Source organism: Caulobacter vibrioides (genome assembly GCF_002858865.1).
In the GTDB taxonomy this organism is placed as follows: domain Bacteria; phylum Pseudomonadota; class Alphaproteobacteria; order Caulobacterales; family Caulobacteraceae; genus Caulobacter; species Caulobacter vibrioides.
Genome location: NZ_PJRR01000025.1, coordinates 111,664 through 164,825, shown reverse-complemented (window position 1 = coordinate 164,825; position 53,162 = coordinate 111,664). Strand labels below are relative to the sequence as shown.

Genomic DNA, 53,162 nt, shown 5'->3' with positions numbered 1-53,162 from the left:
CAGAAGCGGTCGCTGTATTCGAGGCTGTTATAGCCGCCCACCTCGGCCAGGCTGTCGAGGTGCACGTGCATGTCGATCAGACCCGGCAGCAGGGTCGCGCCGGGCAGGTCGACGGCCGTGGCGCCGGCCGGAACCGCGTCGCCCTTCTTGCCGATGCTGGTGATGCGGCCGTCGGTGACGATGACCAGGGGGTTGTCGACATACTTGCCGCTCGCCACGTCCAGCAGGCGCGCAGCGCTGACGGCCTTGATCTCGGCCGCGCTGGCCGCGCCGCCCAAGGCCAGACCCACCGCCGCGCCCGCCATCAGCGTCGCGATCTTCATCCCCATACGCATGTCATGCATTCCCTTCGAACCTGAACCCCGACGCTAGCACGCGGAACCGCGCCGTCGAGCCCCCTGCCCGCGACCGCAGGTTCGCACGAGGTCCCGGCGCGCGCCGGGCAAACAACGTCGCCCTCGACCCAACCGCAGCGATCGCCTATGGGATCACCTGCACGGGGACGTGGCGGAATCGGTAGACGCGCCGGACTTAAAATCCGTTGGAGCAATCCGTGTGGGTTCGAGTCCCACCGTCCCTACCAGCCAACCCACAGACGAGCCAGGAAGTACAGTTCTCGCCTTTGGGGAATAATCATAATAAGCTAGAATAGTCGTTTCAGACGCCCTCGACTCCGGTCAAGATAACCTTGGTCGAATTCCTCGTGCGGCCGCTCACTGTCGCTTCCCCGTGGCGTTTCGAGTTTCGTAGAATGGCTGAAGACAAGTCTCCCGATCCCGTCGACATCCACGTCGGTCGCCGTTTGCGTATGCGTCGCAAGGACCTGGGCTATTCCCAGCAAGCGCTCGCCGACGCCCTGGGCCTGACCTTCCAGCAAGTTCAGAAGTACGAAGGCGGATCCAACCGGATCAGCGCCAGCAAACTGCATGGCGCAGCCATGTTCTTGAAGACACCGGTAGCATTTTTCTTCGAGGGCCTTGAGGATCCGGAGGGTGTCGACGGCACCGCCGCCGAACTGGCCAACGAGATGGCCAGCTTCTGGTCGCTGCCCGGTGGTCCGGATCTGGCCCGCGCCTTCTCGGCCATCGAGTCGGTGGGTATGCGCAAGCACCTGCTGGATCTGGCCCGCGCGATCGCCGGCCAGGAGTAGCGATCAGGCCGGATCGGCCAAAAGCTCGACGTTCTTGGCGCCCGCTTCGGCCAGGGCCGAGATCAGCTCGCTCACCGCGGTGTCCAGCTCCGCCGCGTCGCGGCCGCGCAGGACGAGGTTCGCGCCATAGACATCCGGCGGCGCGAAGAACGGATAGCTGCCCAGCGACATGTCCGGGTGGGCCTTGGCCACCGCTTCCAGCGGCGCGGCGATGACGCCCTCGCCCGTGCCGGTCACCCGCACTGTCTTGGCCAGCACCACAGCGCCGGTGCGCAGGCGCGGACCCACATCCTCCAGCATGCCGCGCATGATCGCCGGCACCCCGGCCAGGACGAACACGTTGTCCTTCTGGAAGCCGGGCGGCCCCTGCACGGGGTTCTTCACCAGGCTGCCGCCCTCGGGCACGTGCGCCATGCGGCGGCGGGCGGCGTTCGGCTCGCCCCAGCGCTCGCGCAGCATGGCCATGATCTCGGGATGCTCGGGCGCGGTGACGCCAAACGCCTTGGCGATCGAGTCGGCGGTGATGTCGTCGTGGGTGGGGCCAATGCCACCGGTGGTGATGACGTAGTCGTACCTGGTGCGCAGGGCGTTCACCGCATCGATGATCTCCTGCTCGACATCGGGCACCACGCGCGCTTCGCACAGATCCACGCCATAGGTCGCCAGATACTTGGCGATGGCCGAGAGGTTGGTGTCCTGGGTGCGGCCCGAGAGGATCTCGTCGCCGATGATCATCACGGCGGCGGTTACACGATCGACCATGTCTTTCTCTCCCAGGGACCGCCCTCGCCCTTCGACAGGCTCAGGGTGAGGGCTACTTCAGTCGGTTCGACCAGAAATCCTCATCCTGAGCTTGTCGAAGGACGAGGATTTCCGCAAAGCCAAGCGACTTCTCTCAGCCCGACTTAGGCCTCGCATGCTGCTGCCGCAACCGCTGATCCATGGTCGTCTGGTGAGCCGCTACAAGCGGTTCTTCGCCGACCTCGTACTGGACGACGGCCAGGAGATCACCGCCCACTGCCCCAATCCGGGGGCCATGCTGGGGGTGAAGGACGCAGGCCAAGGCGCCTGGGTCTCATGGTCGGACGATCCCAAGCGCAAGCTGGCCTACACCCTGCAGATGGTCGAGCAAGGAAACGCGCTGGTGGGGATAAACACCCTGCTGCCCAACAAGCTGGTGGCCGAGGCCCTGGCGGCGGACGCCCTCCCCGAGCTTACAGGCTATGCGACGATCAAGCCCGAGGTGAAGTATGCTGAGGCCAGCCGCGTCGACTTCCTGCTGACCCACCCGGACCGACCGCCCTGCTGGCTGGAGGTCAAGAACTGCCACTTCTCGCGCACCCCGGGCCTGGCGGAGTTTCCTGACTGCAAGGCGCAGCGCTCGACCCGGCACCTGGAGGACCTTTCCGCCCAGGTCCGCGAGGGCCACCGGGCCGTGGTGCTGTTCGTCGTCCAGCGCGAGGACTGCGAGACCTTCAGCGCCTGCGCGGAGCTCGACCCGGCGTTCGCGGCGGGGCTGGACGCGGCGGCGCGGGCGGGGGTGGAGGTGCTGGTCTATGCGTGTGAGATGGGGACGCAGGCGGTGCGGATCGCGCGGCGGATTGACCTGAAACATCGAGATTTCTAAACCTTAGCGCGAAACATTTGGGGGAGATTTTCTTGAAAGCGCTTGCTGGCCTGGCTCTTATCGCTACCGCTCTTGCCTCGGTCGCCTGGGCCCAAGGACAAATCCAGGATTACAGCAAGTATTGGCTTTCAGCATCGACAGCCAAGAAGGTGCCGTTTTTCGAAGATTATATCCGCGTGGCGCGCTTTCGAGCCATGCCCGCGCATGGCGATCCAAGTTACGTAGCCACCTTCAAAGCCAATCAATTGACCTGTATCGAATCCGGCAACTTGGACTACGTCCTTCTCGACACCATCGTCAGCAATTACTATGGCTATGCTCAATTCAAATGCTTACGCCCGGAAATGGTTACCTCAATGGCTATTGAGCGCGTATGCCAGCCCTACCTGAAGCGGGACCCCGAGTACAACTTGCCGCCGCTTCCGGCACCCTGTCCTAGCAGTTGACACCCGCTACGCCCCACCTAACAGCGATTTAAGCTGCATTTCGCGCCCGCTGAGCTACCCCTTCTGGAGGCTCGCGAAATGGGGATCGCATGAGGAAGATCGTTCTGGCGCTCGCTGTCGCGGGGCTGGCCCTCGCGTCGTGCGGCCCATCCGACCCCGGCAAGCCCGAGGGCGGCTTCATCATCGGCCTGCGGGCGGTGTTTGCGTTCAAGACCTGCACCAGCAAGCTGGAGGAGCGGTTCGGTCTGAAAGAGATCGCCGGCGTCACCTCCAACGACATGGACCCCCAGCCCACCGGCCGTCCGGGCGAATGGGACGTCAAGTTCACCGCCGACGTCACCGAGAAGGAAAGCGGCCGGGTGACGCGCTACAAGGGCGTGTGCCGCGTGCGCCGCGACCAGCCCACGACCCTGGACGCCAGCTTCGTCAAGGAACTCAAGGCGGGGACCGACGTCGTACGGCGGGTCCGCCCGGGCTGAGGGTTTCGAGCCGAAAGGTCGCGGCCAACAGGCGACGTCTATTGAACTTTTATGCTATGATCGCGACATAGCCCCTTGTAGCAGACCCCTTCGCCGCCCTTCGCGGCGACGCGCGCCCGAGCAAAGCATGACCCTGGATAACGCCCTCGAGATCGAAGCCGAGACCCGCACGGGTCAGATCAAGCTGCACAAGGCCGAGGACTTCGAGGGCATGCGCAAGGCCGGCAAGCTGGCCGCCGAGTGCCTGGACATGCTGATCCCGCACGTCCAGCCGGGCGTTTCGTCTGACGAACTGGACCGGTTGGCCCGCGAGTTCATTCTGGACAACGGCGGCCTGCCCGCCTGCCTCTACTATCGCGGCTATCCCAAGACCGTCTGCATCTCGCGCAACCACGTCGTTTGCCACGGCATTCCCGGCGACTGGGCCCTGAAGGAAGGCGACATCGTCAATATCGACGTCACCGCCATTGTCGACGGCTGGCACGGCGACACCTCGCGCATGTACGGCGTCGGCGAAGTGGGCCCCCGCGCCCGCCGCCTGGTCGAGATCACCTATGAGGGCATGCGGCGCGGCCTCGAGGCCGTGAAGCCCGGCGCCACGCTCGGCGACATCGGCCACGCCATCCAGTCCTACGTCGAGGCCCAGCGCTGCAGCGTCGTGCGCGACTTCTGCGGCCATGGCCTGGGCCGCGTGTTCCACGACGCCCCGAACATCCTGCACTTTGGCCGCCCCGGCCAGGGCGCGGTGCTCAAGCCCGGCATGTTCTTCACCGTCGAGCCGATGGTGAATCTGGGCAAGCCCGCCGTGAAGGTGCTGAACGACGGCTGGACCGCCGTGACCCGCGACAAGTCGCTGTCGGCCCAGTGCGAGCACTCGATCGGCGTGACGGAAGACGGCTATGAGGTCTTCACAGCCTCGCCCGCCGGGCTGTTCCAGCCGGCGATCCTGGGCGGCTGATCGCGTAAAACGCGCATTTCTACGATAGACAATCGGGCTGTTGTTCGCGATCCTGCGGACATGACCGAGGCTGAGAAGCGCAGGCGATTTCGTCGTTTTGCCGGGTGGTTTTACCTCCCGATGATCGCGGGGGCGTCGCTTGTTCACAACGCACTGAAGCTGCGCGACGGCGAGATCGCCACGGCGGAGTTTCTCTGGCTGTCCACGATCTTCGTGCTCGCAATCTTGGTCGGCTTATTGATCCCCTGGGCGGAAGACCGCCGCCTTCGCCGCCTCGCCGAGCAAAGGCGCGCAACGCGTCGCCCGCCGCTGAGCCTGAACGTGTGATGCGAAAGCGTGTCTATGCGCTGTTTGCGTGGGTGGTCATCCCGAGCCTTTGGTTAGCGCTGGTCGGCTGGACCTTCATCCAATGGCGTCGCGGTGAAACATCCTACGAACAGTGGGTGACGACGGCCGGCACAGTCGCGATGTTGTGGTTCTTCTCCGCTGGCGTCCCCCTCATCAAAACGATGCTGGCGCGCCAGAACCGGACGCCGTCGGCGTATCGTCCCACGCGCTTGGAGGGCTGATCCCCCAATCCTCCCCCAATGGGGGAGGTGTCCGCGCAGCGGACGGAGGGGAAGTCTTGCTGACCTTGTCCCTCCCCCTCCGTCGTCTCTGCGAGCCGACGCCTCCCCCATTGGGGGAGGATTTAGCGCTAGACAACCTGAGCGATAAGCCGCCTACTCTTCGCGTAGAGTCGAGGGCGGCATGGTCAGTGTTTCTTCCCTGGCGATCTCCGACGGCGCGGCGGATGAGCAGGCCGCCCCCGCCGCCAAAACCCTGCCGCCCAAGCCCGCCCGCAAGTCCGCCCACGCCCATCATCTGGGCCACCGCGAACGCCTGCGTGAGCGGGCCGCCAAGGGCGGGTTCGTCGCCCTGCCCGACTATGAGCTGATCGAGCTTTTCCTGTTCCGCACCTTCCCGCGCGGCGACGTCAAGCCGCTGGCCAAGGCGCTGCTGACCCGGTTCGGCTCACTGGACGGGGTGCTGGGCGCGACGGTCGAGGAGCTGCGCACCGTGCAAGGCGTCGGCGAGGCGGCGGCCATGGATCTGAAGCTGCTGCACGAAGTCACGCTGCGCGCCGGCCGCGACAAGATCGCCAAGCGGCCGGTGATCAGCTCGTGGAGCGCTCTTTTGGCCTATGTCCGCGTGGCCCTGGCCAACGAGTCGCGCGAGCAGTTCCGGGTGCTGTTCCTCGACAAGAAAAACCAGCTGATCGCCGACGAGGTGCTGAACCGCGGCACGGTCGATCACGCCCCCGTCTATCCGCGCGAGGTGATGCGCCGGGCGCTGGAGCTCTCCTCCAGCAACATCATCATTCTGCACAACCACCCGTCGGGCGATCCGACCCCCTCGCGCCCCGACATCGACATGACCAAGCAGATCGTCGAGGCCGGAAAAGCCCTGAAGATCGCCGTGCATGATCATTTGGTGGTCGGTCGCGACGGCGTGGCCAGCTTCAAGGCGCTGGGGCTGATGTGACCTTGCCCTGTCATCCCGGCCGCAGCGCAGCGGAGAGCCGGGATCGCAGCAAACGCTCAGTTTTTCGGCGGTCCCGGGTCTTCGCCCGGGATGACACGGCTTTTAGGCCCAATGCTTCCTGCGTCCAGCTTGACGCCTGAACTCTAAACCTTGAGCGTCGCGGCTCCCAGTTCGTCCGGAGTCCGCCCATGCGTCGCCTGCTCACCGCCCTGCTTGCCTCGACCGCCCTGCTCGGCGGCGTCGCCGACGCCCAAGCCCAGACCATGACCAAGGCCAAGAAGCCCGAAGCCCCGCCGGCGGTGTCCAAGGCCGACAAGGCGCTGCACGACAAGTTCCTGACGCTGGACACCCACCTCGACACCCCGACCCACTTCGGCCGGCCCGGCTGGGACATCGCCGACCATCACGAGGTCGAGCACGACTTCAGCCAGGTCGACCTGCCGCGCATGAACCAGGGGGGCCTCGATGGCGGATTCTTCGTCGTCTACATCGGTCAGGGCGAGCTGACGGAGAAGGGCTACACCTACGCCCGCGACTACGCCCTGCATCGCACGATCGAGATCCGCGAGATGCTGGCGGCCAACCCCGACACGTTCGAAATCGCCCTGACCTCGGACGACGCCCGCCGCATCGCCAAGGCGGGCAAGAAGTTCGCCTTTGTCAGCATGGAAAACAGCTGGCCCGTCGGCGAGGACCTCAGCCTGGTCGAGACCTTCTACAAGGAAGGCCTGCGGATGGCGGGGCCCGTCCACTTCCGCAATAACCAGCTGGCCGACAGCTCGACCGATCCCAAGGGCAAGATCTGGAACGGCTATTCGCCGCTGGGCCTGCGCTGGCTGGCCGAGGCCAACCGCCTGGGGATCGTCATCGACGTCAGCCACGCCAGCGACGACGTCGTCGACCAGTCGGTGGCCCTGTCCAAGGCCCCGATCATCGCCTCGCACTCGGGCCCGAAGGCGGTCTATGACCACCCGCGCAACCTCGACGACGCGCGGATCAAGAAGATCGCCGACGCCGGCGGGGCCATCTGCATCAACTCGATCTATCTGACCGACACCACGCCCAGCCCCGAGCGCAAGGCGGCTCTGGAAGCCCTGGGCCGCGCGCCCGATATGAAGACCGCCACGCCCGAAGCGGTGAAGGCCTATGCCGACAAGCGCGCCGCCATCGACAAGGCCCACCCGGCGGCCCGTGGCGACTTCGACCTCTACATGAAGAGCATGCTGCACGTCTTGAAGGTGGCCGGGCCCAAGGGCGTCTGCGTCGGCGCCGACTGGGACGGCGGCGGCGGCATGGACGGCTTCGAGGACATCACCGACCTGCCCAAGATCACCGCCCGCCTGAAGGCCGAGGGCTATTCGGACGCCGACATCGAAGCCATCTGGAGCGGCAATGTGCTGCGCATCGTCGACGCGGCCCAGGCCTATGCGAAGAGCGTGGCGAAGTAGGCGCGCTCCAATCCTCCCCCGCTAGGGGGAGGATTTAGAGGCCGTCCGCCGCCCCTCCCAAACCCGCCACAGCATCAACGCCACAAACACCGCGCCGTAGATGATCGGCGGCCGGTGGTCGGCCTTGACCAGCAGGTAGTAGTGGGCCACGCCCAGCGGCACGATCAGATAGACCAGCGTGTGTAGCCGGCTCCACGCGGCCCGTCCCATGCGGATCACCCAGCCGTTGGTCGAGGTGATCGCCAGCGGGATCAGCAGCACAAAGCCCAGCATCCCCAGGGTGATGAACGGCCGCTTGAGAATGTCCTTCCACAGCTGGTTCCAGTCAAAGAACAGGTCAATGCCGACATAGGCCAGCAGATGCAGGGCCACATAGGCGAAGGCGAACAGGCCGACGGTGCGGCGGAACCGCATGAGGCGGGGCATCTTCAGGATCCGCGCCGCCGGCGTGATGGCCAGGCCCACCAGCAACAGCCGCAGGCCCCATTCACCCAGCTCGCGGATCAGCTTGTCGATCGGGTTGGCGCCCAGCTCCCCCGCATAACCGCGCCACGCCAGCCAGGCCAGCGGCGCAAAACAGGCCAGCCAGACCAGGCCGTAGACGAGGGTGTCCTGGAGCTTGGAGGGGCGTTTGCGAACGGAACTCATAGCATCACCCAACGCGTGTCATCCCGGCCGCAGCGCATCGCGCGGAGAGCCGGGACCCAGGGGGTGACGAAACGCCGTGCGCGCCGCCCCTGGGTCCCGGATCGTCCCTTCGGGCCGTCCGGGATGACACCACCATCAATAGAACCGCTTCAGGTCCATGCCCCGGTACATGTCCGCCACCCACTCGCCATAGCCGTTGAAGGCCAGGGTCTCGCGGCGGCGGAACTCGCCGATGCGGCGTTCGGTGGCCTGGGACCAGCGGGGATGGTCCACGGCCGGATTGACGTTGGAATAGAAGCCGTATTCGCGCGGGGCCAGGACGTTCCAGGACGTCACGGGCTGCTTCTCCACCAGGCTGATCCGGACAATCGACTTGATGCCCTTGAAGCCGTACTTCCACGGCACGACCAGCCGCAGCGGCGCGCCGTTCTGGTTGGGCAGCACGTCGCCATAGAGGCCCACGGCCATCAGGGTCAGCGGGTGCATGGCCTCGTCGATGCGCAGGCCTTCGCGATAGGGCCAGTCCAGCGTGTTCCAGGCCTGGCCCGGCATTTCGGAGGGCCGCATCACCGTCTCGAACGCCACGAACTTGGCCCTGGAGGTCGGTTTGACGCTGGCCAGCAGGTCCTTCAGCGGGAAGCCGACCCAGGGAATGACCATCGACCAGCCCTCGACGCAGCGCATGCGGTAGATGCGCTCTTCGAGCTTGTTCTTGCCGATCAGATCCTCGATGCCGACCGTGCGCGGGGCCTCGCAGGCGCCGTCGATGCGCACCGTCCAGGGACGCGGCTTGAACTTGCCCGAGTTTTCGGCCGGATCGCTCTTGTCGACGCCGAACTCATAGAAGTTGTTGTAGGTGGTGATGTCCTCTTTCGAGGTCGGCTTTTCGGTGGTCGAGAACCCCCGGCTGTAGGTCAGCCCCGCCTGGGCGTGGCTCGCCGACGCGCCGGCGACGCCCAGGCCCGCGACGCCGGCCATCAAGGTTCGGCGCTTGAGATAGAGGCTGTGGTCGGTGACGTCGTTGTCGGTCAGGTCAGGGGCGTGGCGGATCAGCATGGGGACGCTCCGAGGCGGCATACGCCCGTGATACGCAACAACCCGGAGTTTGGTTACGTCGCGGAGCGATTATTCCTCGCCCCGACGCGGCTGCCTTGGCGCATAGACCTCTGACAGCCCCTGGGCCAGAGCGGCCCGCTCCTGAGGCGAAAGGGTCGCGGCGAAGGTGGCCAGGGCGGTCTCGACGTTCCCCCGCGCCTGGATTTCCAGATCGCGCGCCGTCGCCAGCCGACGCGAGACCTCGGCCGCATCAAATCCGGGCGAGGCCAGCGCCGCCAGAGCGGCCCGGCGTTCAGCCCGCGCACGCTGGGTGATCGGCATGTTCTTCTGGTTGGCGGCGCGCAGGGCCTGGCGCAGACCTCGACGGTTTTCCGGCGACAGGGCTTCGCCGGCGGTCCACAGCGGCGGGCGGGCCGGTCGATCGACGGAGCCCGGGCTCTGCGCCTGCGGGGCCACAGGCCTGGCGGCGCGTTCAACGGCTTGGCGGACCGGCGCTGCGGCCAGGGCCGGATCCGGCTGACGCTCGGCCGGGGTCGTCATCGCCGGGGCCGCGGACGGCATGGGCGAGGTGGAAGCGACCACGCTGGCGGGCGGAGTCGACAGGCGCACATAGGTCACCCCTGCGACGCCCCCGATCAGGAAGACGTTCAGGGCCCCCGACGCGATGAGCCCGATCAGCAGCGGACGCGGAAGGCTCATAGCGCGGAAGACTCCTCAAGGGCGTCCTGCAGGTCGTTGGAGACGTCGGCCGCCGTGACCACCTCGGCTTGGCCGGCGGGCGCAAGGACGGCGGGCGGCTGGATGTGGCCGCCGATCGCGATCCCGGCCAGCACCCCCGCCAACGCCGCCGCCGACAGGCCGAAGGCGGCGGAAAGCCCCGTGATCCAGCGGCGCGTAGCGTTCGGCGCGCGGGGTGCGGCGGCGATCAGGCGGCCCAGCAACGCCGCGTCCAGGGCCTGGGCCGGCGCGAGATCCAGCAGGCGATCCAGCTGAGAGGCTTCGGTCAGAACAGGCGACAGCCGATCGGGATCGGCGGCGAGCAGCGCGCGCGCGGCCTCACGCTCGCCCTCGGGCCAGCGGGCGATCTCACCGCCAAAGGTCTGCGCCAGCGCCTCGAAGCGCGCGACAGACATGCTGGCCGCCGTCATCAGCAGGCCTCCTTCATCACTCTTCGCCTCGCGCCAGATCCGCCAGCGACGCCTTCAGCGCCCGACGCCCTCGCGAGAGCAGACTTTCCAGCGCCTCGACGCTGATCTCCATCAACCCCGCCGCCTCGATATTGCCAAGCCCCTGGTGGTGGCACAGCACGATCGCCTCGCGTTGACGCGCCGGCAGAGCCGCCAGCGCCGCCTCGACGCGCCGCGACAGGTCTGCGCCCAGCAGGCCCGCATCCGGCGCGGGACCGGTGTCGACCTGTTCCGGCGGCGTATCCGTGACGACCTCCCGCTTGCGACGCAAGCGGTCGTAGCAGAGATTCAGCGCCACACGGTGCAGCCAGGTGTCGAAGCGGGCGCCGCCCGGCTTCCAGCCCCGCGCCTGCTTCCAGGCGCGCAGGAATGTCTCCTGGGCCACGTCCTCGGCCTCGCCCGCGTCGTTCAGCATCCGCCGGGCCAGCGCAAGAATGCGCGGCAAGCGCCGGTCCAGCAGGGTTCGTACGGCGGTCGGGTCGCCCCGTCCCACCCCCGCCAGCAAGGCTTCGTCGGGATCGTTCCCGTCGGAGACCAAACCTCAGCTCGCCGCGCACGTCGTCATCAGACTCCGACCTTGGCCCCGCCGCCCCTGGCGCTCAACTCCTCAAGCGTCAGAACGCCATCATTGTTGGCGTCCATCCGCTTGAAACGCATGGCCATCACGGCGTTAGCCTCGGTCCTGGAGAGCGCGCCGTCCTTGTCGGCGTCGAAGCGCGCGAACATCCGCGGACCGCGCTTTCCGGCCTTCTCGGCCTTGGCGTCGGCCTCTGGGTTCTGCTTGCGCAGACTGGCGAACTCGTCCGGCGAGATCTTCCCGTCCTTGTTGGTGTCGAGGCGCGAGAACATCTTGTCGCCGTTCTTGGCCTGGAATTGCGCCAGCGTCATGCCGGTCGGTGCGGGGGTCTGGGCCAAGGCCGGCGCGGCCAGGGTCAGCAGGGCGCCGGCCGCGATCAGGGTGTGTTTCATCATCAGACGCAAGGTCTCCAAAAGCTGGACAGCCCATCCCATGGAGCGTGAAACGTGGGACGTCGGGGATTCCGTCGCGGGTTGGTCGAGAAATTCCGAGCGCCCCCTCCGTCACGCGGCTGCGCCGCGCGCCACCTCCCCCGTTTCACGAGGGAGGAGGATGACACTCCGCCCTCCTGCCCCGCTTGCGGGGGAGGTGGATCGGCGCGAAGCGACGAGACGGAGGGGGCGTTCGCCCTACCCCTTCACCACCGCCTCATAGGCCGCCCGGGCCTCGGCCTTGGCCTTGGCGAGCTTGGGCTTGAGCGACTTGAACTGGGCCACGCCGCCCGCCTTGGCCAGCAGGGCCTTGAAGGCCTTGGGCTCGACCTCGACGTCAGCGCCGTCTTCCAGCGCCACCTTGATCAGCTGCGAAAGGTCCTGCTCCAGCCGCCAGGCCGCCTCCAGTCGGCTCAACGCGCCCGCGTCAGCCAGGCCCGCCTCGCGCAGCGCCGCCAGCGCCTCGCCGGTGTTCTGTCGCAGCGGCCCGTCCGCCGCCGCATGGGCCAGTTGCAGGAACTGGGCGGCGAACTCGATGTCCACCAGGCCGCCGGGGTCGAGCTTCAGGTCCCAGTCGCCCTTGCCCGGCCGCTCGCGCTCCATCAGCTGGCGCATCTCGATGACGTCGGTGACGGTCTTCTTCCACGCGCGCGGACGCCGCAGCGCCGCGGCGATCGCCCCCTCGGCCCGCGCCTTGAACTCCGGCGAGCTGGCCCACACCACCCGCGCCCGGGTCAAGGCCAAGAGCTCCCAGGTCTCGGCCTCACGCTCGTAGTAGTGCTCGAAGGCCGCGAAACTGACCGCCACCGGCCCCTTGGTTCCCGAGGGGCGAAGCTTCAGATCGACCTCGTACAGCGTCCCCTCCCCAGTCGGCGCCGACAGGGCCGAGGTCAGGCGCTGGGTGAGGCGGGCGTAGAAAACCTCCGCGCTCCAGTCCTTGAGAGTCGACATGCCGCGCGGATCGTCGGCGGCGTAGAGGGTCATCAGATCAAGGTCCGACTTGGCCGTCATCTCCCGCGAGCCGGCCTTGCCCAGCGCCACCACCGCCACCTGGCCGGGGAAGGCGCCGCCGATCCGCTCGACCTCGGCCAGGGCGGCCGGCGCCAGCCCGCCGATAATCAGGTCGGCCAGTTCGGCGAAGGCGCGGCCGATGTCGCGGGCGTCGGCGGTCCCGCTCATCACCCGCACGCCGATGCGGAAGCTCTGGTCGCGGAACAGGCGACGCGCGGCGTCCATCGCCCCCTCGAAATCCTCCGGATCCCACGGCGCGATCGCCGGGGTCTCGATCGGTCCGAAAAAGGTCGGGTCCAAGAGCGCGTCCAGCGCGGTCGGCCGCTTGGCCATGGTGGCGGCCAGGCGCGGGGCGAAGGCCATGACCTCGACGATCAGCTCGAATAGGCGCGGCTGGGCCAGAAACAGCGACTGGATCTGCACGCCCGACGACAGGCGGCTGAAGAAGTCGGAAAAGCGGTTGAACGCCTGGTCCGGCGCGCCGGTGGCGTTGGCGGCGTCCAAGAGGCGCGGCGCCAGGCGGGTGAACAGCTCTCGCCCCCGCTCGGTGCGGGTGGCGGCGATGTGGCCATGGTGCCAGCCCCGGATGGTGGCGGCCACCCGCTCGGGGCTGGAAAAGCCCATCCGCTTCAGGGTGGCCAGGGTCTCTGGATCGTCCTCGACGCCGGTGAACACCAGGCTGCCGAAGCGCGAGGACAACGCCTCCTCGCCGGCGAACAGGCGGCCATAGCGCAGGTTCACGCCTTTCAGCATCTTGCCGACGGCGGCGTCGAACACCCGCAGATTGCCCTCGCCCCACAGGGCCGCGACCTTCTTGCGCTCGACGTCGGACTCCGGGAGCTTGTGGGTCTGGTCGTCGGCGATCATCTGGGCGCGGTGCTCCAGCGCCCGCAGGTCCTTATAGGCCTGCGTCAGCCAGGCGGCGTCCTCGGGCGTGACGTGGCCGGCGGCTGACAGGGCCTGGAGCGCGTCCAGCGTGCGGGGGCTGCGCAGGTCCGGCTGGCGGCCGCCCAGGATCAGCTGCTGGGTCTGGACGAAGAACTCGATCTCGCGGATGCCGCCCCGCCCCAGCTTCAGGTCCGCGCCCTTGGCGGTCAGGCGGTCGTCGACCTTGTAGGTGTGGATCTGGCGCTTGATCGAGTGGATGTCGGCGATGGCCGCAAAATCGAGGTTCCGCCGCCAGATGAACGGCTGCAGGCCCTCCAGGAACGCCGCGCCCTTGGCCGCATCGCCGGCCGCGATCCGGGCCTTGATGTGGGCCGCCCGCTCCCAGTTCTGGCCGACGCTCTCATAGTAGTCCATGGCCGCATCGACCGGCATGGCCGGCGGGGTCGAGGACGGGTCCGGGCGCAGGCGCAGGTCGATCCGGAAGACATAGCCGTCGCCGGTGCGCTCCTGCAGGATGCGGCCCAGATGGTTGGCGATCCGCACCGCCACGGCCTGCGGTTCGTGCCCTTCGGCGACCGGCAACTTCTCGGGCGCGTAGAAGATCGAGAAGTCGATATCGCTGGAATAGTTCAGCTCGAACGCGCCGTGCTTGCCCATGGCCACGCAGAAGAGGCCGGGCGCAGGCCCCGCCGCCCCGTCTCCGACATGGGTCAGGGCGCCGCGCGACACCTCCTGGCGGACCGCCTGGGCCAAGGCCGCGTGCAGGACCGCGTCGGCGAAGCGCGTCAGGGCGCCGGTCACCTGATCCAGGTCCCAGACGCCGCCGAGGTCGCTGATCGCGGTCAGCAGGTGCAGGTCGGCCTTCAGCTCGCGCAGCCCCCGGCGCGCGGTCTCGAAATCCGGCTCGGCGGCCACGGCCTCGGCGGCGGCCAGGATGGCGGCCAAGGTTTCGCCAGGATCGCCGCCCAGGATCCTCGGCAAGCGCTTGCCGTCGCGGCGCGCCAGGCCCGCCAGATAGGGCGAGGCGGCGAACACCGGCGCCAGGCTGCCCCAGGCCGCGTCGACCTGGCCCATCGCCTCGCCGGCCCGCTTGGCGATCGCTTCATACGCCCGCTCAGCGGCCTTGGGGTCCAGGACGGGGCCGCAGGGGGCGAGGCGATCGGCGAGCTTGCTCATGGCGCCACGGTGGCCTGCGTTGCGTTTTCCGACAAGCGATGCGCGAGACTGGCGCTTGACGTTAGAAATTACAGTTGTAACCATTGAACCTCAGAAACGGCCAGGACCGCCTGCGACCATGATCGAGCTGTTCGCCCTCGCCCTGATCCGGGCCCAGATCGCCGCCGCCGCCGCCGTGTTGCTGGTGCTGATCCTGCGGCCGTCCGCGCGCCGGCTTTTCGGCCCGCGCCGCGCCTATGGTCTGTGGCTGATCGTGCCGGCCGCCGCCGCCACCGCGTTCTTCCCCAGCCTGGCCGACACCATGAACATCGGCGCGCCCACCCGGCCGCTGGGCGCCTGGGCGCCGAAGCTGGTGGTGCTGTGGCTGGCCGGCTGCGCGATCGCCACCGCCGTGCTGGTGCTGCGCGAGCGCCTGTTCCGCCGCCGGGTCGATCAGGGTCGGGCGGGGCCTGCCGTGATGGGCGCCCTGTGGCCGCGCATCGTCCTGCCCGCCGACTTCACCCAGCGCTTCGACGCCCGCGAGCGGGACCTGATCGTCCTGCACGAGCGCACCCACATCCAGCGCGGCGATCCGATCGCCAATCTGTTCATCGCCGGCGCCGGCGTGCTTTGCTGGTGCAATCCGATGATCGCCCTGGCCCAGCATTTCATCCGCATCGACCAGGAGCTGGCCTGCGACGCCACCGTGGTGGCCCTGCGCTCGGACATCCGCGCCGACTACGCCCGGGCCCTGATGAAGGCCCAGATGAGCGGGAGCGTCTCGCCCCTGGCCTGCGGCTGGGCCACCCACCCGCTGATCCTGCGCGTCTCGCTGCTCAGCCGCCGCGAACCCAGCCTGCACCGCGACATCGCCGGCTTTCTGACCATGACCTTCCTGGCGATCATGGCCATGGTCGTGGTCTGGAGCGTCGCCCCGCGCGGACCGGACTATCGTGACCTGCGACCGGGTCTGGCGCCGCAGATGGACCCCTTTACCGGCGCGATCACCTGGGTGCAGGGGGAGTAGGGCGGCGCGTCGGTGCGTTAGCGGAGGCGCTAACGGTGTGTTCGGGTTCCTCATAGCCCCCGTCATCCCGCGCTTCATGCGCGGGACCCATGGTTCAGCTTTCACGCGAGGGGACGACGACGCTCCGCACCTGCGGCGGACGAATGGGTCCCGCGCATGAAGCGCGGGATGACGGCGGAGTGGAGTTTTCGAATGGGGGAAGGTCGGACGCTCACTGCGTCCTTCGAGGCTCGCCTTCGGCTCACACCTCAGGATGAGGAACACTGTTGCTGAACACATCATCCTGAGGTGCGCGCTCCTCAGCGCGCCTCGAAGGGCGCAGGGACGCCCCCTCCGTCTCGCTGCGTATCCGCAGCGATCCACCTCCCCCGCAAGCGGGGCAGGAGGGCTGCCATTTCCTCCTCACCCGCACAGCGGGGGAGGTGGCGCGCGGCGAAGCCGCGTGACGGAGGGGGCGCTCCTGGACCTAAGCCCCCTTACTCCACCCGCGGCAGCACCAGCGCCACGCGCAGGCCAGGGCCCATGCCGTTGTACTCGCCCGGCCCCTCGGCCAGCTCCAGACGGCCGCCGTGCGAGGTCGCCACGGCGCTGACCAAGGAGAGGCCAAGGCCCGCACCCGGTTCGCTGCGGCTGTTCTCCAGGCGCACGAAGCGCTGGACCACACGGGCGCGGTCTGCCTCGGGCACGCCGGGGCCGGTGTCGGTCACCGAGAACTCCAGCTCGCCCGACGAGGTGCGCCGCGCGCGCAGCATGATCGCGCCGCCCTCGGGCGTGTACTTGATGGCGTTGTCGAGGATGTTGGCCAGGGCCTGGGCCAGGAACTCGCGATTGCCCTTGATGGTCAGGGCCGGGACGATCTCGGCCTTGAAATCCAGGCCCTTGTCCTCGCACGACAGCTCATAGAGCTCGGCCATGTCGCCGGCCAGTTCCGAGGCGTCGAACTGGCGCTGGTCCGGGGCCGAGCCGGCCGCCTGCAGGCGGGCGATGGCCAGCACGGCGTTGAAGGTCTTGAGCACCCCGTCGGCGTCCTGCAGCGCCGTCTCCAGGGCCGCGACGGGATCGCCCTTGCCGTTCTCGGCGTCGATCAGGGCCACCTCCATGCGGGCGCGCAGGCGGGTCAGCGGCGAGCGCAGATCATGCGCGATGGCGTCGCCCGCGTGGCGCAGGCCGCCCATCAGGCGCTCGATCCGGTCGAGCATGTCGTTGAGGCCCTCGGCCAGCTCGTCATATTCATCGCGCGTGCCCCGCACCCGGGCGCGGGCGTGCAGATCACCGCCACGCACGGCGTTGACCACGTCCACCAGGCCCTGCATCGAGCGGCTGACATTGCGGCTGATCAGCACCCCGCCGGCCATGCCCAGCAGGATGACCAGCGCCCCCGCGCCCCACAGCGCCCGGACGATCTTGCGGACATAGGCTTCTGAGGCGTCGACATCGGCGCCGACGAACAGGATCTCGCCATTGTCCAGGCGCTGCTGCACGCCGCGCGCGGCGGCCTTGACCTCAGCCCCATCGAGATCGGTCTCGGTGACCTTGAAGCTGGCCCACTCGGGGCCATCGCCCGTGAAACCGGAGACCGGCGACTCCTCGATCGAGCCGGAGATCCGCTTGCCGTCCTTGTCGGCCAGGAAATAGAGGAACGGCCGCTCGCTGGTGGCCCGCTCGACGATGGTCTGGTTCAGCGCGTCGACGCCGCCCTGGCGATAGGCCGCCTCCAGGCTCTCGAACTCGCGGCTGATCTCAGCCTGAGCGCGGCGGTTCACCTCGCCGGCCGTGGCCACATAGATGTAGCCCAGGAAGGCGCTGGCGGCCGCCGCGAACAGGGCCAGGAAAAGCAGGGTCAGCCGGAACGGCGTGGTGCGGAGAAGGCGCGGCAGACGCATGGGTCTCAGGATTTTCCCCGCAAAGCCGAACCCAGATCACGGCGTCCGTCGATAATCCGCATCACTCTCACGTCATCACTCACCAGCTTGTAGACGATCGTCCAGGGCGACACCGGAAGGGTCATGATCTGATGCCCCTCCAGATCGGCGCGCTGTCGCCCCAGTCTTGGAAAGTCACCAAGACGAGCCATGGCGGCTTCCAGTCGTCTCAACTGAGCCACGGCGACCTCCACACCATTGTTGAGGCAGATGTCGAAGAAGATACCGTCAAGATCGCGCGCGACCCTTCTCGCCCTGAAGACCCGCCCCGCCACGTTCAAGATCAGGGCTTGAGGTTCAGCCTGCGGATTCCTTCCGCGATGATCTCGTCAAAGCTGCGCTCGTCGTACTCGCCCCGATCGAATTGGGCCTGAGCTTCGTCCAACGAGGCCACGAACGCATCGCGGTTGCGCTCAAGCCACGCGTCGAACTGAGCCTCGCACTCAGCCTCCGACATCGAGGCTTCAAAAGCGCCATCCGGTTGCGCTACAGGCTTGGCAGGCTTGTTCATGATCTGATCCTACCACGCCGGCGGCGGCTCGCCTACGGATCCAGCCGGTAGCCGGCGCCGCGCACCGTCTGCAGCATGGCCCGGTCGAAGCCCTTGTCGATCTTGCTGCGCAGGCGCGAGATGTGCACGTCGATGACGTTGGTCTGCGGATCGAAGTGATACTCCCAGACCTTTTCCAGCAGCATGGTGCGGGTCACCGACTGGCCGGCGTGGCGCATCATGAATTCCAGGAGCTGGAACTCGCGCGGCTGCAGGTCGATCTCCTTGCCCTGACGATGGACCGTGCGGTTGATCAGGTTCATCTCCAGCTCGCCCACCTTCAGGGTGGTGGCCACGGCGCCGGTCTCGCGGCGGCGCGACAGGGCCTCGACGCGGGCCATCAGCTCGGGGAAGGCATAGGGCTTGACGAGATAGTCATCGGCGCCGGCCTTCAGGCCCACCACGCGGTCATTGACCTCGCCCAGGGCCGACAGGAACAGCACCGGCGTCTGATCGCCCTCGCGACGCAGGGTTTCGACCACCGTGACGCCGTCCATCTTGGGCATCATCCGGTCGACGACCAGCACGTCCCAGCCGCCCTTCTGGGCCTCGGCCAGGCCCGCCTCGCCGTCCGGCGCGTGGGCGACGTCGTAGCCGGCTTCCTTGAGCCCGTGCGCCATGGCGCCGGCGGCTTCCAGGTCGTCCTCGATAATCAGAATGCGCATCGCAAAAGCCCCTCATGCGCCAGACGCGGTGGTGGAACCTCGGACGTTCCCCCGATTCCGCGCATCACGCGATAGTCGTCAGGGTTGATAGCGTTTTCGACGACCGCCGTAACTTAAACCTTCGACAGGTACGAAAAAGCCCCGCCCAGGACAGTCCTGGGCGGGGCCATTTCGTTGAAAGACGGATCCGCCTTACGGCGCGATCTTCAGCGGGATGAAGACCGGACGGTTCTGGCGGACGATCTTGACCAGCACGCTGGCGCGGCCGGCCTTCTTGGCCGTTTCCACCGCAGAGGTCACGTCGGCGACGCTGGTGACCGGCGCGCCGTTGATGTTGGACAGGACATCACCCTTGGCCAGGCCCTTCTCGCCCGCGTCGCTGTCGCCCTTCACGCCGATGATCAGCAGGCCCTTGATGTCCGGCTCGATCTTGTAGGTCTGGCGCGAAGCCGCATCGATCGGCCCCAGGGTCAGGCCCAGGGCGTCGACCTTCTGGCTGGCCGGCTTGTCCGGCGTCGGCGCGGCGCCGTCCTGGCCCTGCTCGTCATCCGTCACCGCCAGGCTGCTCTCCGAGGGACGCGTGCCCGACTTGACGTCGACGATGCGCGGCTTGCCGTCACGGATGATCGAGACCTTGATCGTCTCGCCCGGACGGGCCTTGGAGACCTCGCGGGTCAGTTCACTGCTGTCGCTGATCTTGACGCCGTTGACGGCCACCAGGATGTCGTCCGGCAGCAGGCCGGCCTTGGCGGCGGGACCGCCCGGAACGACAGAGGCGACGATCGCCCCCTTCACATCGCTCATGCCCAGGGCTTCAGCCATCTCGGCGTTAAAGGCCATGATGCTCACGCCGATATAGCCGCGCACGACCTTGCCGTTTTCGATCAGCTGCTTGGCGACGCCCTCGGCCACCTCGGCGGGAATGGCGAAGCCGATGCCGACCGAACCGCCCGACGGCGAGTAGATGGCGCTGTTGACGCCGATCACCCGGCCATAGATGTCGAAGCTGGGACCGCCCGAATTGCCGCGGTTGATCGGCGCGTCGATCTGGATGTACGGCACGAACGACGAGGTGGTGTCGTTCAGATTGCGATCATAGGCCGAGATGATGCCGGCCGTGGCCGTGCCGCCCAGACCGAACGGGTTGCCGATGGTGATCACCCAGTCGCCGACGCGCGGCTTGGCCTGGTTCTCGAAGTTGACGAAGGTGAAGTCCTTACCCTTGGCCTTGGGGTCGACCACCTTGATCACGGCCAGGTCGGTGCTCTCGTCGCGGCCGACCAGCGTGGCCTTCAGCTCGCGGCCGTCCTTAAGCACCACCTGGATGTCGTCGGCGTCGGCGACGACGTGGTTGTTGGTGACGATGTAGCCGTCGGCCGAGATGAAGAAGCCCGAGCCCGCCGATTGCTGCTTGGGCGTCGCCGGCGTGTCGCCGTCGTCTTCCTGTTGCTGGCCCTGCTGCCCCGGCTGACCGGGGCGGCGCTGACCGCGCGGCACGATGTCGAAGCCTTCCAGGCCAGGGATGCGCAGCGACGGCGCCTGGGCCTTGGAGGTCACATTGATCTGGACGACGGCGGGCGAGACCTTCTCGAAGATGTCGGCGAACGACATCGGCGCGCCCGGCGGCGGCGCGAAGGTCGGCGCGCTGGCGGTGGACACGCGGACGACCGGGGCCTGGGCCGCGTCGGCCGTCCCCATCCGCATGCCCATTCCGGCCAGGGCCGCGCAGGCCACGCTCGCGCCGGCGACGGCGCCCACAATGAAACCCGACTTCCTAGCGGTCATTCTCGTCTTTCCTCACCCACGCCCTGCGGACGTGGTCCCTTAACGTCATCCGCGCGCCCGGCGCGCGGCCCCGATCTCTTTGAGAACCTAGTCGCGGTATTTAAAGGTGCAATGGTTCTCGAATTATCTTTCCATCATCCGGAAGGCGCTTCTTGCGGCGCTATTTCGGCGCAATCGTGTCAATCGCCTTCGAGAAGGCGCCGAACGCGCGCCTCCTCGTCCTGCGACAGCGCCGGTTCAGGCGTCTCGCGGCGACGCAACAGGCCCGCCATCAGAACACCGCCAACCAGCAACACCACGACCGGCGCCAGCCAAAGCACGGCGTTTCCCATGGAAAAACGAGGCTTTAGCAGGACGAACTCGCCATAGCGCTCGACCAGGAAGTCGCGGATCTGCGCGTCGCTGCTCCCCGCCTTGACCTGTTCGCGGACAATTTGCCGCAGATCGCCGGCCAGCTGGGCCTCGGAGTCGTCGATCGACTCGTTCTGACAGACCAGACAGCGCACTTCCTTGAACAGCGTCCGGGCGCGAGCCTCCTGCGCCTGGTCGGGCAGACGTTCGGACGGATCGGACGCGCCGGCCGTCAGGGCGACCGCCGCCGCAGCGATCAACAGAGCCCGCAACCGCTTCACGACACCACCTCCCCGGTCCGTCGTCCCACGCCCAGGCGCACGCGGCGGTCCGACAGCGAGACGATCCCGCCGATGGCCATCAGCAGCGGACCCAGGAAGATCAACCGCACCCACGGGTTCACATAGGCCCGCACCAGCCAGGCCGGCTTGCCGCCCTCGCCCGCCCGGCGCTCGCCCATCACCACATAGATGTCGTCCAGGCCCTTGGCGCAGATGGCGACCTCAGACGTGGTCTGGGCCCCCGTCGGATAGAAGCGGCGCTCAGGCTGGGCGCGGCACACCTCGGCGCCGGCCTTGTTGGTGACGGTGATGATGCCGCGCTCGGCCAGATAGTTCGGCCCCTCGATCGTCACCACATCCGTCAGGGTTACGGTATAGGCGCCCAGCGGCTGGCTGCCGTTCAGGCTCAGGGCCTGAGCCGCCTCGACGCGCCAGGCGGTCTCGAACGAGGCCCCCAGCACGAACACGCCCAGACCCGCATGGGCCAGGGTCGTGCCCCAGGCGCCGCGCGGCAGGCCGCGTGCCCGGCGAAGGCTCTCGGCGAAGGGCGCGCGCGCCAGCTTCAGGCGCTCGGCGATCTCGAGCAGCGCGCCGCCGATCAGCCAGAAGCCGACCACCAAGCCGCCGCTGGCCAGGGCCTTGCGCGGCTGCACCACGGCATAGGCGATCAAGCCCAGCAGGGCCGCCAGGGCCAGCACGACCCACAGCTTGCGCGCCACGCCCTTGGCGTCGCCGCGCTTCCAGGCCAGCAGCGGCCCGGCGGGCAGCACGGCGAAGGCCAGGATCATCAGCGGCGTGAAGGTCAGGTTGAAGAACGGCGCGCCCACCGACACGGCCTCGCCGTCCATGGCCTCGCGGATCAGCGGATAGAGGGTGCCCAAGAGCACCACCGCCGTCGCCGTCGACAGCAGGATGTTGTTGAGCACGATGGCGCTCTCGCGGCTGATGGGGCGGAACTGGCCGCCGCGGTTCAGGCTGGGCGCGCGCAGGCCAAACAGCAGGAACCCTGCGCCGGCGGCCACGCCCATCATGATCAGCAGCAGGACGCCGCGCGTCGGATCCACGGCGAAGGCATGGACGGAGGTCAGCACGCCCGAGCGCACCAGGAAGGCGCCCAGCATCGAGAAGGTGTAGGCCGCCAGGGCCAGGAACGCCGTCCAGCCCGGCAGCGCCCCGCGCCTTTCTGTGACGATGGCCGAGTGCAGCAGAGCAGCCCCGATCAGCCAGGGCATGAAGCTGGCGTTCTCGACCGGGTCCCAGAACCACCAGCCGCCCCAGCCCAGCTCGTAATAGGCCCAGAAGGCGCCCAGCGTGATGCCGACGGTGAGCATGCTCCAGGCCGCCAGGGTCCAGGGGCGAATCCAGCGCGCCCAGGCCGCGTCGATCCGGCCTTCGATCAGGGCCGCCATCGACAGCGAATAGACTACCGAGAACCCGACATAGCCGATGTAGAGAAACGGCGGGTGGAAGGCCAAGGCCCAGTCCTGCAGCAGCGGATTGAGCGACTTGCCCTCAATGGGGGCCTCAAGCAGCCGCGCCAGCGGGTTCGACGCCAACACAGTGTAGGCCAGGAACATGACGCCCAGCGCGCCCTGCACGGCGATGGCGTAGGCGCGCAGGCGCGGCGGCAGGCTGTCGCCGAACACGGCCATGGCCGCGCCAAAGCCGGTCAGCACCACGCACCACAGCAGCATCGAGCCCTCGTGGCTGCCCCAGGCGCCGGCCACCTTGTAGAGCATCGGCTTGTCGGTGTGGGAGTTGGTGGCGACGTTGGTCACCGAGAAGTCCGACGTCACGAAGGCGTAGATCAGCGCCGCGAACGAGACCAGCAGGGCCACGAACGTCGCAATCGCCGCGCCCTGGCCCGCGCCCGCCAGCACCGGCGAGCGCCGCGCGCCGCCCACGGCCGACAGGCCGGTCTGGGCGACCGACAGCATCAGAGAGAGAATGAGCGCGAAAGCGCCGAGTTCGACGATCATCGAAATACTCCCCTTCTCCCCTTGCGGGAGAAGGTGGCGCGCAGCGCCGGATGAGGGGTCGCGCGAGACTCGCCGGACAGGGCTTTCAACCCCTCATCCGACCCGCTGCGCGGGCCACCTTCTCCCGCAAGGGGAGAAGGAATACGACGAGCGATCATGGCTTCTGGCTCCCATAAGCCGGCGCATCCGCGCCCTCGCCGCGCCACTCGCCCTGCTCCTTCAGCGCCTTGGACACCTCGCGCGGCATGTAGCGCTCGTCGTGCTTGGCCAACACCAGCTTGGCCTCGAAGACGCCCGCTGGATTGAAGCTGCCCTCGGCGACGATGCCCTGGCCCTCGCGGAACAGGTCCGGAAGGTCGCCGTGATAGACAACCTTGGCCGTCGCCTTCTGGTCGGCGATCACGAACTCGACATTGCCGTCGGGATACTTGACCACGCTGCCGTGCTGGACGAGGCCGCCCAGCTGCACCTTGCGCCCGGCCGACACCTTGGCTTCCTGGGCCTGGGCCGGGGTGTAGAACAGCGAGATGCTGTCGCGCAGGCCATACAGCGCCAGGCCCACGGCCAGGGCCAGCACCGGCGCGATGGCCAGCAGGATGGTCAGGCGACGGCGCGCCTTGCGGGATTGGGGCCAGAAACTCATGGGTTCGTCGTCTTGGCTTGAGCGGGCGTATCGGCGGCCTGACGCAGAGCCGACATCACCTTGGGCTGATCCTTGAAGAGCGCCGAGGCCGTCGCCAGGGCCGCGTCGCGCTTGGCCGTCTCGCCCAGCACGGCGTAGGCGCGCACAAGGCGCACCCAGCCGTCGGGGTCGTCAGGCGACTGCTTCAGACGCTGGGCCAGGCCGTCGACCATGCCGGCGATCATGCCCTGGACCTCGGGATTGGCGCTCTCGGCCGCCGGCTGGGGCCCCGGCAGCTTGCCGGACGCCTCGACCTCGGCGATCTCGGCGGCCAGCGACTCGCGGCCCTGCGCGTTCGGCGCCAGGCTGGCCAGCAGGCCGCGCCAGTCCGACAGACCCGCGGCGACCTCGCCCTCGGCGATGCGGGCGCGGCCCAGATAGTAGCGGGCGCGGACGTCGGCGGCGTCGACCTTCAGCGCCTGGCCAAAGGCGAGCTTGGCGTCGGGACCCACCTGCCCCTCGGCCTGGATGACGAAGGTCTCGCCCAAGAGGCTCCAGATGTCGGCCCGCTTGGGGGCGATACGGACGGCCTTGCGCAGCGCCTGTTCCGCGCCGGCCATGTCGCCGGCGGCCGCGCGGGCCTTAGCCATGAACACCAGCGGCTCGGGATCGTTGGGCCGTTCGGCGGCCACGCCTTCGAGCACGGCCGCGATCTTGGCCGGTTCCAGCGTCGCAGGATCAGCCGCGCGCCAGGCGGCCACGCGCTTGGCGAAGGGCTGATCCGGCAGTCCGGGATAGCCGAGCACCAGATAGAGCCCGACGGCCGACGCACAGGTCAGGCCCACAGCGGCGACGGCGGCCTTGCGCGGACCGGCGCCGTCACGGCTCCAGCTTTCGGCCTGGTCGGCGGCGGCCAGCAGACCGCGGCCGGCTTCGGCGCGGGCGGCCTTCAGCTCGTCTTCGGCCAAGAGGCCGTCCAGGGCCAGGCGCTCGACCTCGGCCAGACGGCGACGGTGCGGCTCCAGCCGGGTCTCGGCGTCGTCAACGGCTCGGGCCTGCGCGGCCCCGCGCAGCACCAGCCCCGCCGTCACCACCGACAGCCCCGCCGCAGCGATCCAGAAAGCGATCATGGCCGGGTGTTAGCTTGTTCCGGCCGTCGCCGGGAGAGGAAAAAGCGCTTAAGGAGGCCCGCGCCCCGTCATTCTGGGGCGCCTGTCGAGGAAGGCTCCATGACGGCGATCCTGTTGGTCCCCGGGCTTCTCTGCTCGGAGGAGATCTTCGCCCCGCAACTGCCCGTGCTTTGGCCGCGCGGCCCTGTGACGATCGCCAACACCCTGGCCGGTGACAGCCTGGCCGAAATCGCCACCCGTATTCTCGCCGACGCCCCGCCGACCTTCGCCCTCGCCGGCCTTTCGATGGGCGGGTACCTGGCCTTCGAGATCGTTCGCCAGGCGCCGGAGCGCGTGTCGCGGCTGGCGCTGATCTGCACCTCGGCCAGGCCCGACACGCCCGAACAGGCCGCAGGTCGGCGCAAGATGGTCGCCCAGGCGCACAAGGTCGGCTTCGAGCGGTTCTGCGCGCTGGGGGCCGACGCCCTCACCCACCCCAGCCGCAAGGGTGATCCCGCGCTCAACGCGCTGAGCGCGCGCATGGGCCTTGCGGTGGGCCTGGAGGGCTTCGCGCGCCAGACCGAGGCCGTGATCGGGCGGCCCGACAGCCGCCCCCTGCTGGCGTCCATCGCCGTTCCAACCGCGATCATCGTCGGCGACGCCGATCCGCTGACGCCTAAAGCGCTCTCCGAAGAGATGGCCGCGATGATCCCAGACGCGCGCCTCGTCATCGCTGAGGACTGCGGCCACGTGATCACCCACGAACGCCCGGACGTGGTGAACCCGGCGATGGCGGCCTGGCTGGGCGTATAGCTAAGCCGCGATGGCGGCCGCCGCGCGGCGGCGGACGATCTCGGCGGTCTTGTCGTCGCGGGTGTAGGCGATGAAGCTGGCGGCGATGTCGAGATACTTCACGGCCACGGCGGAATCGCCGCCCTCGCCGGTCCGCGCCACGTGCAGCACGTCCTCGATATAGGGGTCCAGACGGGCGTTCAACTTTTCCAGGACCTTGGTCCGTGAACTGCCGTAGCCGGCCTTGTCGGCGCAGGCCCGCAGCTCGGCCACGAAGGCCAGCGCGGACTGGGCGCGACGGATCATCGCCTCATCCGGCGCCTCGATCAGCTTGGCGACGCCCCGCGCGCCCTTCTTGGCCAGCATCGAGATCGGCCGGGTGGGCAGGGCCTTGTCCAGTTCCTTCTCGGCCTGATCCATGCGCAGCTCGCAGGCCTTGGCCATCGCCTGCTTCTGGCGCGCCAGGCGCTTGCCCCACGGGCCGTCCTTGGCGATGTCGACCGACTGCTGGATCTCGACCATCTGCAGCTGGACCTTCTGGGCGGCCTGGGCGGCCAGGCGGCCGGCCTTCTCGCCGTCGGCGAAGCTGAAGGACTCGATCAGGGCGATCGTCTCCTCGATCTCGGTGAGGATGCGCTCGCCGAACTGCGACACCTCGGACGAGGCCAGATACCGATCGGACGGTCGGTCCATGACCGCCGAGATCACGCGCATGATGCGCCAGTCGTCGGGCAGGTGCGCCGACAGAATATCGAGCAGCAGCGGGCCGGCGTCCTCGCTGATCCGACAGGCGTCGCGATAGGCCAGGCGCGCGGCGGCGGCGCGCTCGTCCGACATGCGGCTGACCCATTCCGCAAGCTTGGGCAGGCATCCGCGCGTCAGGGTGGACAGCTGCAGGCACAGCGCCAGTTGCTCGGGGTCGCACAGCGAGCGGACGCTGTCGAACGCGGCGTTCTCCGGGTCGCGCAGACCCGCCGCGGCCAGCTTGCACAGCTCGTCGAACACCTCGGGCGAGCCCTGCTCCAGGTCCCAGGGGTTGCAGCGCGCGGCGGCTTCCTCGACCCGGGCGGCGGCGACGGATTTCAGCGCGCGCCACAGGCGCGACAGGACCGGCGCGGGGAAGGAGACCTGGCTGGAGGCGCGCCTGGCGCAAAGCGGCACGATCGGGGCCAGGACGTTGTTACGCACGAAGCGATTGGCGGTCTCGTCCTCGACAAGACCGCGCACGGACGCCAACGCTCCCTGGCTCCCGGCGCCGGCAAGGGCCAACTCAAGGCTGCGCAGAGCCGCATCCGGCGCGGTTTCCACCAGCGTCTGGATGATCTGCAGTTTATGCGCAGCGATGGCGGCCATGATCCCCCGTGCCGGATCGAGACTTCCGACAAGCGTCAACCATGTTCGAAACGAGGTTAAGGATTTCCGAAACGACGCAAAAAACCTGCGCGTCCGCGCCTGGGGTCTGCGCCCGAAAAGTGTTGTCCACCGCAGGTTTAGGTAACCGATAACGTGTTACGCCAGGACCCTGCGCACCTCATACCGCCACAACCAGGAGTCAGGATTCGGCGCAGGGCAGATCAAGGCTCACCCGCAAGCCGCCCAGCGGGGATTCACCCAGTTGCACCGAGCCGCCATAGGCGCGGGCCAGCTCGTCGACGATCGACAGGCCCAGCCCCGATCCCGGCGCGTTCTCGTCGAGCCGTTGCCCACGCTTGAGCGCCTGGGCCCGCTCGTCGGGCGTCAAGCCCGGACCATCGTCGTCGACGGTCAGGGTCATGCGCGCCTCGCCCGTTCGGACGGCGTCGACGCGGATCTTGCCACGACACCACTTGCCGGCGTTCTCCATCACATTGCCGGCCAGCTCCATCAGGTCCTGCTTTTCGCCCTGGAAGCACAGGTCCTCAGGGCAGCGCCAATCGATCTCCACGCCTCGCCCGTCAGCCTTGTCCTGGAAGATCCGCTCCAGGGTCACGGCCAGCTCGTCCAGGATCGGCTCCACCGGCGTGCGCTCGCCGCTGGTCTGCGAGCGGGCGGCGGCGCGGGCGCGGCGCAGGTGGTGATCGACCTGCTCGCGCATGGTCTGGGCCTGGCGGGTCACCACCTCGGCCAGTTGCCCCGGCTGCTGGCTGGCCTCGGTCAGCATCACCGACAGCGGCGTCTTCAGCGCATGGGCCAGGTTGCCGACGTGGGTGCGCTGGCGCTCGACGACCTCCTGGTTGTGAGCCAGCAGCGCGTTCAGCTCGGCGGCTAGGGGCTCCAGCTCCTCGGGATAGCGCCCGTCCACGCGCTCGGCCTTGCCGCGGCGGACATGGGCCACCTCGCGGCGCAACTGAAACAGCGGCTGCAGGCCAAAGCGCACCTGCACCACCACCGCCAGGATCAGGCCGCCGCTCAGGATCAGCAGGGCGAAGGCGGTGATGCGCACAAAGCGGCCAGTGTCCGCGTCGATCGGCGAGCGGTCCTCGGCCACAAGGAAAATCACGGGCGTGGCATGGCCGGGCAAGCGGGCTAAGAGCCCCCCGGCACGCAGCCGCGCATCCTGCGGGCCCCGCAAATCGAAATAGATAGTCTTACCCGGGGCGGCGATCAGCCGGTCCAACTGAGCAGACGGGAGCATCAGGTCGCTGTCAAACAGCGAGCGCGAGCGGTCGATTACTCTTAGCGAGCCGTCGCCGGTCGAGTCGAAGATTGTCCAGTAGCGGCCCGAGTAGGCTCGAGTTGCGCGAATGTCGGTCAGGAACGGCGCCTTAACCAGCCCATCCTCGACGCTGGTGTTAGCGTACATGTCATCGATCAGGATCGATAACCCCTGGTCGAAGCGACGCACCTGAGCGTCGCGGAACTGGGTGTTCACGAAAACGCCGGCTCCGGCGACGACCAGCAGAGTCCAGATGCCAGCCGCCACCACCAGTCGAAAGACGAGCGAGCGATGGCTCGGGACGATCATGCTCCAGAGACGCGCCAGGACAGGGACGCGCGTGGCCTTGCTCACGCCGCGTCTTCGCCCGGCAAGGCCGCGAGGCGATAGCCAAGGCCGCGCACGGTCTCGATCCGGTCCGCGCCCAGCTTCTTGCGCAGGCGGCCGATGAACACCTCGATGGTGTTGCTGTCGCGATCGAAGTCCTGGTCGTACAGGTGCTCGACCAGCTCGGTGCGGCCGATCACCCGGCCCTGGTGCATGATCATGTAGTGCAGCAGGCGGTATTCCAGCGAGGTCAGGCGCAGCGGCTCGCCATTGACGCTGGCGCGGGCCGCGCGCGGGTCCAGGCGCAGGGCCCCGCACGACAGCGACGGCGCGGCGTGACCGGCCGAGCGGCGCAGCAGGGCGCGCAGGCGGGCCAGAAGCTCCTCGGTATGGAACGGCTTGGCCAGATAGTCGTCGGCGCCCGCGTCGAAGCCGGCGACCTTGTCGCTCCAGGCGCCGCGGGCGGTCAGGATCAGCACCGGCGTCGTGACATTGCCGCGCCGCCAGCGCTCCAGCACCGACACGCCGTCCACCTTGGGCAGGCCAAGGTCCAGGATCACCGCGTCATAGGGCTCGTTCTCGCCCAGATACTGGGCTTCCTCGCCGTCGGGCGCGTGGTCGACGGCATAGCCGGCGTCGGCCAGGGCCAGCTTCAGCTGACGCGTCAGGTCGGGATCGTCCTCGACGAGCAGGATGCGCATGACGTGAAGTCCTTCCTAGCCGCCGCTCAGGATCTGGCCGGTCTGGGCGTCGACGATGAAGTCGATGCGTCGGCCGTCGGCCGCGGCCCAGCGAACCCGGTAGTTGTCGCCTTCGAGGCCGGCGTCCAGCACCCGGCCCGGCACCCGGCGACCGATCATCTCGATCACCCGCGACAGCGGCACCAGCCGTCCCGACTGCACGCCGCCCCGCGCCTGGTCCTGCTGCTGACGCCAGTCGGCGCCCAGCGAGTCCGGACGGCGTTGCGCGAAGGCCGCATCCGGAAGGACGGCGGCCAGCGCGGCGGCGACGATGAGGGCGCGGATCGGTTTCATGCTGACCGGTCTAAAGGACCCCGGCTGAATGGAGGCTGAACGTTCCGGTTATGAACGGCGCGCGGCGTTCTGTCACGGGGCGGAACGTCCGGCGGCGAAAGCGCCCGCCGTCCGCCCGCTTTCGCGCCTCAGGCCCAGGCCAGCGCGCCCGGCTGCGCGGCGCCGCTCCAGCCCGCATCGCCGTCCTCGCTTTTGGTCGCCCCGCTCCCCGGACGCCGGAAGCGGCGTCCGCCCTGGCGGCCCTGTCCCGAGCGACGGACGCGCGCGACGAGCCCGCGACCGAACTGGCCCGGCAGCGCCTTGATCCGGTCACCCAGTCCTTTCAGACGGGCGCCGTTGGCGGCCAGTGCGATCGCCGCGAACAGGTCGATGAAGGCCGCAACATCGAAGGCCATGAACCAGACCGCGACTTCAGGCAGGGCCATGCCGAGCAGGATCGCGCCCTCGACTTCGAATAGGACGACCACAAGGGTGGAGACCGCCAGCAAGGCCAGCAGCAACACCAGGCGCGCCGGGGTCAGTCCCGCCAACACCTTCGCCGGCCAGTCGACCAGCCACCGCCTCAGCCCCTTGCCCAGCGCCGTCTCCGGGCAACCGACAATGACCAGCAAGGCCGCGCACAGCATCAAGACGAACATGAAAGCTCCCGTCGGCCGATCGCGCCACGGTCTTCAGATGGGGCGGCGGTCCGGCGGATCAACGCTGTTGAGAGGCCGCCGATCAGACATCCAGCAGCGCCTTGAGCTTGGCCCGCACCTCCGCGAGCACCGCAGGCGGCGCCACGGCCTTTCGCGTTGAGCGGCGTCACCAGACCTCGTCGATGCTTTTCAATCCCCCGCCTACCGCCTGAGCTCCAGCCGCAGCGTCGCGCCGATCTGATCCCGCCAGCGCTCGTCCACGCCGGCCGCGTCGGCGAAGGTCGGCCAGCGCATCACGGCCGCCCGCACCTCTTCAAAGATCCGGCCGACATGACCGCGACTGATCGAGGCGGTTTTCGCGCAGGCCTCCAGATCGGCGAAGTCGAACCCGTCCCGCTTGCCGTTGATCGACATCTGGTGGCGCGAGGTCCATTCGCCGTCCGGATTGTAGCTCCAGGTGATGTCGAAGGCCGGTGACAGGCTCCAGCGTCCTGCGCGGTCCATCAGGAAGGCGATGTTCTTGACGTGGTCGTCCTGGTTTCGCGCCAACACGTTGAAGACCATGCGCCGGAACTGCTCTTCCAACTGCGCCATCGGCAGGCCCATCCGCCGCATCGTGAACAGGGCCTGTTCATAGGAATTGGCGACGGGATCGTTGAAATCCAGATGGGCGATGGCGGCCAGCGACTGCATGTGCAGCTTGCCGCCGCCGTCCAGCCGGTCGAAGCGCTTGCTCATGAAGTGGCGACGACCGCCCTCCTCCAGCAAGCGACTCTCGGCGACGTCGATTCCCGCCGCCGCCGCCATCTGTCCATAGGCGTGCTCGACCGCGCCATAGCCCTTGGGGTCGGCCAGTTCCTTGTCCCGGTTGCCGGAGACGCCGTCGAACTTCAGCAGCCAGTAGCCGAAACCCGCGCCCGCCTCGACCTGACCGGAGCGCACTTCGTTGGTTGCCGGGTTCCAGGCGATCACCGCCTTGGCCCGCGCCCCGCCCGCCGAGGTGCCGACGCTCAAGATGTCGCGCAGGGCGTCGGCCTTGTCCGCATCGGCGAACGAGGCGCGCAGGTCGTGGCGATGGGTCAGCACCTCCGAAGCCAGGGTCACCAGGGCGTCGATGTCGATCTTGCTGGAGACCCGCCGACGCGGCCCCGCCATCGGCGAGAACTCCAGCGCCCCCATGCCCCGGCGGCCGGTGTAGCAAAGGCGCTCGACGGCGTTGAAGCTCTCGGGGCTGCGACCTTGCGTGGCCAGCCAGGCGTCGATCAGCACATGGCCGTACTTGTCCGGCAGGGCGTCGGCCAGCATGCCGGGCAGGCCATGGAAGCTGCGCGGCGGCAGATCGGGAAAGCTGAACACGCCGGCCTTCAGCGGCATCATCAGCGGGGCGGGCTGGATTCCGCTGGCGATAAAGCCCGGCTCATAGGCGAAGACCGCCGTCTGGGCGCCGTCTTCCAGCGACACCGCGCCGATCCGGCTGCCCCACAGGCGAACCTCGGCGACGGTGGTCATTTTTCATCGCCCCACACCCAAGGCGCGCCGCCGGTCTCGGCGACGCCGGACGCGCGGGCGTTGCGCACTCTTGAGCGGCCGGTCTTGGCCTGTTTCAGCAGGTCCAGCGGATTGGCGGGCGTCTCGGGCAGCAGGCGCTCCAGCCCCTCCAGCCGGTCCAGGGCCCGCAGGCAGCGCACCAGATTGGTCAGCTGGGCCGAGGCGCCGTCTTCCAGACGCTCGACGGTGCGCTTGGACACGCCGGCGGCCTGCGCCAGCTGAGCCTGGGTCAGCCGCCGCTCCAGCCGCGCCGCCACCAGACGCTGACCCATCTCGGCCAACACCGCCTCATCGGACAGGAGAGATTCAAATTTCATAAATCGCCTCTTGTGGCGATATATATCAACTTAAGGCCCCATATCGTCAAGTCTGTCGATATAGGAGAGCTCTATTTTTAGCTCTAAAATTCGCCACTTCTGGCGATTTAAGGCGCAAAATAGCTAAAAGTCGCCAGAGATGACGACTTTTAAAACCCGCCCCTACTTCCGCTTCGGCGTGTAGGGCTTCTGGGCGCGCCAAGCTTCGGCGAACTTTTCGAGGTCCTGGTCGACGGTCTCGGGCAAGGTGACCACCAGGCGAGCCAGCAGGTCGCCGCGCTTGCCCTTGCCGTCGGGCATGCCCCGGCCCTTCAGGCGCAGGGTCTGGCCGCTGTTGCTGCCCTTGGGCACGGCCAGCATGACATTGCCGTCGGGCGTCGGGGCTTCGACCTTGCCGCCCAGCACCGCGTCGGGGATCGAGACCGGCAGGTCCATGACCAGCGCCTCGCCCTCGCGGCGATAGATCGGGTGGGGCTTGATGGCCAGCTCGATCAGGGCGTCACCCTGGCCGCCGCGGCCCGGCGCGCCTTGGCCTTTCAGGCGCAGGGTCTGACCCTCCTGGGCGCCGGTGGGGATGGTGACGTCGATCGTGCGGCCGTCCGAGAAGGCCACGCGCTTCTTGCCGCCCTTGATGGCGTCTTCCAGGTCGATGTCCAGCCGCGCCTTGACGTCGGCGCCCTTGGCTGAGAACCCGCCGCCCGCGCCGCCGCTGAACGGCCCCCGCCCCGCGCCGGCGCCGCCGCCGCCGCCGCCGAACATGCCGCCGAACAGATCCGACAGGTCGATCTCGGGTCCTTCGTTCGAGCGATGGAAGCCGCCCTGGCCAAAACCGCCGGCGTTGAACGGGCCGTTGCCCGGCTGGCCACCGAAGCCGCGCATGGTCTCACGGCCGTCGGCGTCGATCTGGCCCAGGTCGAATTTCTTGCGCTTTTCGGCGTCGCCGACGATGTCGAACGCGGCGCTGACCTGCTTGAAGCGCTCTTCGGCCTTCTTGTCGCCCGGGTTGGCGTCCGGGTGATACTGCTTGGCGAGCTTGCGGAACGCCTTGCGGATCTCGTCCGCGCTGGCGGTGCGGGTAACGCCGAGTTCCTGATACGGGTCGCGCGCCAAGGAAGGTCCTCTGAGTTAAGCGGGGGGCTTGGGTAACCCCCTCCATCTAGGACGTCCAGCGTGGCGCGCAAGCCCTTATGTGGCATTTTTACCACAGACTTGTGCTGGCGGGCGCGCCCCAGCCGTACAGGGACGCGCCCTGGACTACCTCCAGCCGGGCGCCGGACGAGGGCGCGTCGGCCGCGCGCATGGCGGCGGTGTAGGTGAAACCGGGCGTTTCCACCTCGGCCTCACGCAGTACCGCGGCGCCGTCCAGCACCCGCACGCGATAGCGCTCGACGCCCTCGGCCAGCGGGACCTCGCCGTCCCAGACATCGCCGCCGACGCGGGCGCGGCGGATCCACGAGACCGACAGATCGCCGCCGATCGAGCGTTTGCGCAGATGCGCCGGGGCCAGCGGACGCAGCGCCCGACCCGTCCAGACGGCGCTGATCTGCGTCATCCCCGCCCCCGACGGCGGACCGCCCGCCGGGGCGGCGCGGACCATCAGGGTCGTTCCCCGCTCGAAGGCCGCGACGCTGATCGGGACCACCGCCTCGTCCAGCAGCACCACCGCCGCCCCGGCCGGGATCACGCCTTCGCTCGCCGCTCCGTCGCGCTGGCCGCGCAGCAGGCCCGACAGCCGCCAGACGTCCGGCGCGATCAGTTGGGCGGTCTGGAAGGCGATCACCTCCCAGTCGCCGGACGGCGCGCGGATCGCCAGGGCGTTCCCCCCCGCCAGCACGGCGGCCAGCGGCGCGGAGGACAGGCTCGCCCCCTCGATCCGCACGTCCAGGCGTGCGGACCGGTCCAGCCGATGCGGCGAGGCGGGCGCAAGGTCGGTCAGGGTGAGCCCCAGCGTGGCGGGCGCGGCCAACCGGGCGCGGACCGTCAGGGTCTCGACGCCGGCGCCTGCATGCACGTCCAGCGGCCGCCAGGGCTCGGCGGCGGCGGCGACCAGCGGCCGCGCGTCGTCGGCCAGCGCGCCGTCCGACGGCAGGTCCAACACGTGCAGCACCGGCGGCGAGGCCGGCTCGCGCGGCGGCGCGGGCGTCCAGTCGATCACCGCGTCCACACCCTGGCTGCGCAGAACCGGCGCGAGGTTGGCGCGCGGGCGCTCGTCGAGATCCAGGCGCTGGATTCGCCAGGTCTCCGCATCCAGCGTCACCCGGTCGCCGGCCTCGAACCGCAGCGCCGCCGAGGGCGACAGCCGCACGATGCGCGTGCGCCGCGCGGCCGCGTCGGCGTCCAGCATGCGGCGCGCCACGGCGGCGGCCTCGGCCGCCGACAGCACGATCGGCGCATCCATGTCACGCGTCCCCTCCCCCGCCTCGCGGCGGACGATCAAGGCGCCGACCTGATAGTCGCGGGCGGCGTCCAGGAAGCGCAGGCGCAGGGCCTCGGCGGCGGGGTCGAGGGTCCGGGTCTCGCGCTCGGCCGGGCCGTCCTCGGGCAAGACCAGATCGTCGGGTTCGATCGCCGCCACCGCCCGCCCCGTTCGCGACATCATCCGCACCTGGTCGCCGCGCTCGACCGGATCCAGGGCGAAGGCCTCGGTCAGGGGCGACAGCGCATCGCGCAGGCGCATGGGCCGATCAACGACATAGCCGCCCACGGCCCCGCCCGCCTCGCCGGGGTCGAGCGCCACACCGGCCCGCGCGCCCAGGGCCTGGATCAGCTCTGGCAGCGGCGCGATGCCGGCCCGACCGGTCAGCCAGTGACCCAAGAGCCAGGCACCGCCGTCGCTCCAGACATCGGCGCGGGCGGGAAAGTCCGGAAACGGCCGCGCGTCCCAGCACCAGGCGCTGGCCGCCTCGATCATCGGCCCGCCATACAGCGGCGAGACCGGATTGGCGCTCGGCTCATCCAGCCAGGCCAGCACCGCCTCCAGATAGCGCCGCTGGCCAAAGTCGTCGCGCTCGCCGCTCGAATAGGGCGGCAGGAAGCTTTCCGAGCTCTTGGGGTCGATGAAGAGGTTCGGCGAGTTGCTCCCCTTGTCCACGGCCGGGCAGCCGAACTCGGTCAGGCGGATCGGCTTGGACCTTGGAACCCAGGCCGTGGGCGTCGCCGACCGCACGCCGCCCGGCCGGTCGTGGTGCGGCTGGCTCCACCACGACAGCAGGTCCTTGGGCCGGAACATCCAGGCCTCGCCATGGGCGCCGTCGGTGATCGGGGTGCGGACCTGGGCGTCGCGGTCGGCGCCGCCGGCGTAGAACCAGTCGAAGTCGGCCCCGCCTGTCAGGCCGGCGCGCAGATAGGCCGGATCGTGCGGACCGTCATAGCCGGCCATGGCGTCCAGATGGTCCTCGCCTTCGCGCCAGTCGGTGACCGGCGGGTACCAGTCGACGCCGACGAAATCGAGATTGGGATCGGCCCACAGCGGGTCGAGGTGAAACACCGCATGGCCCGAACCGTCGCGGGGCTGGTGGCCGAAATACTCGCTCCAGTCGGCGGCGTAGCCGAGCTTGGTGGCGGGCCCCACCACCGCGCGGACATCGGCGGCCAGGGTCTTCAGCTTGGTCACGGCCGGATAGGTCCCGCCCGGTCCCCGCGTGGTGGTCAGGGCGCGCAGCTCCGAGCCGATGATAAAGCCGTCGACCCCGCCCGCCTGGGCCGCCAAGGCCGCCTGGTGCAGCACCATCCGGCGCAGGCCCCATTCGCCGTCGAAGAAGGCGGCCACCTGTGCGCTCGCCGCCGCCGTCCCCTCGGCCGAGGGCGGATCGCAGGCGATGCGGCCGCGCCACGGATAGGCCGGCTGGCCCGGCGGGGTGTCCATCAGGATGAACGGATACAGCGTCACCTTCAGGCCTCGCCGCTTCAGCTCGGCGATGGCCTGCACCACCACCGCGTCGGCGGGCGTGCCGCCATAGGCCGGCGCGCCGTCCTTCAGCGAAATCAGATGCGCGCCGCTGCGATCCACGCCCGCGACGCTCCAGGTCAGGGGCAAGGTGTCCTTGGCCGCGCCCTCGACGCCCGGCTTGATCTGGCACTGGCCGCAGCGCAGATCCGTGCCGAACCAGGCGACGATCAGGGTCACGTGATCGACGTTGGGCAACTGGGCCTGCAGTTGGTCCAGCGCCACCATCAGGTCGGGACGGCCTTCGGAATTGTGGACGCTCTCGCTGGCGGTGCGGGTCAGGCCCTCGCGGCGCAGCACCGCTTGGGTCGCATAGACAAACTCGCCCGCGCCGGGGATCAGGCAAACGCCCTTCAGCCGTTCCTCCAGCCCCACCGTCCCCGGCGGGCGCGGCCGGCGGAAGACCTCGAACGACAGCTGCGGCGGGCGATTGCCGAACGCCTCCAGCGGCAGATCCTCGAACACCACATAGGCCACGCCGCGATAGGCCGGCGCCTGGCCCTCGATCGCGGCGATCAGCGGGTCGGGGGCTTGGTCCTCGGTTCCCAGATGGACGCGCATCGTCACGGCCGACAGGTCCATGACCCGCCCGTCGGCCCAGACCCGGCCGATCCCGTCGATCGGCCCCTCGGCCACGGCGACGGCGAACGACAGGCTGTAGGCGTAGGCGCTCGTCTTCTGCCCCTTGGAGCCGCCCACCCGGCCCTCGACCCGTTTCTCGCGAAACCGCGCCGCCCAGATCACCTGACCGCCGACCCGCGCGCGACCGAACACGCACGGCAGCGCCGCGCCCTCGGCCGCGCCGGTCAGGCGCAGCTCAGGAATGCGCGGTCCGACCTGGCGCGCCGGCGACAGGGCGCTGATCGCCGCCTGGTCGATCAGACCGCCGACGACGGCGCCGGCCACGGCCCCGATCGGACCACCGATCGCCGAGCCGACGCTGGAGAGGATCACCTGGGCCATATGAGCATTTCTCCTCCGATTTCCCCGGCGAAGGCCGAGGAGGTCGAGCGTTTGCCTCGGTGCGTCCTTCGAGGCTCGCCTTCGCCTCGCACCTCAGGATGAGGAGGCTTTTTTGCTGAACACCTCAGCCTGAGGTGCGCGCTCCTGAGCGCGCCTCGAAGGACGCAGGGCGGCAAGACGCAGTCGGGTGTTTGTTGGGAAAGGGTGGAAACCGAAACGCCGCCACACAGCGTTCGCGCCACCAGCGGCCCAGCGCGCTCTCGACGCAGGCCCGGCCCCAATAGGCGTGGATGATGCGGTCGGGCGCGGCCTTTATCGCGCAGTGCTTGGCGGCCGCGCCGGGGGCCATGCGGAAGACGAGCACGTCGCCGGGCAGGGCCTGCGACACCGGGATCGCCACCAACCAGCGCCTGAAGGCTTCCAGCAGCGGCTCGCCCACGCCGATCTCGGCCCAGTCGGGACGATAGGGCGGCGGCGGCTCGGGCTCCTGCCCGTACAGCCCCCGCCAGACGCCGCGGATGAGGCCCAGGCAGTCACATCCCGCGCCGAGGGTCGAGGCTTGGTGGCGGTAGGGTGTGCCGAGCCAGAGGCGGGCTTGGACGACAACCAAATCCTCCCCCCAGCGGGGGAGGTGTCGGCCCGCAGGGACGACGGAGGGGGAAGAGGCCGGGCCAGGAGACCTTCCCCCTCCGGCCTTCGGCCACCTCCCCCTCTGGGGGGAGGATTTGGGACAGGCGTCCGCCGCTTCACCCAGAACAATCCTCCCCCTCTGGGGGGAGGATTGCGCGCCCCCGCCGCTCATCGCCGCCCGCCGTCGTTGCGCTCGCCCTCGACGGGGTACAGCGTCAAAAAGTCCTCGCCGGGCGAGGTCGGAAAACCTCGGAAGTTCACGCTGTTGCCGAACACCCCGACACAGGTCGCCCAGCGCTTGTCGCAGGTCGCGCCCGGCGCGGGCGTGATCCCGCAGCGGACATCGCCCAGGCGCGCGTCGCACAGCCTTGTGAAGGTGCGGCCCGCCACCCGCTCCAGCGCCGCCAGCGGCCCCGCGAGCGTGGCGGTGAAGGCCTCGCCCTCGCGGGTGACCGAGGCGATGGTGGCGGTCCACAGCGAGACGCGGCGCGAGGGTGCGCTCCAGTCCACGCGCAGCGCCTCGACCCGCGCGCCGTCATAGAGGCCGGCGGCCAGATCGGCCTCCGCGATCCCCGCCTCGTCCAGCACGCCCAGCACCGCGCCCTGGCCCGGCGCATAGCCGACGCTGTTTTCGGTCGCGCCAGGACTCCAGCCGCCGCCGGCCCGGCAGGTCACGCCGTCGACGACGAGATCTTGGTCATGATCGGTGAAGCCCAGCCGGGTTCCATCGGCGCGGGTCAGGATCCAGACGTGACACAGGCGGGCCTCGTCCAGGCCTTCGGGCAAGGCGCGCATCAGACCAGCACCTCGACCAGCGAGCAGGCGGTGACGCGGGCGGCGGCGAAGCCCTCCAGGGTCACGTCCAGCCGGTCGAGATCAAAACGCACCGGCGTGTCGAACGCAAAGCCCGCCGTCACCGCCGCCCCGGCCGGCGGCGCGGTGTTCAGGGTGATGAGGCCCGTCGTGACATCCACGGCGAAGGCGCCCGGCGCCAGGACGACGCCCGCCACCGCCACCGTCACCGTCCCGGCGACCGGCTTGGTTATGGTGCGGGCCACCGCCTCGCCGCCCGCGCCATAGGTCTTGCGCAGTTGAAAGGCCTTGCGGACGCCGTCGCCGGTCCCGATCGCCTGGTCGCCCGCCGCCGGCTGAACCGACGGCGCGCACGACTTGAAATCGGCCGGATCGCGGAAGCGGAAGCCGTGGAGGCGCCCGCGCCGCGCCTCGAAAAAGGCGACCAGTTCGGCGATCTCGTCCAAGGGGCGCGGGGCGGTGGCGATCAGATAGCGGCGGCGGCTCTGGCTCCAGGGACTGGTGCGCCGCTCGTGGCCCGAGGCCAGGCTCACCACCTCGGTGCGCCGCTCGATCCCGCCCGTGCAGCCGAACGCCAGGCGCGCGGGCAGGCGCGCCTCATGGAACTCGCTCATCAAGCGATCCTTCTGGAAAGTCGAGAAAAGGTTTGAGGAAAAGCAAGACGGCGCTTAGTCGACGCCATTAAGACGACGTCATGACCCGCTTTTCACTTCTTGCGCGGGACATCGGTCTCTAGGTTAGGGATCGAGATTGGAGACCACGAAATGGATTGGAAGACCCTGTTCCTGTCGCCTGAGGGCCGCATCGGCCGGCAGTCGTTCTGGGTCGGCTGGCTGATCCTGCTGGGCGTCAACGTCGTGGCCAGCTGGATCCCGTTCGTCGGAACCCTGATCATCCTCGCCAGCATCTACGCCAGCGTCTGCATCCACTCCAAGCGCCTGCACGACATGGGTCAAACGGGCTGGTGGCAGGTCCTGCCGTGGGTCCTGGGTCCGGTGCTGGTGTTCGGCGCCGCCATCTCGGTGGGCGTGATGCCGGCCATCGCCGCCCTGACCAACGGCGAGCCGGAGGTGTCGGCCCTGACCGCCCTGGTGGGCCTGTTCGTCTCGATCTTCATCGCCTTCGCCATCTGGCTGGCCTTCACCCTGTGGGTCGGCTGCAGCCTGGGCCAGCCGCGCGAGAACAAGTACGGCCCGCCGCCGATCAACCCGACGGCGGTGACGGTGTAGCGGATCGAAGAGCCCGCGCGCCCACGCTTGTCCGCCGAAGAGCTAGAGCGCGTTAGGTTTAAGTGTGAGCGGTTAAACCTAACGCGATCTAAGTCTATGAATTAGAGCCTGTTTATCTGGTTTAGATGGGCCATCTAAACCAGACAGGCTCTAGGGGGCCCGACGGGCGTCGCGCTTGCCTGACCAGCTGATGAACATGGTGCAGCGCTCGCTCAAGCAACCGTCGAGATGCGGCTGCTCCCCGGGCTGGAACCAGTAGCTGCCAGGTCCGAGCGGCTTGGCGCCGGCCCCCTCGCCGGCCTGGGCGTGGGTCATCACGCCCTCGAGCACGACGAGCCGATAGTCCGACGAGTGGACGTGGGGTACGCCTTGTCCACGGGAAAAGCGCATCAGCATGTCGGACGGACCGGTGGCTGGATCACCGCGCAGAACGGCCATCTGAGGCCCATTCGGATTGCCTGGATCTAAGGGCGCGAAGCGGGCGTCGTCGATCGCGAGGGTTACGGGCGCCGCCTGCACGGCCATGGCCAAAAACATCGGCGTCCAAGCCATAGCCCGCCTCATCGCAAAAAAGACGCCACGACCATACAACGCGTCGCGCTGCTGTCTATGGTTGCCCTGAGCCCAGGCGCTTCGGGCGCCCCTACAGCCCCCGCGCGCCCAAACTGACCGCCCGCGCCAAGGCCTGGGCGATCTGGGCGTCGGAGCGGATCAGGCCCTGAGCCTCGCCGCCCTGGACATTGACCGTCACCGACACCCCGCTGTTTCCGACCGGCTCGATGTTTCCGGCCGAGGCCGGGCGAAACAGCTCCGGCCCGCGCTCGCCGACCAGATAGGCGCCGCCGGGCAGCACCGGGCCGCCGTCGGCCCGCGCTCCGGCGAAGGTCTTGCTCAGGGCCTCGCCCAACCCGCCGCCCTTCAGCGCCGCTCCGGCCGCGCCCAGCATGGCGCGGGCCAGCTCGGCCAGCGACACCTCACCGTCCGAGGCCGCACGGGCCAGGGAGCGGACAAGCGACGCGCCCGCGCGAGCGAAGGCCTCGTCGATCGAGCGGGCCGCGCGCTCGGCGGGGGCTTTCAGGCTCTCCAGAGCAGCGGCCGCCTCGGCGGCGCGGGCGGGCACGGCGGACAAGCCTTCCTGGTCGAAACTCATGGTGCGGTCTCCTCGTCGGGATAGCGGGCGAGCAGATCCTGCAGGCCCGCGCGGTTCAGGCACGGCGCGTCCGGCGCCTGCGTCAGCGCCCGCCACTCCTTCAGCGACAGACGCCAGAAGGCCTCGGGCGGCAGGCCCAGCGACAGGGCCAGGCGCAGCGGCGCGGCCCAGCTCATGCGCAGGCGGCAAGCGCGGCGGCGAGGGCGCCGGCGGCCTCAGGCACGGTGGCGCGCGCGGCGATCTCAGGCGCCTCGCCGCCGCCCTCCAGCAGCGCGGCCAGGATGGCGGACAGCTCGGCGGCGCTGAGCGTGGCGATGCGGTCGGGCAGCTGCGACCAGTCGGCGAGGTTCAGCGCCGCCTCGATCCGGGCCAAGGCGCCGAGTGTCAGACACAGCCGACGCGGCGCGCCGGCCAGGGTCACGACGACCTCGCCGCGGGCGGGGTTGGGGGGGAGCATGGGGGTCACTTTCGCAAATCCTCCCCCCAGCGGGGGAGGTGTCGGCCCGCAGGGACGACGGAGGGGGAAGAGGCCGGGCCAGGAGAACTTCCCCCTCCGGCCCTTCGGGCCACCTCCCCCTCTGGGGGGAGGATCTAAAGCGCCGTAAAGCTCACCGCCCCGGCGCTGGCCAGGCTGAGCGCGAACACCGCCTCGCCGTCGTGTTCGCCTGCGTATTCCAGGGCCGCGACGATGAACGCCCCTTCCAGCTGGCCAAAGTCGGGGATGATCAGCCGCCAGACGCGGGCCGACTGGTCGAAGAAGCTGGTGCGCACCTGGGCGTCGGACACAGCGTCGCGGAACACCCCCGAGCCCGACACGGCCACCGACTTGACCCCCGCCCCGGCCAGCAGCTCGCGCCAGCGGCCGGTGCTGTCGCTGTCGGTGATGTCCAGGGTCCTGGCGTTGAGGCTGATCGTGCGGGCGCGCAGGCCCGCCACGGTGTGGAAGGTGGGCGTCGGCGCCCCGTCGCTGATCTTCAGCAGCATGTCCTTGCCGGCTTGGGCGGCCATGGGAGGCTCCTTGTTCTAAAGGGTCTCGGTCACCGCCCGCACGCGGACGATCCCGAGGGTGGTTTCGCGATCGGCGCCGGCGAAGACGTCGGCATAGGGCACGCGCAGGTTCACCAGGCGCCGGCCGACAAGGCTGGGCCGGGCGTCGTGCAGAGCGGCGCGGACGGCGGCGACCAGGGCGCGGGCCTCTTCGGGGCCGCCGAAACGGCTGGCGCAGGTCAGGGTCAGCAGGTGCTCGATCCCCTCCCCGCCGACGCCGCCGACCGCCCGGCCCTCGGCGCGGGTGACGACGACACAAGGATAGGTCGGCAGGCGGGGGCCGGCGCCATACACCCGCTGGCCGGCGATGGCGGTGACGGCGGGCGCGGCCTTCAGCGTCGCGACCAGGGCGTCGATCAGGGGCTTGTCGCTCACAGCCGCGCCTTTCGGTAGGGGGTCAGCCACGGCTCGACGAGGGCCAGCGACGGCTCGCCGGTGTCTCCCAAAGACGAGCGATGCTCGTAGGCGTGGGCGGCCAGGATCAGCACCGAGAGGCGCAGCGGCGCGGGGCTCGTCGCGGTCAGGGCGACGCCGGCGACGGCCCCGACACGCGCCTCGGCCGCGTCGATCAGCAGGGTCAGCAGCGCGTCTTCCGAAGCGTCGGACACGCGCAGAAACGCCCTGGCCTCGGCCAGGGTGAGGGCTTGGGGCATGGGGGGATGTCCTTGAAAATCCTCCCCCAAGCGGGGGAGGTGTCGGCCCGCAGGGACGACGGAGGGGGAAGAGACAGGCGCGCCAGCCTTCCCCCTCCGTCCGCTTCGCGGACACCTCCCCCGTCAGGGGGAGGATTGGATTACGACGCCGCGAACTTCAGCAGCTTCACCGCATCGAAGTTCTGCACGCCGCCGCCGACGCGCTTGGTGGTGTAGAACAGCAAGTGCGGCTTGGCCGAATAGGGGTCGCGCAGCACCCGCACCCCGGCGCGGTCGACGATCAGATAGCCCTTTTCGAAGTCGCCGAACGCCACCGACAGGCTGTTGGCGGCCACATCGGGCATGGCCTCGATCTCGGTGACCGGGAAGCCCAGCAAGCTGGCCGACTGCCCCGGCTGCAGCGCCGCGTTCCAGATGTAGTTGCCTTGGGCGTCCTTGAACTTGCGCACGGCGCTGACCGTGCGGCGGTTCATCACGAAGCGGCCGTTCTGGCGGTACTGGGTCCTGGTCGCGTAGATCAGGTCGATCAGCCTGTCGGTCGGATTGCTGGCGGTCCAGCCGCCGGCGACGCCCGTGGCCAGATAGCCGACCTGGCCCCAGGTGTACGACGCGTCCGGCGCGGCGGTGTAGGCCAAGAGGCCCTTGGGCTTGTTGACCCCGTCGCCGGTGACAAAGGCCGTGGTCTCCTGGGCGGCGAAGGCGTCCTGCACCTCTTCGGCCAGCCACTCGTCGATGCTGACATAGGCGTCGTCCAGCAGGGCCTGGGTGGCGGCCGGGCTGGCGTAGAGCTCGCCGGCCGGGAAGTCGATGACGTCGAGCGTGGGCGCCGTGGTCTCGGGCCGCGCGGCGGTCTCGGCCACCCAGGCGGCGGCCAGACCCGTGGGCGACACCGGCTTGCGGAAGGTCCCCGCGCCGATGGTGCGCACCTGGCAAATTTCTCGCATGGGGCTGGTGGCCGCAAGGCGACGCAGGATCAGCCGCTCCAGCTCCGGCGGGGCGACATAGCCGCCGGCCGTGGCCACGCCCGCCGACAGACCCTTGGCTTCCAGCAGAGCGGCGGCCGTCTCGCCGGTCTTCACATAGCGGTCGAAGGCGGCCTTGCGCTCGTCCACATGCGCCACCGGCGCCTCGCCGCCCAGGGAAGGCCTGCGGGCGTCGCTCAGCATGCGGTCCAGGCGGTCCTGAGCCCGCGAAACGGCCTCGTCGATGCGGCTGACCTTCTCCTCCAGCAGCACGTCGGCCCGCTTGGTTTCGATGGCGGCCAGGCGCTGATCGTTGGCGGCCTTGAAGGCCTCGAACGCGGCCAGCACCTCATGCATCATCGCGCCCGGCGAGGCCGGGGCGTGTTTGGTCTCTTTCATGGAGTTCTCCGAAGAGGATGACCCTTCTCCCCTTGCGGGAGAAGGAGGGACCCGTCGGCCGCATGGCCGGTGGGAGGATGAGGGCGCGCGCCGGCGGCGCCGGGAGACCCCTCATCCGGCCGCTGACGCGGCCACCTTCGCCCGCAAGGGGAGAAGGAAACTTGGCTTGGCCGCCCATCCGGGCGAAGCTGGCGAAATGACCGACCACGCCACACCCAACCTGCCGTCCCGCGACTTTGAGACCACCGCCCGCTTCTATGCGGCGCTGGGGTTCGAGCAGGGCTGGCGCGACGATGGCTGGATGATCCTGGAGCGCGGATCGCTGACGCTGGAATTCTTCCCTTATCCGGATCTGGATCCGGCCAGCAGCGCGTTCAGCTGCTGCCTGAGGCTGGACGACCTCGACGGCTTCTACGCGGTGTGCAAAGCGACCGGCCTGCCCGAAACGACCCTCGGCTGGCCTCGCCTGCACCCGCCCCGCGACCTGGGCCCGATCATCATGGCGGCCCTGATCGACCCGGACGGGACGCTGCTAAGGCTGATCGGAAACGACGCTTAACCGCGCGCCCGGCAGCATCGGAAACGTCACCACCGACACTTCCCAAAGCTCCACGCGCTTCAGCACGCGCAAGCTCCCGTCCTGCCGCGCCTTGACCTGGCGAAAGCCGATGGAGAGGCCGTCCAGCGCCCCGGCCTCGACCAGGGCGGCGACCAAGGTCCCGCGCGGGGTGGTCCGCAAAATCCGGCCGCGCACGAACAGCCCCTTGGCGTCTTCGAAGACCTCGTCCCAGACGCCGATCGGCTCGGCCTCGTCATGCTGGTGCAGCATCGTCACGGGCGCGCCGGCCGCCAGGCTCTGCGCAAAAGCGCCGGCGGCGGTGACGTCGTCATTGAGGTCGCGGGTCCAGAACAGCGAGGCGTAGCCCTCGATCTTCAGGTCACCCGTCATGGCCGCGCTCCAGATGGGCCTCGATACGGATCAGGCTCTGGCGGGCGGCCTCGGCCTGGGCTTCCAGGCGGGCCAAGCGCTCGGCGACCGGGGCCTGGGCTTCGAGGCGGCGCTGCATCTCGTCGATCCGCGCGGCGGCCTTGCCGGCCCACAGCAGGGCGGCGGCGGCCTGCAGGAACACGGTGACCAGCACAGCGGCCGACACCTGGCGGTCCAGCCGCCAGCGGGTGGGTTGAGTCATCAAAACCTCTTGCGACTTGCCCCCTCCGCGCTGACGCGCTCCTCCCCCGGAGGGGGAAGAAGGAGGCTCCTTCCGCCCCCTCCGGGGGCGGACGACCGCGGAGCGGTCAGGTGGGGGCCAGCGGAGCCGGCCGACTAGAGCTCATGACCTGACTTCGTCAGCCCGCGAGCTCTAATTCTTTGTCTTGACGCATTTTTCTTCACGCGAACCGGAACCACTTCGCTCGAAAAATGCTCACTGCTCCAACCCCGCCAGCCGCCGCCGCTCGGCGTCGGTGAGGAAGCTCGCCGCCTGCAGCCGGCTCCACAGGGCGTCGCGTTCGGCCGACAGGGCCGGGACGGCGTCGAGGTCGGGGGCGATCGTCGCACCGGGGACCTTCGCCCCCAGCCAGCCGGTCAGGGCCCGCGCCGCGCGCTGGGCCAGCGGGACCACCGTGCCGCGCCAGAAGGCGGCGTTGGCCTCGCGGTAGTTGGCGTAACTCAAGTCGCCGGGGATACCGAGCAGCTGCGGCGGCACCCCGAACGCCAGGGCGATCTCGCGGGCGGCGGCGTGCTTGCCTTGCGTGAAGTCCATCTCGGCTGGGCTCAGCGACATGGCCCGCCAGTCGAGCCCGCCTTCCAGGAGTAGCGGCCGCCCGGCGTTGGCTTGGCCCGAATGGGCGTTGGCCAGCTCGGTCTTCAGCCGGTCGAACTGCTCGTCGGTCAGGCGGTCGCCGGCGTCTTTGCTCGAATAGACCAGCGCGCCGGAGGGCCTGGCCGAATTGTCCAACAGCGCCTTGTTCCAGGCGCTGGAGGCGTTGTGGACGTCGATCGCGAAGGCGGCCGCCTCCAGCGGCGAGAGGCCGTAGTGATCGTTGGTCGGATTGAACAGCTTCAGGTGCAGCACCGGCAGCCAGCCGTCGCCGTCGCGGCCGATCCGCACCGTGCGCCCGGCGGCCTGATAGTCATAGGCCAGCGGCCAGCCGCGCGGTCCGGGAACCACGGTCATCCGGTCGGGGCGCAGGGCGTAGAGCTCGCTGGGAGCGCCCTCGCCCGCCGCCTCCAGATAGGCGTTGCCGGCCACCTGCAGGTTGCCAAAGAACGCCTCCATCAAATCAGGCCCGCCCTGTTCGGGATTGGGCCGGTCCAGCAGGCGTTTCAGCGGATGATCATCGGCCCGCCGGCCCTCGACAAACACCGCCAAGGGCGTGGCGGCCGCAGCCTCGGCGATCATCCGCACGCAGCGATAGGCCACCGGGTTCTTAGCAAACCCCTCGGCGGCCAGCGCGCCATAGTCCCTGGGCGTCCATTGCGGCCGCCCGCCGGTGGTCAGCGCGATCAGCCGCGCGGCGCGGGAGTCCTTGGCCTCAGGCGGGCGCGGTTTGGAGAAGAGCATGAGGATGCGCTCCGGGGGGATGGAGTTGAGAACGAAGAGGGAACAATGTAGGGTGGTGGGGAAGGCGTAGATCAACTCCTCCCCCTAGCGGGGGAGGTGTCGGCGAAGCCGACGGAGGGGGACGTGAAACGACCCGAGAAACCTTGCATCGCCCAGGCAAGGACACTGCGACGCCAGATGTCGTTGCCCGAGGTGCTGTTGTGGAACGGCCTCCGAGGCGGACGCCTCGATGGCCTGAAGTTCCGCCGCCAGCATCCGATCGGGCCGTATGTGCTCGACTTCTATTGCCCGGCCGCTCACCTGGCGGTCGAAATCGACGGCTGGTCCCACGCGACGGCGGATCGTCCTGAGCAGGACGAGATCCGCGACACGCGACTGGCCGAAGGCGGCGTCCGTACGCTGCGGATTCCGGCGAGCGAAGTCTTGCGGTCCGTGGACGATACGTTGGCGACTATCCTAGAGGCCGCGCGTCCGTGGAAATAAAATCCTCCCCCCAGCGGGGGAGGTGTCGGCCCGTAGGGGCGACGGAGGGGGAAGAGGCCGGGCCAGGAGAACTTCCCCCTCCGGTCCTTCGGACCACCTCCCCCGCTGGGGGGAGGATTTGGAACAACGCGAACCTCAATCCTCCCCCAGAGAGGGAGGATCTTGATCACTTGAGCCCTCACAGCGCCCTAAGCCGCGGCCGCCTCACCTCGCCCAGCATCAACTCGCTCACCGCCCAGACGAGCGCATCCGCGCGGTCGGGGCTGTGTTCCAGGTCGCCCGAGCCCAGGGCCATCAACTCCTCCTCCAGCGCCACGAACGCGCCGCAGTGCAGGACCCGGCCTTGCTCGTACAAGGCCGCCACCGGCTCGGCCCGCGCGCGTTTGCCGATGCTGGCGCGGACCAGTTTCACGCGGCACGGCGGATCGGCCTGGGCCAGCACCGAGCGGACCATGTCGCCGCCCTGGTTGGCCTCGGCCACGAGGGCGTCGGCGGTCCAAGCCCGCGCGGCCGCCACCGCCCGCCCCGCCCAGCCGGCGGGAGACAATCCCCGCGCGGTCTCGTCGGCCAGGACGAAGGCGCGGTCGTCGCGGCGGCCGACCACCACGATGCCGCAGGCGTCGCCCGTGGCGGTGGCGGGCGGGTCGACGGCCACGACCACGCGGTCCAGGCGCGCGGGCCGCGCGGCGCGGCACCTCGCCAGGTCCTCGGCGCGGAAGAGGCCACCGTCGGTCTCGACGACGACGCCGTCCAGCTCCTGAGCCGCCAGACGCGTGCCGCCGTAGAGGCTCGCCAGCGTCCGCAGGAAGGCGGGCGCCAGGTTGCCGGCGTTGGCTTGGGTGCCGGCGCGGGTCAGGGCCACGCCGGGCTCGGCCATCAGGGTCTTGAGCGCCCGATGCGGCTTGGGCGTGGTGGTGACGACAAGGCGCGGGTCCTCGCCTAACCGAAGCCCGAAGCGCAGCATGGCCAGGGTCTCGGCGGGTTTCGGCCAGGCGCAGAACTCGTCGGCCCAGGCGGCGTGGAACTGCGGCCCGCGCAGCGACTCCGGGTCTTCCGCCGAAAAGGCGTAGGCAGTTGCGCCGTTGGGCCAGACCAGGCGCCGACGCGAGGCTTCCCAGCGGGGGCGGTACGCCGGTCCGCCCATGGCCTTGAGGCCAGAAGGCCCCTCGATCATCACCTCGCGGACGTCGTGCAGGGTGGGACCGATCAGCGCCTGGCTCGGATAGGCCATGGCGTTCCAAGTGATCCAGCGCGCCCCGGCGAAGGTCTTGCCCGCGCCGCGCCCGCCCAGCATCAGCCAGGTGGACCACGGGCTGAACGGCGAGGCGAGCTGATGGATCAGCGGCTCGGCCAGGGCCGCGCTAAGTAGGCGTTGTTGATCCTCGGGGGTCAAGGTCGCCACCGCCGTCGCCAGCGCCCTCATCATCTCGACGCTTGAGTTCGAGGAGCTCAGCGAAGCGAGTGAAGCGGGCGACAAGAGCGGCCTGAAGTTCTTCGGGGTCGTCCGGTATGCCGTCATGCATGGAAGCCTCGTCGTCATCGGCCGCCTCGTCGGCGGCGGGTTTGGCTTTGGGCTCAGGGACCATCGTCGCCACCGCCTTGACCGATCGTGCGAAGACGCCGCAGGCGCGGGCGTCCTTCTCGATCTGGGCCCGTTCGGCAGGGTCGGTGGAGACTTCGAAGGCGGCGATGAGCGCATCCATCTTCGCCTGGAGGCGGGTCTGCAGCGTCGCGCTCCAGTCCCGGACCTCGTCGCTTCTTCCGGCCATGACACAAAGATACGGCGCCAGCGGGCGCGGATGATTGGCGGGCGCGTAAAAGTGACAAGCCGCTGATTTCGCGAGACTTCGCCTGGCTTATTCAGAGCGTTCAGGCCCGCCGATCCCCATAGTCGAGGCCCCTGACGGGCAAGCGCGCCGCAAAAACCGGCCTGCTGGGGGCGCCCGATCGGCTATCCTCGCGCCGGCGCGCATGGACATGTCATGTTAGCGCTCCCATATAGCGGCTCCACACCATAACCAGCAGGACGACCATGGCGCATCTGACGGGCGAGCTTCTGATCGGCGGCGAGCGCCGCTTGGGGACCCACGGCGAGATCAAGGGCGTCAATCCGGCCACGGGCGAGACCCTGGAGCCGGCGTTCGGCGGCGCGACCACGGCTGATGTCGAGGCCGCCTGCGCCCTGGCGGCCGAAGCGTTTGGGCCCTACCGGTCCCTGCCCTACGAGACCCGCGCCCAGTTCCTGGAGTCGATCGCCGAGCACATCGAGGCCATCGGCGATGATCTGATCGTCCGCACCATGGCCGAGACCGGCCTGCCGCGCCCGCGCCTGGAAGGCGAGCGCGGCCGCACGGTGGGCCAGCTGCGCCTGTTCGCCGGCGTGCTGCGCGACGGCGGCTTCCTGGAGGCTCGCATCGACCCGGCCATGCCGGACCGCAAGCCCCTGCCGCGTCCGGACCTGCGCCTGCGCAACGTACCGCTGGGCCCTGTGGCCGTGTTCGGGGCATCGAACTTCCCGCTGGCCTTCTCGGTGGCCGGCGGCGACACCGCTTCGGCCCTGGCGGCCGGCTGCCCGGTGATCGTCAAGGCGCACCCGGCCCACCCCGGCGCCTCGGAGCTGGTCGGCCGCGCCATCCAGGCCGCCGTCGCCGCCTGCGGCCTGCCCCCGGGCGTGTTCGCGCTGATCCATGACAGCGGCTATGAGGTCGGCCAGGCCCTGGTCGCCGACGCGAGGATCAAGGCCGCCGGCTTCACCGGCTCGCGCCGCGGGGGCCTGGCTTTGATGGCCATCGCCCAGGGCCGCCCCGAGCCGATCCCGTTCTACGCCGAGATGAGCAGCATCAATCCGGTGATCCTGCTGCCCGCCGCCCTGAAGGCGCGGGCCGACAAGATCGCCCCAGACTTCGTGGCCGCCCTGACGCTGGGGGCCGGCCAGTTCTGCACCAATCCCGGCCTGATCCTGGCCATCGACGGTCCCGAGTTGGACGCCTTCGTCGAGGCCGCCGGCAAGGCCGTCGAGGTCGCCCCGGCCTCGGTGATGCTGACGCCGGGCATCTGCCAGGCCTTCGCCCACGGCGTCGCGGCCCTGACCGACGCCGCCGAGGTCACGACCGTGGCGCGCGGCGTCCCCGGTCCCGACGGCAGCCACACCGGCCGCGCGGCCCTGTTCAGCGTCACGGCCGCCGACTTCCTGGCCAACCCGCACCTGCACGAGGAAGTGTTCGGCGCGGCCTCGCTGGTGGTGCGCTGCGCGGGTCAGGCCGAGCTCGAGGCCGTCATCGCCGCGCTCGAGGGCCAGCTGACCATCGCCATCCACATGGACGAAGCCGACCACGGCGTCGCCGGCGCCCTGCTGCCCGCGCTGGAGCTGAAGGCCGGCCGCATCCTGGTCAACGGTTTCGGCACCGGCGTCGAGGTGGCCCCCGCCATGGTCCACGGCGGCCCGTTCCCCTCGACCAGCGACGGCCGCACGACCTCGGTCGGCACGCTGGCCATTGCGCGCTTCCTGCGTCCGGTCAGCTACCAGAACCTGCCCGAAGCGCTGCTGCCGGCGGAGCTGAAGACGCAGAACCCGCTGGGCGTGGTGCGGCGGGTCGATGGGGTGGTGAAGCTGGGGTAGTCAAACACAAGAACCGCTCTCCTCCCCCACCGGGGGAGGGGGACCGGCGAACGCCGGTGGAGGGGCCAGCCGAACGGCATAGCCCCTCCGGCGATTTCAGAACTCGGCTGATCCGCCGGCCACAGGATGTAACGCCACCGCACAGGGCCCCTCCACCAGCTTCGCTGGTCCCCCTCCCCCAGAGGGGGAGGAGAAACAAGTCGGCCTCTTCAACGCCCGACTGCGGGAGACTTGGCCCTGGCGAACACCTCTCCTCCCCCACCGGGGGAGGGGGACCGGCGAACGCCGGTGGAGGGGCCAGCCGAACGGCATAGCCCCTCCGGCGATTTCAGAACTCGGCTGATCCGCCGGCCACAGGATGTAGCGCCACCGCACAGGGCCCCTCCACCAGCTTCGCTGGTCCCCCTCCCCCAGAGGGGGAGGAGAAATCACTCGCTCCCCCCTCTAGTGCCCCCCGGCGCTCGGCGGCTTGGCGAACTTGGCCACATCCGCTTCCGTCACCGGCTTGGCGTAGCTGTTGCCGAAGTGGGTGCGGACATAGGTCACCGCCTCGGCCATCTGGGCGTTGCTGAGCGAGCCGGCGAAGCCGGGCATGGCGCCCTGGCCGCGCGCCACGACCATGATCGGATAGGCCGCCCCGGCCAGCTTGGGGTTTGAGGCGAGGCCCGGAATGGTCCCCGCCCCGACCGCGCCCTTGGCGTCGGCCATGTGGCAGGCCTGGCAGACCGCGCCATAGACCTGCTCGCCGGTGACGGGCTTTTCGACCCGCACCACCCCGCCGGCAGAGTCTTGTGCAAAAGCGGGGGCGGCCATCAGGGTCGCCGTCAGCAGAAGAAGCTTACGCATGTCAGGGCTCCCGATCAGGCGCTCAGGGCGCGTTTGTGCAGGCGGGTGATGGCGTCGAGGGACGACAGCAGCGCCCCCTCCATCCAGCAGCCGACGTAGGAGGCGTGCTCGCCGGCCAGGACGATCCGGCGGTCCATGGCCACCAGGGTCTGGTAGTGCTGCTTGCGCGTCTCCTCGTTCCAGCGGGCGCAGCAGCCCAGGGTCCAAGGCACGCGGCTCCAGGCCACCGAGGCGCCGGTGCGGAACTCCTTGCGGTAGCTCTTGGGGTGGATCACCGAGCCTTGCGCCAGGGCCACCTCGATCCGCTGCTCGGGCGTCATGCCGGCCAGGCGGAAGGCGCCGAGGTCGCGGGCGAAGGCCCCCAGCAGCACGGCCGGACCGTCCTGGAACAGGTTGTTGTTGGGATAGGAGATCAGGCCGATCTCCTGGTCGGTGAAGCTGTGGCCACCGTAGATGTCGTCGTCCTCCTCCCAGAAGCGACGGTTCATCTCCAGGCCCATCTTGACCTGACCGGAATAGGGCACGGCCTTGATCGCGGCCATCATCTCGTCGGTGACGGCGAGATCCATCTGGCCGAGGATCCCCAGCGGGATCGTACAGACGCACCAGTCGCCCTTGGCCTCGGTGACCTTGCCCGTGACGGTGTCGGCGTAGGTGACGACCACGCCCTTGTCGTCCTGGGCGATCTTGCTGACCTTGGCGTTGTAGGTGATCAGACCCTCGACCTGTTTGGCGAAGGCCTTGCCGATCATGTCCATGCCGCCCACCGGCTGGAACATGGTGGTCTGCATCTCGTGGTTCATGAAGAAGCCCATCGAGGTCCAGACCTGCGGGTCCAAGACGTCGTGCAGGCTGTAGAGGTCGTCGGACGGGATCGGCGCGCCGTCCACCCCGCCGCCGCCGGGCCGCTTGAAGCCCCGGTGCGACGAGGTGCGCAGCGAGGCGGCGTACTTGTAGTCCTTGTCCAGCATGCCCCAGCCCTTCAGGGCTTCCAGCAGGCGCTCGCGGTCCTCGGGCGTGACCGCGTCGTCCAGGGCCTTGGCGTTGACCGACTTGGCCAGGAGCTCGGCGATATTGCCCTCGAAGTCGGCGGCGGCGGCGTTGAAGCGCACCGGCTTGCCGCCGAAGGCCTGGGACGAGTGGATCCAGCCCGAATGGTTGAACTGGATGAACGGCTCCAGGGCCACGCCGAACTGCTTGCAGTAGTGCAGCAGGGTCCGGTGGTGGTGGGGAATGCGCCAGGGGCCGGGGTTGAAGTAGTTGCCGGCCGCATAGCCGACCTTCTGGGTCGCGCCGCCCAGCTCAGTGTAGGTGTCGCCGCCGCGAAGCGACCAGTTGCGGCCGCCGGGGCGGTTCTGGAACTCCAGGATCTGAACCTTGTAGCCGGCCTTGCGCAGCTCGAACGCGGCCAGCAAGCCGGCCAGGCCCGCGCCCAGCACGACGACGCTGGCGCCGGGCCGCGCGCCTTGCAGGTTGGGCGGGCCCGGAAAGCGCGTCTCGGCCGCGTGGCCCAGCGAGGTCATGGCCTGGTAAAGGGCCGCCGTGCCGCCGACCTTGGCGATGGCGGAAAGAAGCTGACGCCGGGTCGGCGTGCGAGCGCCCGATTGCATGAAACTGATCCCCACCGAACCGCCGTACAAGGCGGTGCGGGCCTAGGGGCGCACGGGCGGGCCGGCCGGCGCGAGTCCCGG

The 53,162-nt window shown here is 69.3% G+C and carries 60 protein-coding genes, 1 tRNA gene and 7 pseudogenes (1 of these 68 running past the window's edge); 21 read left to right on the top strand and 47 right to left on the bottom strand.

What is annotated here, in order from left to right:
* Positions 1-344 carry the 5' end (the start) of a Xaa-Pro dipeptidase gene (locus tag CVUC_RS19445; RefSeq protein ID WP_096033949.1) on the bottom strand. The gene continues 955 nt to the left of window position 1, outside the view, so only the first 344 of its 1,299 coding nucleotides appear in the window; its start codon is at positions 342-344; the stop codon falls past the left edge of the window.
* 154 nt (positions 345-498) lie between these two features.
* Between CVUC_RS19445 and CVUC_RS19440 the strand changes: the two genes are divergently transcribed.
* A tRNA-Leu gene (locus tag CVUC_RS19440) sits at positions 499-583 on the top strand.
* A gap of 168 nt (positions 584-751) precedes the next feature.
* Positions 752-1,150: a helix-turn-helix domain-containing protein gene (locus tag CVUC_RS19435; protein WP_164468184.1), complete on the top strand. Its 399-nt coding sequence runs from the start codon at positions 752-754 to the stop codon at positions 1,148-1,150.
* 3 nt (positions 1,151-1,153) lie between these two features.
* On the opposite strand, the gene CVUC_RS19430 is transcribed toward CVUC_RS19435, so the two are convergent.
* Positions 1,154-1,912: a competence/damage-inducible protein A gene (locus CVUC_RS19430; protein WP_096033951.1), complete on the bottom strand. Its 759-nt coding sequence runs from the start codon at positions 1,910-1,912 to the stop codon at positions 1,154-1,156.
* 154 nt (positions 1,913-2,066) lie between these two features.
* On the opposite strand from CVUC_RS19430, the gene sfsA reads away from it, so the two are divergent.
* From sfsA to CVUC_RS19390, 8 genes are all read left to right on the top strand, one after another.
* Complete coding sequence (gene sfsA, locus CVUC_RS19425; RefSeq protein ID WP_096033952.1) at positions 2,067-2,777, top strand: DNA/RNA nuclease SfsA; 711 nt, start codon at positions 2,067-2,069, stop codon at positions 2,775-2,777.
* 32 nt (positions 2,778-2,809) lie between these two features.
* Positions 2,810-3,223, top strand: coding sequence for a hypothetical protein (locus CVUC_RS19420; protein ID WP_125469938.1), 414 nt, complete (start codon positions 2,810-2,812; stop codon positions 3,221-3,223).
* A gap of 89 nt (positions 3,224-3,312) precedes the next feature.
* Positions 3,313-3,702, top strand: coding sequence for a hypothetical protein (locus CVUC_RS19415; protein WP_096033954.1), 390 nt, complete (start codon positions 3,313-3,315; stop codon positions 3,700-3,702).
* Between the two features lie 127 nt (positions 3,703-3,829).
* Positions 3,830-4,660 carry a type I methionyl aminopeptidase gene (gene map / locus CVUC_RS19410; protein ID WP_096033955.1) on the top strand — a complete coding sequence of 277 codons (831 nt, stop codon included), beginning with the start codon at positions 3,830-3,832 and terminating at the stop codon, positions 4,658-4,660.
* Between the two features lie 60 nt (positions 4,661-4,720).
* A complete protein-coding gene (locus CVUC_RS19405) occupies positions 4,721-4,987 on the top strand; it encodes a hypothetical protein (RefSeq protein ID WP_096033956.1) in 267 nt (88 codons plus the stop codon).
* Positions 4,987-5,229, top strand: a complete 243-nt coding sequence (locus CVUC_RS19400; RefSeq protein ID WP_096033957.1) for a hypothetical protein — start codon at positions 4,987-4,989, stop codon at positions 5,227-5,229. The genes CVUC_RS19405 and CVUC_RS19400 overlap by 1 nt, the downstream gene beginning before the upstream one ends.
* A 181-nt stretch (positions 5,230-5,410) precedes the next feature.
* The gene (gene radC, locus CVUC_RS19395; RefSeq protein WP_096033958.1) at positions 5,411-6,184 is read left to right on the top strand and encodes a RadC family protein; all 774 of its coding nucleotides are present in this window, start codon (positions 5,411-5,413) and stop codon (positions 6,182-6,184) included.
* 188 nt (positions 6,185-6,372) lie between these two features.
* Positions 6,373-7,632 (top strand): dipeptidase, encoded by a 1,260-nt coding sequence (locus CVUC_RS19390; RefSeq protein ID WP_096033959.1) that lies wholly within the window; start codon positions 6,373-6,375, stop codon positions 7,630-7,632.
* 21 nt (positions 7,633-7,653) lie between these two features.
* Here the strand turns inward: CVUC_RS19390 and msrQ are convergent, their stop codons facing one another.
* Positions 7,654-8,280, bottom strand: coding sequence for a protein-methionine-sulfoxide reductase heme-binding subunit MsrQ (msrQ, locus tag CVUC_RS19385; RefSeq protein WP_096033960.1), 627 nt, complete (start codon positions 8,278-8,280; stop codon positions 7,654-7,656).
* A gap of 15 nt (positions 8,281-8,295) precedes the next feature.
* Between msrQ and CVUC_RS20650 the strand changes: the two are divergent.
* A pseudogene (locus tag CVUC_RS20650) lies at positions 8,296-8,383 on the top strand (hypothetical protein); the annotation flags it as partial.
* Positions 8,384-8,415: 32 nt separating this feature from the next.
* On the opposite strand, the gene msrP reads toward CVUC_RS20650, so the two are convergent.
* From msrP to CVUC_RS19350, 6 genes are all read right to left on the bottom strand, one after another.
* A complete protein-coding gene (gene msrP / locus CVUC_RS19380) occupies positions 8,416-9,357 on the bottom strand; it encodes a protein-methionine-sulfoxide reductase catalytic subunit MsrP (RefSeq protein ID WP_096033961.1) in 942 nt (313 codons plus the stop codon).
* Between the two features lie 48 nt (positions 9,358-9,405).
* A complete protein-coding gene (locus CVUC_RS19375) occupies positions 9,406-10,035 on the bottom strand; it encodes a periplasmic heavy metal sensor (RefSeq protein WP_096033962.1) in 630 nt (209 codons plus the stop codon).
* On the bottom strand, positions 10,032-10,484 hold the full coding sequence (locus tag CVUC_RS19370) for a hypothetical protein (RefSeq protein ID WP_096033963.1): 453 nt from the start codon (positions 10,482-10,484) through the stop codon (positions 10,032-10,034). Before CVUC_RS19370 ends, CVUC_RS19375 begins: the two co-directional genes overlap by 4 nt.
* A 16-nt stretch (positions 10,485-10,500) precedes the next feature.
* Entirely contained in the window at positions 10,501-11,061 is a 561-nt protein-coding gene (locus CVUC_RS19365) for an RNA polymerase sigma factor (protein ID WP_096033964.1), read from the bottom strand.
* A 26-nt stretch (positions 11,062-11,087) separates the two neighbouring features.
* Positions 11,088-11,495 carry an EF-hand domain-containing protein gene (locus CVUC_RS19360; protein WP_096034805.1) on the bottom strand — a complete coding sequence of 136 codons (408 nt, stop codon included), beginning with the start codon at positions 11,493-11,495 and terminating at the stop codon, positions 11,088-11,090.
* Between the two features lie 234 nt (positions 11,496-11,729).
* Positions 11,730-14,606: a bifunctional [glutamine synthetase] adenylyltransferase/[glutamine synthetase]-adenylyl-L-tyrosine phosphorylase gene (locus tag CVUC_RS19350; protein ID WP_164468185.1), complete on the bottom strand. Its 2,877-nt coding sequence runs from the start codon at positions 14,604-14,606 to the stop codon at positions 11,730-11,732.
* Positions 14,607-14,724: 118 nt separating this feature from the next.
* Between CVUC_RS19350 and CVUC_RS19345 the strand changes: the two genes are divergently transcribed.
* The 4 genes and pseudogenes from CVUC_RS19345 to CVUC_RS20635 form a co-directional block, all read left to right on the top strand.
* On the top strand, positions 14,725-15,612 hold the full coding sequence (locus CVUC_RS19345) for a M56 family metallopeptidase (protein WP_164468186.1): 888 nt from the start codon (positions 14,725-14,727) through the stop codon (positions 15,610-15,612).
* Positions 15,613-15,701: 89 nt separating this feature from the next.
* Positions 15,702-15,818, top strand: a pseudogene (locus CVUC_RS20645) (hypothetical protein); the annotation flags it as partial.
* Positions 15,817-15,885 (top strand): annotated as a pseudogene (locus CVUC_RS20640) (hypothetical protein); the annotation flags it as partial. The pseudogenes CVUC_RS20645 and CVUC_RS20640, both read left to right, overlap by 2 nt.
* 50 nt (positions 15,886-15,935) lie before the next feature.
* A pseudogene (locus tag CVUC_RS20635) lies at positions 15,936-16,058 on the top strand (hypothetical protein); the annotation flags it as partial.
* 30 nt (positions 16,059-16,088) lie between these two features.
* Here the strand turns inward: CVUC_RS20635 and uczS are convergent.
* From uczS to CVUC_RS19310, 7 genes are all read right to left on the bottom strand, one after another.
* Positions 16,089-17,495, bottom strand: coding sequence for a two-component system sensor histidine kinase UczS (gene uczS / locus CVUC_RS19340; protein WP_010920596.1), 1,407 nt, complete (start codon positions 17,493-17,495; stop codon positions 16,089-16,091).
* A gap of 5 nt (positions 17,496-17,500) precedes the next feature.
* Positions 17,501-17,809: a type II toxin-antitoxin system RelE/ParE family toxin gene (locus tag CVUC_RS19335; protein WP_096034806.1), complete on the bottom strand. Its 309-nt coding sequence runs from the start codon at positions 17,807-17,809 to the stop codon at positions 17,501-17,503.
* A gap of 8 nt (positions 17,810-17,817) precedes the next feature.
* Entirely contained in the window at positions 17,818-18,045 is a 228-nt protein-coding gene (locus tag CVUC_RS19330) for a hypothetical protein (RefSeq protein ID WP_096033967.1), read from the bottom strand.
* Positions 18,046-18,077: 32 nt separating this feature from the next.
* Complete coding sequence (gene uczR / locus CVUC_RS19325; protein ID WP_010920598.1) at positions 18,078-18,749, bottom strand: two-component system response regulator UczR; 672 nt, start codon at positions 18,747-18,749, stop codon at positions 18,078-18,080.
* Positions 18,750-18,941: 192 nt separating this feature from the next.
* Positions 18,942-20,534, bottom strand: coding sequence for a Do family serine endopeptidase (locus CVUC_RS19320; protein ID WP_010920599.1), 1,593 nt, complete (start codon positions 20,532-20,534; stop codon positions 18,942-18,944).
* Between the two features lie 179 nt (positions 20,535-20,713).
* A complete protein-coding gene (locus tag CVUC_RS19315) occupies positions 20,714-21,166 on the bottom strand; it encodes a cytochrome c-type biogenesis protein (RefSeq protein ID WP_010920600.1) in 453 nt (150 codons plus the stop codon).
* Positions 21,163-23,145 (bottom strand): heme lyase CcmF/NrfE family subunit, encoded by a 1,983-nt coding sequence (locus tag CVUC_RS19310; RefSeq protein WP_096033968.1) that lies wholly within the window; start codon positions 23,143-23,145, stop codon positions 21,163-21,165. The genes CVUC_RS19315 and CVUC_RS19310 overlap by 4 nt, the downstream gene beginning before the upstream one ends.
* A 21-nt stretch (positions 23,146-23,166) precedes the next feature.
* Here CVUC_RS19310 and CVUC_RS20915 point away from each other — a divergent pair.
* Positions 23,167-23,289 (top strand): annotated as a pseudogene (locus CVUC_RS20915) (hypothetical protein); the annotation flags it as partial.
* A 10-nt stretch (positions 23,290-23,299) separates the two neighbouring features.
* Here CVUC_RS20915 and ccmE read toward each other — a convergent pair.
* Together ccmE and ccmI are read right to left on the bottom strand one after the other, a co-directional pair.
* Positions 23,300-23,788, bottom strand: a complete 489-nt coding sequence (ccmE, locus tag CVUC_RS19305) for a cytochrome c maturation protein CcmE (protein WP_010920602.1) — start codon at positions 23,786-23,788, stop codon at positions 23,300-23,302.
* Positions 23,785-24,897 carry a c-type cytochrome biogenesis protein CcmI gene (gene ccmI / locus CVUC_RS19300; protein WP_096033969.1) on the bottom strand — a complete coding sequence of 371 codons (1,113 nt, stop codon included), beginning with the start codon at positions 24,895-24,897 and terminating at the stop codon, positions 23,785-23,787. The genes ccmE and ccmI overlap by 4 nt, the downstream gene beginning before the upstream one ends.
* 99 nt (positions 24,898-24,996) lie before the next feature.
* Between ccmI and CVUC_RS19295 the strand changes: the two genes are divergently transcribed.
* A complete protein-coding gene (locus CVUC_RS19295; RefSeq protein ID WP_164468187.1) occupies positions 24,997-25,689 on the top strand; it encodes an alpha/beta fold hydrolase in 693 nt (230 codons plus the stop codon).
* Here the strand turns inward: CVUC_RS19295 and CVUC_RS19290 are convergent, their stop codons facing one another.
* The 12 genes from CVUC_RS19290 to CVUC_RS19230 form a co-directional block, all read right to left on the bottom strand.
* On the bottom strand, positions 25,690-27,060 hold the full coding sequence (locus CVUC_RS19290; RefSeq protein WP_096033971.1) for a hypothetical protein: 1,371 nt from the start codon (positions 27,058-27,060) through the stop codon (positions 25,690-25,692).
* 160 nt (positions 27,061-27,220) lie between these two features.
* The gene (locus CVUC_RS19285; RefSeq protein WP_096034807.1) at positions 27,221-28,612 is read right to left on the bottom strand and encodes a sensor histidine kinase; all 1,392 of its coding nucleotides are present in this window, start codon (positions 28,610-28,612) and stop codon (positions 27,221-27,223) included.
* Positions 28,613-28,653: 41 nt separating this feature from the next.
* A complete protein-coding gene (locus CVUC_RS19280) occupies positions 28,654-29,331 on the bottom strand; it encodes a response regulator transcription factor (protein ID WP_010920607.1) in 678 nt (225 codons plus the stop codon).
* A 15-nt stretch (positions 29,332-29,346) separates the two neighbouring features.
* A complete protein-coding gene (locus CVUC_RS19275) occupies positions 29,347-29,664 on the bottom strand; it encodes a PepSY domain-containing protein (protein WP_010920608.1) in 318 nt (105 codons plus the stop codon).
* 128 nt (positions 29,665-29,792) lie between these two features.
* Positions 29,793-30,302 (bottom strand): hypothetical protein, encoded by a 510-nt coding sequence (locus CVUC_RS19270; protein WP_096033972.1) that lies wholly within the window; start codon positions 30,300-30,302, stop codon positions 29,793-29,795.
* A gap of 201 nt (positions 30,303-30,503) precedes the next feature.
* A complete protein-coding gene (locus tag CVUC_RS19260; RefSeq protein ID WP_096033974.1) occupies positions 30,504-31,811 on the bottom strand; it encodes a type II toxin-antitoxin system HipA family toxin in 1,308 nt (435 codons plus the stop codon).
* Positions 31,808-32,167, bottom strand: coding sequence for a helix-turn-helix transcriptional regulator (locus CVUC_RS19255; RefSeq protein WP_010920612.1), 360 nt, complete (start codon positions 32,165-32,167; stop codon positions 31,808-31,810). The genes CVUC_RS19260 and CVUC_RS19255 overlap by 4 nt, the downstream gene beginning before the upstream one ends.
* Positions 32,168-32,329: 162 nt before the next feature.
* Entirely contained in the window at positions 32,330-33,277 is a 948-nt protein-coding gene (locus CVUC_RS19250) for a DnaJ C-terminal domain-containing protein (RefSeq protein WP_096033975.1), read from the bottom strand.
* Between the two features lie 88 nt (positions 33,278-33,365).
* Entirely contained in the window at positions 33,366-37,076 is a 3,711-nt protein-coding gene (locus CVUC_RS19245) for a baseplate multidomain protein megatron (protein WP_205685752.1), read from the bottom strand.
* A gap of 124 nt (positions 37,077-37,200) precedes the next feature.
* Positions 37,201-37,878: an NlpC/P60 family protein gene (locus CVUC_RS19240; RefSeq protein ID WP_423748634.1), complete on the bottom strand. Its 678-nt coding sequence runs from the start codon at positions 37,876-37,878 to the stop codon at positions 37,201-37,203.
* Positions 37,875-38,501 carry a baseplate hub protein gene (locus CVUC_RS19235; RefSeq protein WP_096033976.1) on the bottom strand — a complete coding sequence of 209 codons (627 nt, stop codon included), beginning with the start codon at positions 38,499-38,501 and terminating at the stop codon, positions 37,875-37,877. The genes CVUC_RS19240 and CVUC_RS19235 overlap by 4 nt, the downstream gene beginning before the upstream one ends.
* Entirely contained in the window at positions 38,501-39,136 is a 636-nt protein-coding gene (locus CVUC_RS19230) for a phage distal tail protein, Rcc01695 family (RefSeq protein WP_096033977.1), read from the bottom strand. Before CVUC_RS19230 ends, CVUC_RS19235 begins: the two co-directional genes overlap by 1 nt.
* 147 nt (positions 39,137-39,283) lie before the next feature.
* Here CVUC_RS19230 and CVUC_RS19225 point away from each other — a divergent pair, with 147 nt between their 5' ends.
* The gene (locus CVUC_RS19225; protein ID WP_024265849.1) at positions 39,284-39,748 is read left to right on the top strand and encodes a DUF805 domain-containing protein; all 465 of its coding nucleotides are present in this window, start codon (positions 39,284-39,286) and stop codon (positions 39,746-39,748) included.
* A 150-nt stretch (positions 39,749-39,898) separates the two neighbouring features.
* Here the strand turns inward: CVUC_RS19225 and CVUC_RS19220 are convergent, their stop codons facing one another.
* From CVUC_RS19220 to CVUC_RS19180, 9 genes and pseudogenes are all read right to left on the bottom strand, one after another.
* Positions 39,899-40,300: a DUF4437 domain-containing protein gene (locus CVUC_RS19220; RefSeq protein WP_164512741.1), complete on the bottom strand. Its 402-nt coding sequence runs from the start codon at positions 40,298-40,300 to the stop codon at positions 39,899-39,901.
* A gap of 91 nt (positions 40,301-40,391) precedes the next feature.
* Positions 40,392-40,898, bottom strand: coding sequence for a phage tail tape measure protein (locus CVUC_RS19215; RefSeq protein WP_096033979.1), 507 nt, complete (start codon positions 40,896-40,898; stop codon positions 40,392-40,394).
* Positions 40,895-41,074 carry a phage tail assembly chaperone gene (locus CVUC_RS19210; protein ID WP_096033980.1) on the bottom strand — a complete coding sequence of 60 codons (180 nt, stop codon included), beginning with the start codon at positions 41,072-41,074 and terminating at the stop codon, positions 40,895-40,897. Before CVUC_RS19210 ends, CVUC_RS19215 begins: the two co-directional genes overlap by 4 nt.
* A complete protein-coding gene (locus CVUC_RS19205; RefSeq protein ID WP_096033981.1) occupies positions 41,071-41,355 on the bottom strand; it encodes a GTA-gp10 family protein in 285 nt (94 codons plus the stop codon). The genes CVUC_RS19210 and CVUC_RS19205 overlap by 4 nt, the downstream gene beginning before the upstream one ends.
* 14 nt (positions 41,356-41,369) lie before the next feature.
* Positions 41,370-41,491, bottom strand: a pseudogene (locus tag CVUC_RS19980) (peptidase); the annotation flags it as partial.
* Positions 41,490-41,906, bottom strand: a complete 417-nt coding sequence (locus CVUC_RS19200) for a phage major tail protein, TP901-1 family (RefSeq protein ID WP_010920622.1) — start codon at positions 41,904-41,906, stop codon at positions 41,490-41,492. The gene CVUC_RS19200 and the pseudogene CVUC_RS19980, both read right to left, overlap by 2 nt.
* 15 nt (positions 41,907-41,921) lie before the next feature.
* Positions 41,922-42,320, bottom strand: a complete 399-nt coding sequence (locus CVUC_RS19195; RefSeq protein ID WP_096033982.1) for a DUF3168 domain-containing protein — start codon at positions 42,318-42,320, stop codon at positions 41,922-41,924.
* Complete coding sequence (locus CVUC_RS19190; RefSeq protein ID WP_096033983.1) at positions 42,317-42,598, bottom strand: head-tail connector protein; 282 nt, start codon at positions 42,596-42,598, stop codon at positions 42,317-42,319. The genes CVUC_RS19195 and CVUC_RS19190 overlap by 4 nt, the downstream gene beginning before the upstream one ends.
* A gap of 140 nt (positions 42,599-42,738) precedes the next feature.
* Positions 42,739-43,959 (bottom strand): phage major capsid protein, encoded by a 1,221-nt coding sequence (locus tag CVUC_RS19180; RefSeq protein ID WP_096033984.1) that lies wholly within the window; start codon positions 43,957-43,959, stop codon positions 42,739-42,741.
* A 196-nt stretch (positions 43,960-44,155) separates the two neighbouring features.
* Here CVUC_RS19180 and CVUC_RS19170 point away from each other — a divergent pair, with 196 nt between their 5' ends.
* On the top strand, positions 44,156-44,518 hold the full coding sequence (locus CVUC_RS19170; protein WP_010920626.1) for a bleomycin resistance protein: 363 nt from the start codon (positions 44,156-44,158) through the stop codon (positions 44,516-44,518).
* On the opposite strand, the gene CVUC_RS19165 is transcribed toward CVUC_RS19170, so the two are convergent.
* The 3 genes from CVUC_RS19165 to CVUC_RS19155 all read right to left on the bottom strand — a co-directional run bounded on the left by CVUC_RS19165 (position 44,492) and on the right by CVUC_RS19155 (position 46,523).
* A complete protein-coding gene (locus tag CVUC_RS19165) occupies positions 44,492-44,908 on the bottom strand; it encodes an HK97 family phage prohead protease (RefSeq protein ID WP_096033986.1) in 417 nt (138 codons plus the stop codon). The genes CVUC_RS19170 and CVUC_RS19165 overlap by 27 nt on opposite strands.
* Positions 44,898-45,149, bottom strand: a complete 252-nt coding sequence (locus CVUC_RS19160) for a hypothetical protein (RefSeq protein WP_096033987.1) — start codon at positions 45,147-45,149, stop codon at positions 44,898-44,900. Before CVUC_RS19160 ends, CVUC_RS19165 begins: the two co-directional genes overlap by 11 nt.
* Positions 45,150-45,383: 234 nt before the next feature.
* Entirely contained in the window at positions 45,384-46,523 is a 1,140-nt protein-coding gene (locus CVUC_RS19155) for a phage portal protein (protein ID WP_096033988.1), read from the bottom strand.
* A gap of 177 nt (positions 46,524-46,700) precedes the next feature.
* Here CVUC_RS19155 and CVUC_RS19150 point away from each other — a divergent pair, with 177 nt between their 5' ends.
* Positions 46,701-47,006, top strand: coding sequence for an endonuclease domain-containing protein (locus CVUC_RS19150; RefSeq protein WP_096033989.1), 306 nt, complete (start codon positions 46,701-46,703; stop codon positions 47,004-47,006).
* A gap of 178 nt (positions 47,007-47,184) precedes the next feature.
* On the opposite strand, the gene CVUC_RS19145 is transcribed toward CVUC_RS19150, so the two are convergent.
* Positions 47,185-48,483, bottom strand: coding sequence for a DNA-packaging protein (locus CVUC_RS19145; protein WP_233279788.1), 1,299 nt, complete (start codon positions 48,481-48,483; stop codon positions 47,185-47,187).
* Entirely contained in the window at positions 48,368-48,709 is a 342-nt protein-coding gene (locus tag CVUC_RS20630; protein WP_233279789.1) for a hypothetical protein, read from the bottom strand. The genes CVUC_RS19145 and CVUC_RS20630 overlap by 116 nt, the downstream gene beginning before the upstream one ends.
* 329 nt (positions 48,710-49,038) lie before the next feature.
* Between CVUC_RS20630 and CVUC_RS19140 the strand changes: the two genes are divergently transcribed.
* Positions 49,039-50,625, top strand: coding sequence for an aldehyde dehydrogenase (NADP(+)) (locus tag CVUC_RS19140; RefSeq protein WP_096033991.1), 1,587 nt, complete (start codon positions 49,039-49,041; stop codon positions 50,623-50,625).
* A 219-nt stretch (positions 50,626-50,844) separates the two neighbouring features.
* On the opposite strand, the pseudogene CVUC_RS19130 reads toward CVUC_RS19140, so the two are convergent.
* The 3 genes and pseudogenes from CVUC_RS19130 to CVUC_RS19120 form a co-directional block, all read right to left on the bottom strand.
* Positions 50,845-51,000: pseudogene (locus CVUC_RS19130) on the bottom strand (hypothetical protein); the annotation flags it as partial.
* 69 nt (positions 51,001-51,069) lie between these two features.
* Positions 51,070-51,471, bottom strand: coding sequence for a c-type cytochrome (locus CVUC_RS19125; protein WP_096033993.1), 402 nt, complete (start codon positions 51,469-51,471; stop codon positions 51,070-51,072).
* A 14-nt stretch (positions 51,472-51,485) separates the two neighbouring features.
* Entirely contained in the window at positions 51,486-53,111 is a 1,626-nt protein-coding gene (locus CVUC_RS19120) for a flavin monoamine oxidase family protein (RefSeq protein ID WP_096033994.1), read from the bottom strand.
* Positions 53,112-53,162: the final 51 nt, after the last annotated feature.

Excerpts from the sequence above, each read along its gene's own strand:
- CVUC_RS19435 (WP_164468184.1), top strand. The coding sequence starts at position 752 with ATGGCTGAAGACAAGTCTCCCGATCCCGTCGACATCCACGTCGGTCGC.
- CVUC_RS19430 (WP_096033951.1), bottom strand. The coding sequence starts at position 1,912 with ATGGTCGATCGTGTAACCGCCGCCGTGATGATCATCGGCGACGAGATC.
- sfsA (WP_096033952.1), top strand. The coding sequence starts at position 2,067 with ATGCTGCTGCCGCAACCGCTGATCCATGGTCGTCTGGTGAGCCGCTAC.
- CVUC_RS19415 (WP_096033954.1), top strand. The coding sequence starts at position 3,313 with ATGAGGAAGATCGTTCTGGCGCTCGCTGTCGCGGGGCTGGCCCTCGCG.
- map (WP_096033955.1), top strand. The coding sequence starts at position 3,830 with ATGACCCTGGATAACGCCCTCGAGATCGAAGCCGAGACCCGCACGGGT.
- CVUC_RS19405 (WP_096033956.1), top strand. The coding sequence starts at position 4,721 with ATGACCGAGGCTGAGAAGCGCAGGCGATTTCGTCGTTTTGCCGGGTGG.
- CVUC_RS19400 (WP_096033957.1), top strand. The coding sequence starts at position 4,987 with ATGCGAAAGCGTGTCTATGCGCTGTTTGCGTGGGTGGTCATCCCGAGC.
- radC (WP_096033958.1), top strand. The coding sequence starts at position 5,411 with ATGGTCAGTGTTTCTTCCCTGGCGATCTCCGACGGCGCGGCGGATGAG.
- CVUC_RS19390 (WP_096033959.1), top strand. The coding sequence starts at position 6,373 with ATGCGTCGCCTGCTCACCGCCCTGCTTGCCTCGACCGCCCTGCTCGGC.
- msrQ (WP_096033960.1), bottom strand. The coding sequence starts at position 8,280 with ATGAGTTCCGTTCGCAAACGCCCCTCCAAGCTCCAGGACACCCTCGTC.
- msrP (WP_096033961.1), bottom strand. The coding sequence starts at position 9,357 with ATGCCGCCTCGGAGCGTCCCCATGCTGATCCGCCACGCCCCTGACCTG.
- CVUC_RS19375 (WP_096033962.1), bottom strand. The coding sequence starts at position 10,035 with ATGAGCCTTCCGCGTCCGCTGCTGATCGGGCTCATCGCGTCGGGGGCC.
- CVUC_RS19370 (WP_096033963.1), bottom strand. The coding sequence starts at position 10,484 with ATGACGGCGGCCAGCATGTCTGTCGCGCGCTTCGAGGCGCTGGCGCAG.
- CVUC_RS19360 (WP_096034805.1), bottom strand. The coding sequence starts at position 11,495 with ATGATGAAACACACCCTGATCGCGGCCGGCGCCCTGCTGACCCTGGCC.
- CVUC_RS19350 (WP_164468185.1), bottom strand. The coding sequence starts at position 14,606 with ATGAGCAAGCTCGCCGATCGCCTCGCCCCCTGCGGCCCCGTCCTGGAC.
- CVUC_RS19345 (WP_164468186.1), top strand. The coding sequence starts at position 14,725 with ATGATCGAGCTGTTCGCCCTCGCCCTGATCCGGGCCCAGATCGCCGCC.
- uczS (WP_010920596.1), bottom strand. The coding sequence starts at position 17,495 with ATGCGTCTGCCGCGCCTTCTCCGCACCACGCCGTTCCGGCTGACCCTG.
- CVUC_RS19330 (WP_096033967.1), bottom strand. The coding sequence starts at position 18,045 with ATGAACAAGCCTGCCAAGCCTGTAGCGCAACCGGATGGCGCTTTTGAA.
- uczR (WP_010920598.1), bottom strand. The coding sequence starts at position 18,749 with ATGCGCATTCTGATTATCGAGGACGACCTGGAAGCCGCCGGCGCCATG.
- CVUC_RS19320 (WP_010920599.1), bottom strand. The coding sequence starts at position 20,534 with ATGACCGCTAGGAAGTCGGGTTTCATTGTGGGCGCCGTCGCCGGCGCG.
- CVUC_RS19310 (WP_096033968.1), bottom strand. The coding sequence starts at position 23,145 with ATGATCGTCGAACTCGGCGCTTTCGCGCTCATTCTCTCTCTGATGCTG.
- ccmE (WP_010920602.1), bottom strand. The coding sequence starts at position 23,788 with ATGAGTTTCTGGCCCCAATCCCGCAAGGCGCGCCGTCGCCTGACCATC.
- ccmI (WP_096033969.1), bottom strand. The coding sequence starts at position 24,897 with ATGATCGCTTTCTGGATCGCTGCGGCGGGGCTGTCGGTGGTGACGGCG.
- CVUC_RS19295 (WP_164468187.1), top strand. The coding sequence starts at position 24,997 with ATGACGGCGATCCTGTTGGTCCCCGGGCTTCTCTGCTCGGAGGAGATC.
- CVUC_RS19285 (WP_096034807.1), bottom strand. The coding sequence starts at position 28,612 with ATGATCGTCCCGAGCCATCGCTCGCTCGTCTTTCGACTGGTGGTGGCG.
- CVUC_RS19280 (WP_010920607.1), bottom strand. The coding sequence starts at position 29,331 with ATGCGCATCCTGCTCGTCGAGGACGATCCCGACCTGACGCGTCAGCTG.
- CVUC_RS19275 (WP_010920608.1), bottom strand. The coding sequence starts at position 29,664 with ATGAAACCGATCCGCGCCCTCATCGTCGCCGCCGCGCTGGCCGCCGTC.
- CVUC_RS19270 (WP_096033972.1), bottom strand. The coding sequence starts at position 30,302 with ATGTTCGTCTTGATGCTGTGCGCGGCCTTGCTGGTCATTGTCGGTTGC.
- CVUC_RS19260 (WP_096033974.1), bottom strand. The coding sequence starts at position 31,811 with ATGACCACCGTCGCCGAGGTTCGCCTGTGGGGCAGCCGGATCGGCGCG.
- CVUC_RS19255 (WP_010920612.1), bottom strand. The coding sequence starts at position 32,167 with ATGAAATTTGAATCTCTCCTGTCCGATGAGGCGGTGTTGGCCGAGATG.
- CVUC_RS19245 (WP_205685752.1), bottom strand. The coding sequence starts at position 37,076 with ATGGCCCAGGTGATCCTCTCCAGCGTCGGCTCGGCGATCGGTGGTCCG.
- CVUC_RS19240 (WP_423748634.1), bottom strand. The coding sequence starts at position 37,878 with ATGAGCGGCGGGGGCGCGCAATCCTCCCCCCAGAGGGGGAGGATTGTT.
- CVUC_RS19235 (WP_096033976.1), bottom strand. The coding sequence starts at position 38,501 with ATGCGCGCCTTGCCCGAAGGCCTGGACGAGGCCCGCCTGTGTCACGTC.
- CVUC_RS19225 (WP_024265849.1), top strand. The coding sequence starts at position 39,284 with ATGGATTGGAAGACCCTGTTCCTGTCGCCTGAGGGCCGCATCGGCCGG.
- CVUC_RS19220 (WP_164512741.1), bottom strand. The coding sequence starts at position 40,300 with ATGGCTTGGACGCCGATGTTTTTGGCCATGGCCGTGCAGGCGGCGCCC.
- CVUC_RS19215 (WP_096033979.1), bottom strand. The coding sequence starts at position 40,898 with ATGAGTTTCGACCAGGAAGGCTTGTCCGCCGTGCCCGCCCGCGCCGCC.
- CVUC_RS19210 (WP_096033980.1), bottom strand. The coding sequence starts at position 41,074 with ATGAGCTGGGCCGCGCCGCTGCGCCTGGCCCTGTCGCTGGGCCTGCCG.
- CVUC_RS19205 (WP_096033981.1), bottom strand. The coding sequence starts at position 41,355 with ATGCTCCCCCCCAACCCCGCCCGCGGCGAGGTCGTCGTGACCCTGGCC.
- CVUC_RS19200 (WP_010920622.1), bottom strand. The coding sequence starts at position 41,906 with ATGGCCGCCCAAGCCGGCAAGGACATGCTGCTGAAGATCAGCGACGGG.
- CVUC_RS19190 (WP_096033983.1), bottom strand. The coding sequence starts at position 42,598 with ATGCCCCAAGCCCTCACCCTGGCCGAGGCCAGGGCGTTTCTGCGCGTG.
- CVUC_RS19180 (WP_096033984.1), bottom strand. The coding sequence starts at position 43,959 with ATGAAAGAGACCAAACACGCCCCGGCCTCGCCGGGCGCGATGATGCAT.
- CVUC_RS19170 (WP_010920626.1), top strand. The coding sequence starts at position 44,156 with ATGACCGACCACGCCACACCCAACCTGCCGTCCCGCGACTTTGAGACC.
- CVUC_RS19165 (WP_096033986.1), bottom strand. The coding sequence starts at position 44,908 with ATGACGGGTGACCTGAAGATCGAGGGCTACGCCTCGCTGTTCTGGACC.
- CVUC_RS19160 (WP_096033987.1), bottom strand. The coding sequence starts at position 45,149 with ATGACTCAACCCACCCGCTGGCGGCTGGACCGCCAGGTGTCGGCCGCT.
- CVUC_RS19155 (WP_096033988.1), bottom strand. The coding sequence starts at position 46,523 with ATGCTCTTCTCCAAACCGCGCCCGCCTGAGGCCAAGGACTCCCGCGCC.
- CVUC_RS19150 (WP_096033989.1), top strand. The coding sequence starts at position 46,701 with ATGTCGTTGCCCGAGGTGCTGTTGTGGAACGGCCTCCGAGGCGGACGC.
- CVUC_RS20630 (WP_233279789.1), bottom strand. The coding sequence starts at position 48,709 with ATGGATGCGCTCATCGCCGCCTTCGAAGTCTCCACCGACCCTGCCGAA.
- CVUC_RS19140 (WP_096033991.1), top strand. The coding sequence starts at position 49,039 with ATGGCGCATCTGACGGGCGAGCTTCTGATCGGCGGCGAGCGCCGCTTG.
- CVUC_RS19125 (WP_096033993.1), bottom strand. The coding sequence starts at position 51,471 with ATGCGTAAGCTTCTTCTGCTGACGGCGACCCTGATGGCCGCCCCCGCT.